Here is a 52,464-nt window from a genome sequence, read left to right on the forward strand (position 1 = left end):
AAAGTATATCTTTAATTTTTAACTCTTCGTGTTCCGTTTGGATATGAATATCATATGGACCTCCGGCACTTCTTTTGGGAAGAAGAATTGACCAATCACCATTTTCATCGGACTGAGTTTGATAGGTTTTGTGATCGAATCTTAACGCTATTTTTGTATTGCATGATGCTTTTCCTAAAATAGGGTTTTCTCGGTTTCGTTGTAATACCATATGATCTCCAAAGTTAGCCTTAACGGAGAGAGGTTGCACGATTCCCTGTATCGCTTGGTTTACCTGTTTGGCGATTATGGTCGCGCCTTCAACATTTGGATGTATGTTATCTTCGAATAAATCGATTCTACTCTTTAATTGTTCATTGATGTTGATCAGTTTAACTTGATTATTTTTGGTAATTTTTGGTATCAACGCAGTGATGGCTTGATGCCAATCCCTTGTACCGGATAAGAAACGAGTATGACCGCTGAAAATAGGGGTAAGGGTACAAATATATATGGAGACATCGGGATTTGATTTTCTCAGATTACTGATAAGTGTACTGTAATCCTGTTCAAATTCATCGCCATAGTTGGGCCAATTTCGAGGATCAGTGTCATTTACGCCCAATGCTATAATCGCAATGTCAGGATGAAATGCCAGTGCTTGCTTATATTCCTGGGTTTTGACATAGGGCTTATGTCCCTTGCTCAATAATGTGGCACCACTAAACCCGAAATTTTGGACGTTAAAATTTGATCCTAATAACTCTTGAAGTTGTTGGGGATATGTTTTATTCTCCTTTTTTAAACCTAATCCTTTGGTGATTGAATCGCCAATGCATGCCACTCTTTTCTGAGCATACAATGCGATGGAGGAATACACCATAATAGATGTGATTAAAATTATTTTTTTAGTCCAGCGAAGCATTTGATTTTGGCTTTAATACAACAAGTTGAATGATGACAACAACAAATACAATGACAGCCAAAAGCGCAAAATCTTTTCCTAGTTTACCTTCATCAGCAGACGCCCCCAATACTTTAGTAATAAATGCACCGGCCATAACACCAAGCATATTCATGATCCCATATGCTGTTGCACGGAATTTACTCGGAACAAATTGGCAAAGAATAGGCATATTATTAGCGTCGAACATGCCGAAGCCAAAACCGAACATTAATCCTGCGCCTACAACATGGTAGATATGTTGCCCATATCCGATTAAGAACATAGCCGGAATTGTTAATAATAAACCAATTGCAGATGTATAAATACGGCCTTTTACATTCTTTTGTATCCAACGGTCAGATAATATACCTCCAAAAATAACCCCTAAGAAAGAGGATATCGCGATTGTGATTGTTGATAGTGGACCTGCTTGCGACATCGATATATTGAGGTTCTCTGAAAATAAAGTCGGTAACCAGTTTTTTGTCGCCCAGCCTGGTAAGCTTGGTATCGCAAAATAAAACAAGATGACCCAAAACGATATATTGCTCAGGAGTATACCTATAGCTTTGAAACTATTGATGGGTTTTTCTGTTTGTTCTGATTTTTTCGTTCTTACCGGAGCTTCTGCTAGAAAGAACATGAGGACAATAGCATATAATACTCCTATTAAACCAAATATTTTGAATGTACTGTGCCAAGAATAAGAACTTGCTAATGTTGCCCCGAATCCGCCTAGTGCCTGGCCTGTATATAAACCAGTCATGTGAATACCAATTGCTAATGAACGCGATTTATCAGAATGAAAATCCGAGATGAGTGATAGTCCTGCTGGAATATAGATGGCTTCGGAAACGCCCATAATACCGCGAAGTATCATTAATTCCGGATAGGTTGTAGCGTATCCCATTAATGAGGTGACTAATGACCAAACAAATAAAGAGCCTACGATAAGCCATTTGCGATTGAGTCTATCAGCCAGTATTCCTGAAACAGGACTCATCAGTCCATAGATCCATAAGAATATGGCCATTAATTGTCCAAAGACAGTTGCTGACTGTAGTTCAGTGATATCGACCTGCATCGTCGGACGCATGGTCGATAGAATCTGCCTGTCCATGTAATTGAGTAATGCAACCACCCATAGTAGGCCAACAACAATCCAAGGATAATATTTTTTATTTTGTATCATGATTTGGTTTATATTTAGATGTTATCTAATGGTACCTGTTAATATTCCTGCAGATCGAATGCCTGCTTTAATTTCCCCCGATGGAATATAAACTTGTTGGTCATGAAAGACAGCAGTTGTGGTAACAGGTGATCCTGTCGGTAAAGTGCTGGCGACATGCCATTTGTTTAGTTGGTCATCATATTGCAAAACATTTTTGGTAAAACCTGGATGATTGGATTGCACGATTGCTTTATCTTGTATTAATTTTTCTTTGCGATCTGGAGCCGTTTCTTGTGCTATATCTAGAATTAACCGTTCAACTTTGTGAAAAGTTGAACCATTATCACCGCCTATTAAGAATAGGTTACCTTTATTATCTGCGAATCCTGTTCCTGCAGAAAGAGCTTTTGGCAAATCGGCGATCTGGATAATCTCTTTTGTTTTTAAGTCAATTTTATAACAGGTTTTATATAATGTACTGATCGCATTAAGCTGTCTGGTACGCCCTCCAAATAGATAAAGAAAGTGATCTTTAACAAGTGCTACAGTATGTGTTAATGGATATGGAAGACGCATATACTCCTGCCATTTTTGATCGTATAGGTATATTTTATCTGAAACAAGCGCCGCATTTTCTCCACCTATTAAGTAGAGCTTGTTATCGTCTGCCACCAGGCTTGCATTGCTTAAAGGAATTGGAAGTTCGGGAAGCTTTTTTACTTGGAAGTTGTTTTGTTCTCCGTTCCAGCTATAGATCTGAAATTGTGAAGAAACTCCCATTTCATTTTCTCCACCTGCGGTATAAATTCCCTCTTCTTGACTGCAATTTGCGGCATATGCAGTAGAAGTGTTTAGCGAGATTGTATTTTTTAATTGTAAATTGTGATCTTTTATAGCATAAATATATGCTGTATGCTGGTATTTTTTTATTCCTCCTTCCCAAGGCATCTTTTCTGGAAAATTTGCGCCACCAGCGATCAGTAAATGATTGCTGTGGATTCCTACAACAGGTCCTGCAACACCAAGTTGCACTTGACCGGTAATCGTTTTGGGTAGAGAGTCCGAAACAGACCAAGTGATCTCTTCTACATTTTTTGTTGTGCTAAATTGCATAAATAAGAGTGTGCTTAAGATAAGAGGAATAGTTTTCATCATGTTATAAGTTGATTTGAAACTTGAAAAATTTAGCGATGCAACATCGGCTTTAAATCTTTCAAAATCTTTTTCTGTCATATTGCGAACAGGTAATCTAAACGCTCCACAATCTAAACCTATGAGTTTCATGTAAGATTTTCCGACAGCAATACCACCATACTTTCCTAATAAAGTGATCATATCAATTGACTGTTGCTGTAAAGCATTTGCTTTTTCAAAATCTCCCTGATCAAATGCATCAATTAATGCTCGATAAAGAGGAGCAGCATAATTATAGGTGCTTCCCACAGCTCCTTTGGCACCAAGGACTAGTCTGATAACATGTTTTCATCTCTGCCCCATAGCATATCATATTTGCGATTGGCAAATTTAGACATGAGAGATAATCCATAAAGTCCTCATGTGTATATTTTATTCCTACAAAATTGGGAATTTTACCATCAATTGCTTTCAATAAATCGATCATTGCAAAATTTCCACCTGTTAATACTGGAATATGATAATAATAGAATGCTGTTTTAGGTGCAGCTGCTGCAATTTCCTCACAGCATTTCGCTAACTGTTCTACATTGGCAGGTTTAAAATAGAAAGGTGAAGTAAATGAAATGCCAAACAAACCGATCTGTTCAGCTTTTGTGGCAAGTAAACAACATTCTCTAATATTTGTTCCACCTACTAGTGTAATTACTTTAAACTCTTTATCACTGGCAGTTGCTTTTGCCCAAGCTTGCATAATAGCTACCCTTTCATCAAAGGTTAATGAAACACCTTCGCCCGTTGACCCACAGATAAATGCACCAGCTACCTGATTTTGTTTCAGTAACTGATAATAAGCAGGGATAGATTCAAGATTTAAATCACCATTTGCCAGCATTGGTGTGAAAGGCGCCGCAATTAAGCCCTGTAATTTGTGATTATTCATGAGTGTAAATATTTTTTTATAATTGGTCTTTAAATTATTTCCTTTTATCATTTGTGTGACATATTCGATAGGCTCAATTAATAACGTATTTTAATTTATTATGAGTTTACCCACGATATTGTTACTCTTGACGTCGTTAGCAACATATTCTATTTTGATTAAAAATACAATAAAGCATTATGTCATACATTTGAATGATTAAAATTATTCTTTTATCTCTACTATAGCAAGTAAATGATAAAAAAAGTGTAACATTTGTACAGACTAAGATAGATGGTGAGAAATTATAATAAAAAGTCCGATGTTAGAGAAATTTGAGAGCATTGATACTTCAAGTTTAGTAGACAAAGTAGAAAATCATATTATTGATTTAATTAGAGCTCGTAATATTCAGATTGGAGAGTCATTGCCAAAGGAATTGGAGCTTTCTGAAAGTTTTGGTGTATCTAGAACTGTTATTAGAGAGGCTCTTTTACGGTTACGTATGATGGGGTTAATTGAGTCACGAAAAAATAAGGGAGCAGTTTTGACGAATCCTAACTTATTGACTCCTTTAAAAAAAGTTTTTCATCCGGCTATGCTGGATGATGATACGTTGAAAGATATTTTTGAAATGCGGCTCGCTTTGGAGGTCGGAATGGCGGAATTAATTTTTGACAGAGTAACGGCAACTGATATTGCTGAGCTGGAAGAAATTCTTGAAATGGAGATGACAAATAGTGACGGACGATCATTCCTTATACAGGAAGAAGTCGCTTTTCATGGAAAGCTGTATAAGATTTCAGGCAATAAGATGCTCATGGAATTCCAGGAGATGTTACTGCCAATTTTTCAATATGTGCACGATGGTGGTTTATTGAATCAACAATTTTTTTCCAATGATTTTATTTCGCATAAGCAATTGATTGTATTGCTGAAAGAAGGAGATGTTTCCTCCTTTAGAGATGGGATGCGAAAACATCTCGATAATCATTATCATCGCTTATTGAAACACTAGTTATTCTTCTTCATTTTCGATAGGGGTCAGGTTCTTTAATAAAAGATTGACTTCTTCTTCAGTGGATGTTAACTGTGCTCTACAAATTTGAATCAATATTGATGCTCTTTTAATTTTTTCGGAAAGCGCATCAATATTTGTATTACCTGTTTCAATTTCCTGGACGATTTTTTCTAATTCTGTAAATGCGTCGGTATATGTATATTTATTTTCCATTTTTGTTAATTTTTTGAGTTACACTGATAATCTCACCATCCCAAACCTGCGTTGTCAATATATCGTTATCTTTAATCTGATCGACTGATACAAGAAGTTCTCCATTCACCTGTGTAATGGAATATCCTTTTTTTAGAAGTCTGACAGGATCTGCCAATTGGATCATTTTTTCAAGATGATCAGGGTGGTAAATTTTTGACGGAAGATGTAGGCAATATTTATTTTTAAATCCTTTTCAAATGAGTTTAAATCGACTTTCGATTGCTGAATTGATCGCTGTGAAGACCATTTAATATCTGATGCAAGCGATTTTAATTTTTCATTTTCACCTTTAAAAATCGTTGTGGTGTTTTGCAGTATCCGCGTTGTCAGTTGATCTAAAGGAATGGCGAAATTATGAAATTTCTGAATTAGAAAATCAGCTAATTCACTTGGTGTGATGGCGTTTTTATAAGCAACCATCTCGCTCACAGTTAGATTGGTAGAATGGCCGATGCCAGTTAAAACGGGAAGTGGAAAGATTGCAATCGCTTTAGCCAATAAATAGTTATTGTAGCTGGAAAGGCCAACTTCCCCTCCGCCACCACGAATAATGGCAACCGCATCGTAAGCATCGGAGCGCTCTGCAATGACTGATAATTGTTTGATGATTGACGGAACGGACTTGTCCCCCTGTAATAAGGCGGGATAAAGGGTTTGTTCTATTTTATATCCCCAAGGGTTTTGATTGATAATTTTATAGAAATCGGATAAACCCTTACTAGTTTCGACAGAAATAATTGCTAGCCGCTTGGGTAAAGTGGGAAAAGGTAGATTTCTATTTAAATCAAAAATCCCATCTTCTTTTAGTTTATTGATACTATTTATTCTTTCTTTTTCTAGTTCTCCTAAAGTGAAAGTGGGATCGATATCGACAATTCGTAAACTTAAACCATACATCGGATCATAAGAAATACTAGCTTGAAATAACATAGTAATTCCTTCTCGCAAAGGTTCCTGCGCAATTTTGAGAAACTGCGTGTTGATTCTTTGGTAGTCTGCTTTCCATAAAATGGATCGGATCTCGGCCACAATCTTTCCTTCTGTCTTTTCGACAAGCTCCGGGTAGCAGTGTCCAGAATGAGAGTAATGATTGAGTTTATTCATTTCTGCTTTGATCCAATACAAACTCTTATAACGCTCAGCAATAGTTTTTTGGATGCTACGCGTTACTTCTAACAATGAAAAAATGGTTCTGTTTTCTACTACCTCCGGCATATATCAAAGATAAGATTATTAAATGTAAATATTTTGATCATGCGTTTTTGTGCATGATTGTATTTCTTTTATTTGTACATTTACATATAAACCCTTTTTAAACAGATGATGATAAGTAGAATAAAACTTCTAATTTCAGGGATTTTTGCAGTAGGATTTCTCCAAATGAATCGTGTAAATGCGCAATATAAATCGACTATTAAAAATGAAACCGTTCTTTTTAATAATATCGACGCTGTACTTCCTTTAGGTAAATTGGACAAGTACACGATTACAGTTTGTACACAGGATTCTAGCTTATTCCGTGATTTTAATGATCAGATATCCCGTTATGCTGCTGTAACTTATGCAGGTTTGGGGAGTTTTGATGAACAAATTAAATATAGCAACCTTGTTATTGTGGCTGTTAAGGCTGAAGCATTAACATTTCCATTTATAGAACAGCTTGTTCAAGCAAAAATGAATAATAAGAAGATTATTCTTGCTGTGTTTGGGAAGGGGGATGTATTGTCTTTGCTGAATAATGTGAAAGTCCCAATTTTGTGGAATGATCATTTTTCTCGCGAAACGCAGAATAATGCAGCTATGACAATTTTCGGGGGGCTATCTGCTTTTAATAAACTACAGAAAACTTATTCCAGCAGTTTTATGAAAGGTATGGGCGAAGCGACTAGTCAGACTCGTATCCAATATGCAGTGCCCGCGAATGATGAGATCAACATCGATCGATTAAGTAAAAAATAGATGAAATAGCAGCGGAAGCAATCGCTGAAAAGGCAACACCTGGTGCTGTGGTCATGGTCATTAAGAATGGTCAGGTCATATTTGAAAAAGGCTACGGATATCATACTTATAGTAAAAAAGAACCAACAACAATTCATAATATCTTTGACTTGGCTTCAGTAAGTAAAATTGCAGGTACTACTCCTGTAATTATGCGTTTGACCGAACAGGGGATTGTTGACTTAGATAAGCCTATCGGGGACTACCTTTGGCAGGCTAAGGCTACAAATAAAAGGGATATCCGATTAAAGAGTGTGATGTTACATGAAGCCGGATTTACGCCTTTTATTCCTTTTTATAGAAATTTGAAATCTGGCGATTTACAATCTTATGATTCACCGACTCATCATGTGAAAGTGGCTGATAGCTGTTATCTGGTCAATAATTATTACCGGGATGTCATGTGGCCTGAGATGTTATATTCAGAGGTGAAACCTGAAGGAAATTATGTATATAGTGATATCAGTATGTACGTGATGAAAGAGGTTGCGGAGCATCAAACTGCTATACCGATGCAAAAGTATGTGCAGGATAATTTCTATCGCCCATTAGGTATGAAGACCGCTGGTTATAACCCAAGGGATCGTTTTGCAAAACAGGATATTATTCCGACGGAGCAGGATACTTCCTTTAGAAAAGTGCTTTTGCAAGGATATGTTCATGATCAAGGAGCGGCAATGGCCGGCGGAGTGGCGGGGCATGCTGGTCTATTTGCTACTGCAAATGATTTGGCGATTTACGGACAGCTGCTATTAAATAGAGGTGAATATGGCGGAGAACGTTATTTTGAGACAAAGACAGTGGATCTGTTCACATCAAAACAATCCTTAACAAGTCGGAGAGGTTTAGGTTTTGACCGTTGGGATCCGAATCTGAAAAATGAGTATCCGTCAAAACTTTCAAATGCAACTGTTTATGGACATACGGGCTATACAGGTACTTGTATTTGGATTGATCCTGCTAATCAGCTGGTCTATATATTTCTGTCAAATCGTGTTCACCCTCAGGTTTCGACTAAATTACTTAACCTCAATATCAGAAGCAGGATTCAAGACGCTATTTATGAAGCTATGGCAGCAGGTAAAAAATAGTTCTTATGAAAAATTACATTTTACCATTGGCAATCGTGTTATCAGGGATTGAAATTGTGAAGGCACAGGATTATGAAACTATTCATCGAAAGATGATCGTTGTTGACGGCCATAATGATGTGATTATTACATCGGTCTTACCCGGTCTTGATATCAGTCAGCGGTTAACGGTAAACCATACTGATATTCCAAGATTGATTGAAGGTGGTATCGATGTACAGGTCTTTGCGGTATGGTCGGATGATAAAAAATGGAAATCGGGAGCTTTTAAACATGCTAATGATCAAATTGATGCTCTTGAAAAAGTGCTGAACAGAAACCCCGATAAGATTGAGCTTGCTAAAAATAGTGATGACATTGAGCGTATTACAAAAACTGGAAAAGTAGCAGCGCTTATCGGTATAGAAGGTGGAAATATGATAGAGGCTAATATTGACTATTTAGTAGCTCTTTATGATCGAGGGGCCCGGTACATGACGCTCACTTGGAATTATGATTTATCTTGGGCTACTGCGGCCGCTCAAGAGTCCAAGACGACATCACAGGATGGTAAGGGTTTATCATCCTTAGGTAAGGATATTGTTAGAAAAATGAATATACTGGGCATGATGGTAGATCTATCTCATGTTGGTGAAAAGACTTTTTATGATGTATTGGATGTCGCGAACAAACCGGTACTGGTGTCGCACAGTAATGCTTACAAATTAACTCCTCATTTCCGAAATTTAAAAGATGCCCAGTTGGAAGCTCTGAAGAAAAATGGGGGAGTGGTAGGTGTTAATTTTTACTCTGGTTTTCTGGATAAAAATTATGAAAAGCGTGTCAAAAAATTGTACAAGAAGCAATTTGGTCTTCAAGGCGATTATACCCTCTCTGCTTCTGATCAATATGGGGTATTGTCTGTGGAAAATAAACATATTGCTGATGTGCCTTTGTCTTTACTTTTGGATCATATTGATTATCTGGTGCAAAATTGGTATTGATCATGTTGCCATCGGATCTGACTATGACGGTATAGAGTCGGCCCCTCGAGGATTAGAAGATGTAAGTAAATTACCGAATTTGACAAAGGCTTTACTGAAAAGGGGCTATAATCAGTGGGACCTTGAAAAGCTTATGGGGTTAAATTTTTTAAGAATATTAAAAGAAAATGAAAACTAGATCACATAATGGTAGTTTGCATATCCATAGACACTCCCTACCTGTAGAATAACAATAATAAAAAAGGGAAGCAGAAAGCTTCTCTTTTTGGTTTTATGGCGAAATAACTGCATGGCAAGAAATGCTCCTAAACTACCCCCAATGGCACAAAAGCTTAGCAGTGTTTTCTCCGAGATTCTATTGGTTTTATTTATCGCTTTTCGTTTATCTAGATAAAAAGCAAAAAAGTAAGAAGATTAACGAATATAAGATAGAAAATAATAGTCTGCCGCATAGTTTGTAAAGGTAATAATAGATTTCTTTTTTCTAAGATTCCTCTTCTAAGCGTGTTAACTCTTCGTAGTTATGATTCAATTTTTTGAGCAATCTTCTGTAAACGATTTTATAGTAAAATTTTATAATGGTAATAAATATTAGAGTAATTAGAGCAATTATTACTGCTAGGAGAATTATCATTACAAAGTTAGCCCCCCAATGTACATCTGCATCGATTTTTCTTATAATTATTTCTAAGAAAGCAATTACAAAAGCATATATAATGAAATATATATTAAATTTTATATAATTTTCGACGTGTTTTCTCGTGGTAATGATATTAATTAATAATTCTTTAGTACTGCTTTTATTGGATATGTTGGAGTACGAAGTAAAAAAACTATATATAAAATATCCTATACCAATATAAAATACCAGTTCTGACACATACCCTAAATATTGAAAAAAGGCCGATTCCTCTCTTTCAGAACTCGGAAACATAAAAGATAAAATAATACCTAAGCTCAATTCGATGAGGCTGATAATAAATATCCATTTCACGATTGAAGTGGAATTTTTATGTAGTAATGATTTTATTTCAGTTTGATTAATTTTGGTGAAATTTGTATTCTTTAACCACTGTTTTTTTAATTGATCTAACTCATCCATTACAAAGCTCCTTTCTTTTTTAAAATCTCTTTCAATTTTGTTTTTGTTCTGTTCATTTTAACGCGAGCATTGACTTCGCTGATGCCAAGTGTCTCAGCGATTTCTGTGTAATCCCTATCTTCCAGATAAAGGTATATGAGTGCTTTTTCAATATCATTCAAATGGTGGATCGCTTCATATAAATATTGGAGCTGATCATCTTTTTCTGGATCGTATTCCTCGTATGATATTTTTTCTAAATTTTGATCCCAGGGAATAATTGGTAAAGTCCTTTTTTTGTTTCTAAATAGGGATATCGCTGTATTTAGCCCAATTCGATATGCCCAGGTGCTAAATTTTGCCTCGCCTCGGAATTTAGGATAAGAATGCCAAAGCTGAATCGTTATTTCTTGAAAAAGATCTTTATGCATATCCTCTTGATCCGTATATATTTTACAGATTTTATGTACGATATTTTGATTTTTTTCTAAAGGATGATAAACTCCTGTTCCAAATTCATATTCGATAAGTCGATAACTTCTGATTCTTGTTACAAAATATTGTAAGATTTTTTAATAACCTAAATGTTGCCGTTTAAAAAGTGGTAAATTCGTACAATGGCAAAGACAAAATCAGCATATTTCTGTCAAAGTTGTGGATTTGAATCCGCAAAATGGCTTGGGCAATGTCCTTCATGTAAGCAATGGAATTCTCTCGTAGAAGAAGTGGTAGAGAAATCAGGATCTAAAGTCCCTGAATGGCGCAGTACATCGCTAACATCGTCACCCAAGCGCGCAAATAAAGCGGCTGTTATTCATGAAATCGTTTATCAGGATGAATCACGTATCCTGACACCCGATCAGGAGTTTAACCGTGTCTTGGGCGGAGGGATTGTTCCAGGTTCTTTGGTTTTAATCGGTGGAGAACCGGGTATTGGGAAGTCTACGCTCATGTTGCAACTGGCATTATCCATTCCGCAGGTAAAGACGCTGTATATTTCAGGAGAAGAGAGTGAGCAACAGATTAAAATGCGGGCGGAACGGTTGTCGCAATCATCTAATGCGAATTGTTATATCTTAACAGAAACGTCTACACAAAATATTTTTAAACAGATAGAAGTTGTGCAACCCAATGTAATCGTGATCGATTCCATTCAGACCCTGCATTCGTCGCAGATAGAATCTGCGCCGGGTTCTGTGTCTCAGGTTCGGGAATGTACAGCAGAGTTGTTGCGGTTTGCCAAAGAAACGAGTACTCCAGTTTTAATTGTTGGTCACATTACTAAAGATGGATCTATTGCTGGACCTAAAGTTTTAGAGCATATGGTCGATACTGTTTTACAGTTTGAGGGCGATCGGCATCACGTTTATCGTATCTTGAGAGCTGTGAAGAATCGGTTTGGTTCGGCCTCAGAGCTGGGTATCTATGAAATGCAGGGTTCAGGTCTGAGAGAGGTTTCCAATCCCTCTGAAATTATGATTTCGCAACGCGATGCTCCGGTTAGTGGGGTGTCTATCGCAGCAATGCTGGAGGGAGCACGTCCTATGATGATTGAGGTGCAGGCCTTGGTTAGTAATTCTGCTTTTGGAAATCCACAACGTACTTCCACTGGATTTGATACTAAAAGATTAAGTATGTTACTTGCTGTCTTGGAGAAACGTTTTGGTTTCAGATTGAGTGCGCAAGATGTCTTCTTAAATATTGCAGGAGGACTAAGAGTGGAAGATCCTGCTATAGATCTAGCAGTCATCGTCGCTATTATTTCTTCACAACAGGATATCGCTGTAAAAACAAACATCACTTTTGCTGGTGAGGTCGGGCTTTCTGGAGAAATTCGTGCTGTAAATCGAATCGAGCAGCGCATCGCTGAAGCTGAGAAATTAGGTTTTGAAGGAATCTTTATTTCTAAGTTTAATACAAAGGGGTTAGATCCTAAAAAGTATAATATCGCTATTCGTCCGGTTGCAACTCTTGAGGATGTATTCCGGGCTCTTTTTGGTTAACATGAGTTATAAATAGAAAAGGGAACGATTATTAATCGCTCCCTTTTCTATTTATTTTAATACTTCTTTCAGTTTCTTATTCAACTCCTCACCATGTATATTTCTGGCTATGATTTTTCCAGAAGGATCAATCAGCACATTTTGTGGGATAGCTTTGACGCCATATAATGTTCCCACATCATTTTGCCAACGCTTTAGGTCCGAAACATGTTTCCAATGTAACTTATCGGTATGAATGGCCTTTATCCAAGAGTTTCTGTCTCTATCAAAAGAAATTCCTAATATTTCGAAGTTTTTATCTTTAAAGGTCGCATAGGTTTTGACTAAGTCAGGACTTTGCACCCGACAATCAGGACACCATGAAGCCCAAAAATCTAGTAGGACAAACTTCCCTCTGAAATCGGTTAATTTAATAGGATTTCCCGTGGTATCATTTTGCGTAAACTCGGGAGCTTGTTTTCCGATTACGACTTTCGAAAGTGCTTCAAGATATGTTTTAAATTCCTGACCTTCTTGTGAATTTTTAACGTTTTTGCCTAAGGTGTTGTATAAGCTTTGTAATTCTTGATATTCTGGCGTATAGCACCAACTCTTCTTAAATCTACCAATGTAGAAATAGAATCTGGATTGGCTTTTACACGAGCGATATAATCCTCTTTAGTTAACTCTTTCTTCTGTGCTGCTGCTATAAGGGGTAAGCAAAATAAGAAGTATATAAAAAATTTTTTCATCATTATTTGAGCATTTTTATTACAAATATAATATAATCTATCGCTTAGGTAGATTATATTTGTTTTTTATACATTCTTTTTACAATTGATTGCGAACTTTACCAAAATATTATCTTAGCATTTCTTTATTCAGACTATTATGAATTCAACCTTTCAATCTAAGCTTCCACGTGTGGGAACAACAATTTTCAGTAAAATGTCTGCGCTCGCGCAACAGTATGGTGCACTAAACCTGGCACAGGGTTTTCCTGATTATGATACTGATCAACATTTAATCAATCTTGTAAAGGATTATATGAACGATGGGTTTAATCAATACGCATTAATGCCGGGAGCCTTATCCTTACGTGAAAAAATAGCCTTGAAAGTTATGAATACCCATCAGATAGAGGTCGACGTTCAGGATGAAATTACTGTAACAGCGGGAGGGACTCAAGCTATTTTCACTGCTATAGCTACAGTTGTTCATAAAGATGATGAGGTCATTATATTTGAACCAGCATATGACTGTTATGCCCCAACTGTTGAATTATTTGGAGGAAAGGTTATACCTGTTGTTCTTTTGGCACCTGATTTTACTATTGACTGGGATTATGTCAAAAGTCTAGTGAATGCCAGAACGAAACTGATTATTATTAACAACCCTAATAATCCAACTGGTCGACAACTGGAACTGGATGATATCGAAGCATTAGCTCAGATTGTAGCTTCGTCGCAAGTATTTGTATTGAGCGACGAAGTGTATGAACACCTCGTATATGATGCAGAAAGCCCTATTCTTTATTAGCGCATACCTTGCTAAGGCAAAGAAGCTTTGTCATTGCATCTTTTGGAAAACTACTCCATGTAACTGCTGGAAGGTGGGATACTGTATAGCACCCCTTGAATTAACGAGAGAATTTCGAAAGATCCATCAATACAATGTCTTTAGTGTCAATGGTGCAGTCCAAATGGCTATTGCCAAGTATCTGGAAGATTCACAAAGTTATTTAGGTTTAGGAGATTTCTTTGAACAGAAGAGAAACTTCCTGATTGCTGGAATATCATCTTCCAAATTTACCGTATTACCGAGCAACGGTACTTATTTTTTGAATGTTGATTACAGTTCAATTTCGGAGGAACAAGACCTCTTATTTGCTGAACGTATGATCGTCGAAAATAAGATCGGATTAATTCCGATTTCAGCGTTTTATACGGCAGATCCAAATCAGTATATTTTGCGGATTTGTTTTGCTAAAAGATCTGAAACGCTCATTCAAGCCATTGATTTACTTAATAATATTAGATAATACTTCAAATAAACGTTTTAGCAATCGTGTGCATTTGCATTTTTGCTATAAACTATTTAAAATCTTATAAAATATGGTGAATAAGCTACAATATTTTATAAATTTGTAATTCACCCTATCAATACTAATTCTAATAATGGCTAGATTAAATTTATTGGAAGAAACACGCTTTGAAAAAGTTCCTGTAAGTGTGTATCCTGATCCAAGCACAGCTTCCAAAGTTGTTGCAAAGCGTATTGCGGACATCATTCGCAAAAAGCAAGAGAATGGCGAAAATGCAATTTTAGGTCTTGCTACTGGTGCAACACCCATTAAAGTTTACGCTGAATTAATCCGTTTACATAAAGAAGAAGGTTTAAGTTTCAAAAATGTCATCACGTTTAACTTGGATGAATATTATCCGATGCAGCCAGATGCCGCACAGAGTTATGTGACATTCATGAATAAGAATCTATTTGATCATGTTGATATTGAGAGAGCAAACGTTAATATTCCTGACGGAACATTAGCAGTAGATGCGATCAATGCCGCTTGTGAAGCTTATGAGCAAAAAATTACTGACTTAGGTGGTTTAGATATTCAAATTTTAGGAATTGGTCGTACAGGTCATATCGGTTTCAATGAGCCGGGATCTGCTCCTAATTCGGGTACACGTGTTGTCACATTAGATGATTTGACACGTCGTGATGCTTCTCGTGATTTTGGTGGTAAAGAAAATGTACCTCGTAAAGCAATTACGATGGGTGTCGGTACTATTTTTAAAGCTCGGGAGATCATTTTGATGGCCTGGAGTGGTAACAAAGCTGAAATCATTAAGAAAGCTGTAGAAGGTGAAATCTCATCAGAGATTCCAGCAACTTATTTGCAACTGTCTGATAATGTAGAATTCATTTTAGACACAGAATCAGCTTCGTTATTAACAAGATTCGATTTGCCTTGGTTGGCTGAAGATATTGAATGGACACCTGTTTTAATTAAAAAAGCAGTTGTTTGGTTGTCTTTGGAAATTAAGAAGCCTATTCTGAAACTGACAGAAGAAGATTATAATAATCATGGTATGGCTAAGTTGGTAACCCAATCAGGTCCTGCTTACAATATCAATATCCGTATTTTTAATGAATTGCAACATACCATTACTGGCTGGCCAGGTGGTAAACCAAATGTTGATGATTCACAAAGACCTGAGCGTGCTAATCCAGCTAAGAAAACTTCAATTGTATTCTCTCCGCACCCTGATGATGATGTAATCTCTATGGGTGGTACATTTATTCGTTTAGCAGATCAAGGACATGATGTACATGTTGCTTATCAAACGTGTGGTAATACAGCTGTTTGGGATGATGATGTTATCCGCTATTTAGAATTTGCAGAAGATTTTGCAAAGAGATGGGAATTGATGCATCAAAATTTCAACGTTGTATAAAGAAAGCCGTGAGATTTTTGAAACTAAAAAACCAAACCAGATCGATACAGAGATTGTTCGTAAGATCAAAGCATTAATCCGTAAAGGAGAGGCTATTGCTGGCGCTCGTTTTGTAGGTTTACCAGATACAAATATCCATTTCCAAGACTTACCTTTTTACGATAGACAGAAATTCTCAAAAGATGTTTCTTTCGAAGATGATATCCAGCAAACAATGGAATTATTATGTCAGGTAAAGCCACATCAGGTATTTGCAGCTGGTGATTTTGCGGATCCACATGGAACACACAAAGTATGTTTTAATATTTTGTTTGAAGCATTGAGACGTTTAAAAGCGACTGATGAGTGGACCAAAGATTGTTGGTTATGGTTGTACCGTGGAGCGTGGCATGAATACCCAATTCATGAAATTGAAATGGCTGTTCCATTATCGCCACAAGAGGTATACCGCAAGCGTTTGGCTATCTTTAAGCACCAATCACAGAAAGATCTTCCAGTTTTCCCTGGGGATGATCCTCGTGAATTCTGGGTACGTGCAGAAGATCGTACCAGCGAAACTGCAGAATTATATGATCAATTGGGATTAGCTAATTACGAGGCAATCGAAGCTTTCGTAAGATGGGAATTCTAATTATATTAAATAACTAATAAAAGGCTCTCCGTTTTAGGAGAGCCTTTTTTGTTCTATTACTGACTATTAGAATTATCGCATTTAAGGAGATAATGGTATTGTATTCTATATGGTTTCCACAATTTTGCATTAAATATAAATCATTGCAAAATCTTTAATTGCGAGATAATTGTCTATGAAAACTGCAAATAAATATCTTAATGCATTGGGTGTATATCCAAAAAATTTCTTAAAAGCTGTAGTAAAATGAGTCGCATGTCTATAACCCAACTGCTGACTAATTGAGCTTACCTTGACATCTTTTTCTTTAAGCATCAGTTTCGCCTTATTCATTTTACAATCAACTATAAAATTGAATACTGTCATTCCATAAAATTGCTTAAAATGTTTTTTAAGGTATTGTTCATTAGTTCCGACAATTCTGGCCAATTGAGAGATCGTGAAATTCTGACTCAAATTGGACTCGATCAATCCTTTAGCGGTCTTTATCTTTTCCATATCAATATCTCTCAATCTTGTACTTCTGTTTTTGTAGATAATTCTAAGTAGGCGACCAATTTGCAGAATATGTTTAGAGATGTCCCTTTATAGAATGTAGATAGGAGAGACTCTGGAAGTTGCGTATGAATAAGACCTAGAGCATTGCTATGAATGGATGGGACACGAAAACATCTCAATGTTGATGAAGATTGAAAGAGTTTTTCTATCTTTTCTTGATTACCAAGTTCAATTTCACTGTGCTTTAGAAACCCAGCCTTAAATGTCAGTATACAAATTTTTGCTTTCTCATTTTTTGCGATCAGAAAAAGATCCAAACCTTGTGAATAATAAAAGCAAGAATGTTTTTCTTTAAGCTCAATCTCTTGTTGGTCCAAAATTATAGTGCTGGTTTTAGCCATAGAAATAATGAGAACCGAACTGTTGTCATCAATTTGAGACGAGAAAATTCATCATTTAAAGCTAAAAGCTTTACTTCATAATCTATGTTATTGTATAAGGAGATGTTTCTATCCTCTTGATTCATATTGTGCTTATTATTATAGTTGCCACTTAATTTCGGATTGTTAAGCTTCTTTTTCGGATCTCGTCACTCCACTATTTATAATTAATCTAATTTTGCACTCAGTTATTTAGACTGGTTCTAAAGACAAAGATATAAATTTTTACATGTATTAACTAAAAAGTGAAGGATGATAAAAAATTACTTTTCAATTTTACTGCTATTGCTGCTGGCCACATATTCTTTGGATTTGTTGGGACAGACTCATGTTACATTAGCTGGACGTGTTTTAGAACAAGAAAGTGACGAGCCTATTAGGGGCGTTTCTGTTTCTGTAAAAGGGAATGAACGTTCAGGAAGTGTGATAACAGGTTCCCAAGGTAGCTTTAGGATTCAGGCACATCAGGGACAAAAATTAATTGTTTCCCACTTAGGATATTTGCCGACCGAAATTTTTATTGATAAAGATTGGTCAGATCGTATTATTTACCTAGCAAAAGATAACAAACAGCTCTCAGAAGTAGTTGTTACTGGAGCACTTGGTATTAAAAGACAATCCAGAGAGCTTGGCACTTCTGCTCAGTCTGTTAGCAATGAGGAGCTTAATCTAGGTAAAGTTGTAAACCCATTACTTGCTTTGTCTAGTAAAGTTGCGGGATTGCGTATCAATGCAACTGATCTAACAACTGGTAAAACTGATCCAGGCATTCAGATTAGATTAAGAGGTACCCGTTCTTTAAACAGATCTAAAAATGATCCTTTGTATGTTGTAGATGGAGTTCCTTTACCAGATATTACACGTGTTAACCCAAATGATATTCAGGATATTACTGTCCTTAAGGGTGCGAATGCTGCCGCCCTTTATGGTTCTGAGGGTGTAAATGGTGCTATCATGATCACGACAAAATCTGGAAAATCTGATCGAGGTCAAATTAATTTTAGCAATAGCACAACTTTTTCTAATGTATTTTTATTACCGCCGGCGCAAGTGGAATTTGGACAAGGACAGAACGGGATTTACAGTCCAGTAGCTAATGAATCTTGGGGTGATAAGTTTAATGGAGAAGAGAGAGACTTTGGTCTTCCAATCAATGGATTACAACCGACTAAACGATATGAAGCTCCTAGTAAAGATAATCGCTTAGGATTTTTTGATACAGGAATTACGACCCAAAATGATCTATCGTTTTCGGGTGGAGATAGTGAAAGCTCATATTTTATGTCCTTACAGGATGTGCGTATCAAAGGAATTATTCCAGGAGATAAATCAAGTCGTACTGGAGCCCGATTTAATGGTTCTCGTCGTTTTAACAAGCTTAATACTTCATTTAACGTAAACTATGTCTTTTTTAAGAACAATACAACGAGCGATGGGCCTTGGCTTTCTGTATATACTCAGCCTGCAAATATTAACTATAAGGACGCTAGAAATTGGCAAAATCCAAGTTCTCCAAATCATCCTTTAAATTGGTATAATCCTGTTGCAAGTACAAGAAATCCAATTTTCATGGCTGATAACAACAGAAATACTTCCGATCAACATACCTTAAATTCAAAATTAGAGTTTAATTATGAATTTGCAGACTGGTTTAATGCGACTTATAGAACAGGTCTTTATTTCCAATCTGAGCCAGGTCGTGTAACAAATCGGAAATTAACATCTAGCGTAGCAACACGGAATATCAATGGATCTGTTAATGATACTCATGCCGGATTTACAAGATTCAATAATGACTTGATTTTAAATTTTCATAAGGATTTTGGTGATTTCACGACTAAGTTATTAGTAGGTCAAAATGTCAGAATGGATGAAAGAAAACAAATAAATGTAAGTGCATCAAACTTATTATTTGAAGATATTTTTAATCAAGGATCTAGAACAGGAGAGTTGACTGGAGGCTCTACAATAACAAAATACCGATCATTGGCTACATATGGAGAATTTACTGCAGGTTATAAAAATTATTTGTTTTTGACTTTGACTGGTAGAAATGATAAAGTTTCTGTGTTAGACCCCAATAATAATAGTTACTTCTCGCCAGGTATAAGTTCTTCCTTTGTATTTACAGATGCAATTGAAGGTTTGAAAAATAACAGCGTATTAAATTATGGACGTGTTTATTCATCTTATAATAAGACCGGTAATGTTACATTGGATCCTTACAGATTAAATTTAACATATAGTCAGACAGCAGGATTTCCTTATGGAAGTTTGGTCGGATTTACGCCTTCTCTATCAGAACCCAATTTATTAATTAAGCCAGAATTTGTAAAATCTTATGAGGTAGGTCTTCAGCTGGGATTCTTTAATAATAGATTGAGTACAGATATTGCTTATGCACATTCAGATTCTGATGGACAGATTTTTAATGCCGGGATATCAAGTGCAACGGGATTTAACTCTACAATTGTCAATGCAGGACGGATGATCAATAAAACGCTCGAAGTTATGATCAATGGAACTGTAATTAAAAATGATAAAGTGAAGTTGGATTTGGGTTTTAACTTCAGTTATACAGACACTAAAGCTAAAGACCTATTTGCAGGAGATGAATTTAACATCTTTAGACAGGCTTATGCGCTTAAAGATCATCAATATCCGACGCTTAGGATGACAGATTTCTTAAAAGAAGGAGGTAAAATAGTACTAGATAAGGATGGTAATGTTATTCCTTCAGATGAAGAAGTTGTATTGGGTACAATGGTTCCTCCATACCTTTTTGGTTTTTCAACAAAACTCTCTTATCAGTCCTTTACATTAGGTTTTCAAATAGACTCAAGATTAGGAAGCTGGATGTACTCAGAAGTATTTCCAAGAATGTATGCAGCAGGAACACATATTGAGACTGTGAAATATGATAGACAGCCGTTTATTATGCCAAATTCGATGGTTCGACTTTCGGATGGAAGTGTTGTGGAGAATACCGATGTATATTCTAAAGGAGACAAAGCTTGGTGGACCGCTTATGGAAATATTCAGACAACTACTGCTGCAAAAGCAGACTTTTTAAAATTAAGAGAACTTTATGTTGGGTATGAATTGCCTGCAAAGTTTTTGGCAGGACAGAAATTGTTTAAAAAAGCAAGCATCGGTTTTGTTGGTAATAATTTGTTCATTATTAGACATTCTTCCAATAAAATTGGTGATCCCGAAGCACTGTACAATCAAACGGATGGTTATGCGAGTTTCAGACAGATCCCAACATCAAGGTCAATGGGCTTCAATATTAATATGACTTTTTAAAAATACGAAAATGAAATACAATATTAGAAAGATAGGGTTAATGAGTTTTGCATTTTTCACATTGACTTCTTGCAAAGATTTTTTAGATGTAAATGTTAACCCGAATTCCCCAATTAAGGAAAATTTAAGTTTGAATGCTAAACTTCCTGCAGCATTGGTGACATCAGCGGCATATGAAGCTACTCAATTAAACCAGATAGGAGGTCTTTGGGGAGGATATTGGGGTACTTCAAATGAAGGAATTAATTCTTTTGGAGCTCTCAAGATATATAATGGCCCAGGAATTAGAGATACTCGTGATGGATTGGCTGTTTGGGAATCGACTTATAATAATTTGTTTTATTATAAAGAAATATTAGAACAGGCGGAAATAGAAGATGCTAAATTTTATTCAGGAATAGCAAAGATTATGATGGGATACCATTTTTTTATACTTGTTGATTTCTATAATAATGTGCCTTATGAGGACGCCCTAAAAGGGTCTAAGATTTTGCACCCAAGTTATGAGTCCGGAAAAGATGTATATAAAAAATCTGTAGATCTGATTACTCAAGGTATAGAAGAAATTAAAGTTGCCTCTTTGCTTCCTGCAAATGATGATGTTGTATTCAAAGGAAATAAAACGAAATGGGCAAAATTTGGAAATACGTTGAAATTAAGAGCATTGTTAAGACAGTCTGAAGTTTCGAGTCAAGCATCTTATATTACAGAGGAAATTGCTAAAATTACAAAAGAAGGTTCTGGCTTTTTAGAAGAAGATGCTAGTGTAAACCCAGGTTTTTTGAATACAGCATCTAAGATTAATCCATTCTACGAAACCTACTATCGTAATAATTCTGGAGTAGCTGTAGCTAATTATGCTAATATACGTCCTACTCAGTATCTTATTGGAAAATATAAAGAATTTAATGACCCGAGATTGGTTCAAAATTATGTGAGTATAAACGGAGACTTTAAAGGGGTTATTTTTGGGGAAAATATGATAAAAGATGAGTATGCAGCAGTTAATACTTCGTCTTTAAAAGGACCAAATGAGAATGGAAACCAACCAGCAGGAATAATTAAATCTTTCAATCAATCTATTGTTTTAATATCATTAGCAGAATCTAATTTCTTGCGAGCAGAAGCAGTTGAAAGAGATTGGATAACAGGTATAGCAAGTCAATTATATCAAAGTGGGATACAAGCATCATTTAATTATTTGTTCAATGTTAATAATTATAATGTACAATCTTATATCAACCAGACTAATGTGAACTATGCGACTGCAACGAATAAGATTGAGCGTATCATCACACAGAAATGGTTAGCTCTAAATAATATTAATAACATTCAGTCATGGAATGATTTTAGAAGACTCGGATACCCTAACTTTCCTAACTCTGTGTCTTCTCCAGTGCCTAATGGGTATCCATTGCGGTTTATGTATCCTGAAACAGAAATCAATACGAATAACCAAAATGTGGTAAGCCAGGGTGATAATGGAGTTTTAACCAATAGAGTATGGTGGGATGCTAATTGAGTTCTTTTGTTACAGAATCTTAATGAAACAAAGACCTCATCATCAATACAAAAAAGCCAATCTTTTTGGATTGGCTTTTTTGTATTTTGAAAAGTTTTATTTTAATCTTTGCTAGGAAACATTTTTCCAATGATCATTTCTAGCACCGCTACTACAATTGCAAAGAGCGCTGCTGTCCAGAAGCCGGAAACATCAAATTTAGATCCGAGTAATGAATCTGTTAATAATATCATGAGCACAGTGATGATAAAAGAAACTAGTCCCAGTGTTAACCAATTTAATGGAAAAGTGAACAATCTTAAAATCGAACCAACGGTAGCATTAACAAATCCAATAACAAGACCTGTTATGATAGCCCAAAGAAAGCTGGCAACATGTACTCCTGGAGATATGTAGGCTGCTAGTGCAATCACTACACCTGTAATAAGTAGGCTAATAATGAATTTCATGATATTTATAATTTTAAGTTAATCTTACAAAATTATCATCAAATGCGGTGCCAAATTCTACTCCTAAACGATCGTTTGCTATTCGTCTCTCCCAAATTAAACTTTTGGTACTTTAATCTGTTTAATATAATTAATTGCATATATGTTATGCTTGCATAATATAAATTTTGTAAATTCACATAAACAATTATAACAGAGACAATATGAAAAAGATGATCATGACACTGATGCTGGTATTTACATCAGTATTAATTTTTGCACAATCGGACCCTATTATTGGAAAATGGCAGAATCCTAGTGGAGAGGGCAGAATAGAAATTTACAAAAAAGGCGAAAAGTATTTTGGTAAACTATATTGGTTGAAAGAACCAAATGATGCACAGGGTAAAATTAAAAAGGACGTTAAGAATCCTGATAAAAATTTACAAAGTAGACAGGTTCAGGGATTAGAAATTTTAACGAATTTTTCTAAAGATGGAAATGTTTATCAGGATGGTAAAATTTATGATCCAAAAACTGGAAAGACTTATAGCTGTAAGATGACCTTACAGGGAACGGATAAATTAGATATCAGAGGGTATGTGGGCGTCAGTTTATTCGGGCGTACTGAATCATGGAAAAGAGTGAACTAGGATCGTGGTTAAAAAATAAAAAGCGCTACTTATTTTTAAGAGCGCTTTTTATTTTAAGGGCTTTAATTATTAAAAACATTGTAAAATTAATTTAATAGCAGTAATTTCAGCAATCTAAATATTAACGATAGAATTGCTATGGCTGTTAAAATGTCTTATTCAGAGAATATAAAACTTGCTCTCCAATCCATTGTGGGCAATAAGTTACGCACATTTCTGACAGCACTGATTATCGCAATAGGCATTACGGCACTTATAGGTGTTTTAACATCTATAGATGCGATTAAATCGTCTTTAACAGACTCCTTTTCTTCCATGGGTTCCAATTCATTTAATATTCGAAATCGCGGTTTGAATGTACGTATTGGAAATAGTGGTGAGCAGTCTAAAGTCTATTCATCCATTACATATCGTGATGCGGTCAGCTTTAAAGAACAATATAAGTTTGACGCCGTCACCTCGCTCAATGTCAATGTTTCAGGGGCGGCAACAGCAAAATATAAATCAGAAAAAACAAATCCTAATATCGGTGTTATCGGGTCGGATGAATCCTATTTAAAAACATCCGGATATAACTTATCTATAGGGCGTAATTTTACGAATCAGGAAGTTTATAAAGGTAGTCCTCTTGTCATTATCGGTGATGAAATATATCAAAAATTATTTAAAGGTACCATTAATCCGATAGGTGAATTTATGACAATCGGTGGGGTGCGTTATCAAGTAATCGGAGTATTAAAAAATAAGGGGTCAAGCGCTGGTATGGGCGCTGATAAAGCCTGTTTGATACCTTTGGTAAAAGCAAGAACAGTAATGGGGGGCATTGAGCCTTCTTATACCATTACGATATCTGTTAATGATCCGGTTCGCTTAGAAGCCGCAGTAGGAGAGGCTACTATTGTGTTTCGTAATATACGCGGGTTGACGGCTAAGCAAACTTCAGATTTTGAAATCACAAAATCTGATGCGGTTGCACAGATCTTGCTTCAAAATATGGTTATCATTACAATGGGAGCCATAGTGATTGCATTAATAACGTTAATAGGAGCTTCCATTGGTTTAATGAATATTATGTTGGTTTCTGTAACAGAGCGAACACGTGAGATTGGAATCCGTAAGGCTATAGGCGCAACCCCTTCGGTTATACGCAGACAGTTCTTAATAGAAGCAGTTGTTATCTGTTTAATTGGTGGTGCGGCAGGAATTTTATTAGGTATTGTCATCGGAAATCTTCTAGCACTACAATTGGGTGCATCATTTATTGTTCCTTGGAATTGGATCATCTTGGGTTTTACAGTATGTGTTCTGGTTGGTATGCTCTCAGGCTATTATCCCGCATCAAAAGCTTCAAAATTAGATCCTGTAGAAGCATTGCGTTATGAATAGTAAAATTGTGCAAACGGTTTCACATACTTTTGAGGCATTAATAACATAAACTTCATTTATAAGTGGAGTAAATGCTCTTATAAAATCTTATTATTGTAGAAAATTTTGAATTATTATGTATAAAACTCTTCAACCTGCATTGCAGAAAGAATTAGCAGCTATCAAAGAAGCTGGTTTGTATAAAGAAGAACGCGTAATTACTACGCCTCAAGGTGCTGATATTAAAGTAAGCACTGGTGAAGAAGTCATCAATTTTTGTGCAAATAACTATTTAGGATTATCATCACATCCTAAAGTAACAGAAGCAGCAAAAAAGCAATTGATTCACATGGATATGGAATGTCATCAGTACGTTTTATTTGTGGAACACAGGATATTCACAAAGAGTTGGAAGCAAAAATTTCTAAATTTTTAGGAACAGAAGATACTATTTTATACGCTGCTGCATTTGATGCCAATGGTGGGGTATTCGAACCTTTATTAGGTGCAGAAGATGCGATCATTTCAGATGAATTGAATCATGCATCTATTATCGATGGTGTCCGTTTATGTAAAGCACAACGTTTCCGTTATAAAAATGCAGATATGGTTGATTTAGAAGCGCAATTACAAGCAGCTTCTGGCGCACGTCACCGTATTATTGTTACAGACGGGGCATTCTCTATGGATGGTTCGGTAGCACCATTAGATCAGATCTGTGATTTAGCAGATAAATATGAAGCATTAGTGATGATCGATGAATCACACTGTACAGGTTTTATTGGTAAAACTGGACGTGGAACACATGAATTATATAATGTAATTGATCGCGTTGATATCATTACTGGAACATTAGGTAAAGCATTAGGTGGTGCATCTGGTGGTTTTACTTCTGGTCGTAAAGAAATTATTGATATGTTACGTCAGCGTTCTCGTCCATACTTGTTCTCCAATACTTTAGCACCAGCTATCGCAGGAGCTTCTGTAGCCGTCTTAGATATGCTAAGTGAGACAACAGACTTACGCGATAAATTAGAGGCAAATACAGCTTATTTTCGCGAAAAATGACAGCAGCAGGTTTTGATATTAAACCGGGATTTCACCCTATTGTACCTGTTATGCTGTATGATGCGAAATTAGCACAAGAATTTGCAACAAGAATGTTGGCAGAGGGAATCTATGTTATTGGTTTCTATTACCCAGTGGTTCCACAAGGAAAAGCACGTATTCGTGTTCAGATTTCAGCAGGTCATGAGATCAGTCATTTGGATAAAGCAATAGCTGCATTCATAAAAGTTGGAAAAGATTTAGCTGTAATCAAATAAAATACACATAGTTATATGAATTTATGGTGCAAAATACTTATCTTTGCACCCTGAATTTAAAACAAATTTACTTGCTGGATGCAAAATATTAGAAATATAGCGATTATCGCTCACGTCGATCACGGTAAAACTACGTTGGTAGACAAAATCTTACACTTCACAAATCTTTTTAGAGATAATGATGGTACAGGTGATTTAATTCTAGATAATAACGATCTAGAGCGTGAACGCGGTATTACAATCGTTGCTAAAAACGTTTCTGTTCAATACAAAGGTGTGAAAATCAACGTTATTGACACTCCTGGTCACGCCGATTTCGGTGGTGAGGTTGAGCGTGTCTTGAAAATGGCTGATGGTGTTGTGTTATTAGTAGATGCTTTTGAAGGTCCTATGCCTCAAACTCGTTTCGTTACACAAAAAGCTTTAGCTTTAGGCTTGAAACCTTTGGTAGTTGTTAATAAAGTAGACAAAGAAAACTGTCGTCCTGAAGAAGTATATGAAAATGTATTTGATTTATTCTTTAGCTTAGATGCTACTGAAGAGCAATTGGCATTTCCAGTATTATACGGTTCTTCTAAAAATGGCTGGATGTCAACAGATTGGAAAGAGCCAAAAGAAGATGTATCTGATTTGTTAGATGCAATCATCTCACATTTCCCACCATCTCCTTTTAATGAAGGTACTTTACAAATGCAAATCACATCTTTAGATTACTCTACTTTCGTAGGTCGTATTGCTATTGGTCGTGTTGCACGTGGAACAATCAAAGAAAATCAGCCTATTTCATTGATGAAACGCGATGGTAAAATCGTTAAATCTCGTGTAAAAGAGTTACATACATTTGAAGGATTAGGTCGTCGCCGTGTTTCTGAAGTTGCTTGTGGTGATATCTGTGCTGTAGTTGGTATTGATGGATTTGATATTGGTGATACAATTGCTGATTTCGAAAATCCAGAGCAATTAGAGGTTATTCATATTGATGAGCCTACAATGAACATGTTGTTCACGATTAATAACTCTCCTTTCTTTGGTAAAGAAGGTAAATTAGTTACTTCTCGTCACATCCATGATCGTTTACAAAAAGAATTAGAGAAAAACTTAGCATTACGTGTACTTCCTACAGAATCTCCTGATGCATGGTTAGTATATGGTCGTGGTATTCTCCATTTATCTGTATTGATTGAAACAATGCGTCGCGAAGGTTACGAATTGCAAGTTGGTCAACCTCAAGTTATCTTGAAAGAAATTGATGGTAAGAAATGTGAGCCAGTCGAAGTATTGGTAGTAGATGTTCCTGCTGAAGTTTCTGGTAAAGTAATCGAATTGGTAACACAACGTAAAGGTGAGTTATTGATTATGGAGACTAAAGGTGAAATGCAACACTTAGAGTTCGAAATCCCTTCTCGCGGTATTATCGGTTTACGTAACAACGTATTGACTGCTACTGCAGGTGAAGCTGTTATGGCTCACCGTTTGAAAGGTTACGAGCCTTGGAAAGGTACAATCCCTGGGCGTCAACATGGTGTATTGATCTCTTTAGATAAAGGTACTACTACAGCTTATTCTATCGATAAATTACAAGATCGTGGTAAATTCTTCGTTGATCCAGGAGTAGATATCTATGAAGGACAAATTTTAGGAGAGCATATCCGTGATAACGATTTAACAATCAACATCGTTAAAGCGAAACAATTAACGAATATGCGTGCTTCTGGTACTGATGATAATACGCGTATTGCACCAGCGATCAAATTCTCTTTAGAAGAATCAATGGAGTATATCCAAGGTGACGAATATATTGAGGTTACTCCTCAGTCTATCCGTTTACGTAAGATCTACTTAACAGAAGGTGAACGTAAAGTGAACAAAAAATTCTAAGCTTATCTTAGAATCAAAATAATAGAAAAGCCTTCGAGAAATCGGAGGCTTTTTTTTGTAATATCCATTTCTCATGCAGTGGTTGAGCATTATCCCTTGCCAATTTTGAAGAAGTCATTCAGGGGTTCTTACAAGACTTTTCAAATCATTTAGATCTGCAATAATCTATTTTTTTGTAATAAAATGAATGCAAAGTAGCTAATGTCAATATAAATTTCGATTTTTAAGGAGCCTAATTAAAAATCCCTACATATAATATTTTTATGAAAAGAACTTATCTCACGTATATTTTATCAAAAAGAGCCCTAGGTTACGCCTTATTTTTTAGCTTTTTTACGCTAGATCATGGATTTGCACAAAATCGATCGCAGCAACAGGGGACGCAGGTATTAGATCCTATTGTACAAAAAATCGTAGCAGAAGCCAATCATAACTCTCAACTAGAATCGCTTGCGTTTGAACTGTTAGATGTAGTTGGTCCCCGTTTAGTGGGGACTCCAGGCATGACCCGCGCAAATGAATGGGCACTTGCCAAATTTGAAAGTTGGGGCATTACAGCTCAGAATCAAAAGTTTGGCGAATGGCGAGGATGGGAACGCGGTATTTCACATATCGATATGATTGCACCCCGTGTCAAATCATTGGCCGGAACACAGCTTGCATGGAGTCCGAGTACAAAAGGGAAAAGTATACAAGCGGAAGTTATTAGCCTACCAGATGTAAAGGATTCCTTGTCATTTCATAAGTGGCTTCCTTCTGTTAAAGGTAAATTTGTGATGATTTCAATGCCGCAGCCAACCGGTCGTCCGGATCATAACTGGGAAGAGTATGGGACCAAGGAGTCCATTGATCGGATGAAAGTGTCTCGGGACTCCCTGGCAGTTTTATGGAACAACCGTATCAAAGCTTCTGGAGTATCAGCAAATTCTATCCCAGCCATGTTGGAAGATGCAGGTGCAGTGGGTATATTGACCAGCAATTGGTCAAAAGAATTTGGAGCGAATAAAATATTTGGAGCACGGTCATATAAGGCCCCATCGCTCGATATCTCCTTAGAAGACTATGGTATGTTATACCGTTTAACCGAAAAGGGAATCAGTACAAAGATCAGTGTCGAGACTGCTTCAAAGGATTTAGGAAACGTACCATCATTTAATACGATCGCTGAAATTAAAGGAAGTGAATTTCCGAATGAATATGTCATTCTTTCAGCTCACCTTGATTCTTGGGAGGGTGGCTCAGGGGCAACCGATAACGGAACCGGAACTATTGCTATGATGGAAGTCGCACGTATTTTGAAAAAGATCTTACCAAATCCTAAGCGAACTATATTAATCGGTTTGTGGGGCAGTGAAGAACAGGGGCTAAACGGCTCGCGTTCATTTGTTTTGGACAATCCAGAGATAATCGAAAATACTCAAGCAGTTTTCAACCTAGATAACGGTACAGGCCGTGTCGAGCGAATTAATGGCTCAGGCTTTGTACATGCTTATGACTTTATATCCCGCTGGATGTCTGCTGTGCCTGCCCATGTTACAAAAGATATCAAAACAGAATTTCCGGGATCACCAGGAGGTGGGGGATCAGACCACTCATCTTTCGTTGCTGCTGGAGTACCTGCTTTTATGTTAAGTTCATTGTCTTGGGGTTACTTTTCAAATACATGGCATACCAATTTGGATACTTATGATAAATTAGTGTTTGATGATCTCAAGTATAATGTAATTCTTACTGCTGTAATGGCTTATAAAGCCTCTGAGGAAGCTAAGTTGGTTAATCGGGAGCAACGGGTACTCCCAGCGGGAACTGACGGTAAACCGGGTATTTGGCCTCCTATTAGACAGCCAAGGAGAACAGGAGTTGGATATTAGGTAACGCAAAATATTGAGACCCTGCTAGGAAAAAACTTTAAAACTTCAAGATTTAAAGTTTTTTTCTCTCCTTATAGGTATATGATAATACGATCTTCTTTTGAAATATAAGCTATCTATTACCTATAGTTCTTTATGGAACTCAAGTTTTTATATTGCTTTGATATACAGATTTATATTTATTCATTAGATTTGAATTTGTTTAGGATATTGTGTATAGATTCTATACCTTTAGAATCAACCACAACCTAAATTTATAAATGAAAAAGAATAATTATTTTGATGCTATCGTAATTGGTTCTGGAATTTCCGGAGGATGGGCAGCAAAGGAATTCTGTGAAAAGGGATTAAAAACATTAGTATTGGAACGGGGGAGAGACGTCAAACATATTAAAGATTACCCTACCGCTTATTTGGATCCTTGGCAATTAGAGCATACCAATCAATTGTCTTTAAAAGAAAGAGAAGAAAATCCGATCGCGTCAAAATGTTATGCTTATAAAGAAGATGCGAAGCATTTTTTCACTTCAGATGATGAACAGCCATACATTCAAGAGAAGCCTTTTGATTGGATAAGAGGTTATCAGGTAGGTGGTAAATCGCTAACTTGGGCCAAGCAAACACAAAGATGGTCCGCATATGATTTTGAAGGACCTGCAAGAGATGGTTTTGCTGTGGATTGGCCTATCCGTTATGCTGATCTCGCACCATGGTATAGTTATGTAGAAAAATTTGTCGGTATTTCAGGTAATCTGGATGGGATTGATGCCATGCCTGATGGAGAATTTTTACCTCCATGGGAAATGAATCAAGTGGAATTAGAGATTCAAAGTAAAATCCACAATAAATATTCTGACCGTTACGTCATTGCAGGAAGGTGTGCACACCTCACCAAACCAAAACAGATACATATCGATCAAGGTAGAACACAATGTCAAGCTCGAAATCTCTGTCAGCGAGGCTGTCCTTTTGGTGGATATTTTAGTTCTAATGCATCAACCTTACCTTGGGCTCAGAAAACAGGTAATCTTACTCTAAAACCCCATTCTGTGGTTGATTCAATAATTTATGATGATCAGTTAGGAAAAGCAGTGGGGGTTCGCGTCATCGATTCCGAAACCAATAAAAGTCTAGAATTTTATGCTAAAGTAATCTTTGTAAATGCTTCTACCATAGCAACAAATCAAATTTTGTTGAATTCAATCTCAAGGAGATTTCCGCATGGACTTGGGAATGATAGTGGTGTTTTGGGTAAATATATTGCTTTCCATAACTATTTAGGATCACTTAGTGCTACTTTTGAAGGTTTTGAGGATAGCTATTATTATGGAAGAAGACCAACACAACCGATCATACCTAATTTTAGAAATGTAGTAAGACAGGAAATGGACTTTTTACGAGGATATGCTTCATTTTTCGGGGCGCATCGAGGTCTATCCTCAGCAGTTGAATTAGAAGATCAAGTTGGAGGAGTTTACAAAGATGAGTTATGCACTTTGGGGGGATGGAAAGTTGGGATGATGATGCAGGGCGAGACTATTCCACAGGAAAAAAACCATATCCGATTAAGTCTTGATAAAAAAGATAAATATGGCATCCCACAAGTCATTACGGCAATAGCATATGCTGAAAATGATTTTAAATCGCGGAATGATTTCTTTCAGCAAGGAGCAGAAATGTTAGAGGCTGGCGGAGCAAAAAATATTTTGACTCATGACAGTGGCCAGAACCCAGGGCTGGATATCCATGAAATGGGAGGAGCGAGGATGGGTTTGGATCCTAAAACCTCCATTTTAAATAAATGGAACCAGATGCATCAATGCCCTAATGTTTTTGTGACCGACGGAGCCTCTATGGTGTCGACAGGTACCCAAAATCCATCATTGACTTATATGGCATTAACTGCAAGAGCCGTCAATTATGCAGTTGAACAAATGAAAAAAGGAAGTATCAAATAATTCTTTTATTAAGAATTTGTAAAATATTGGGCTTTTCTTAGTTCATGTTATTAATAAGGATTTTTAAATCCTTATTTTTGTTTTTATCTGTATGTCAGATTGAAACAAATTAGATTGGAATTTATAAATGGCGAAGACACAGGATAATAGTCCGAAAAATTATATTCAAATAAAAGGGGCAAGAGTCAATAATTTAAAGAATATTGATGTCGATATCCCTAAGAACAAACTGGTTGTTATTACAGGTATGTCAGGCTCGGGCAAATCTTCCTTAGCATTTGACACACTCTATGCCGAGGGGCAACGTCGTTATGTCGAAAGTCTCTCTTCCTATGCCCGTCAGTTTATGGGAAGGATGAATAAACCTGAAGTTGATTATATTAAAGGTATAGCACCGGCGATAGCGATCGAACAACGCGTTATTACGAGCAACCCACGCTCTACTGTCGGTACATCGACTGAGATTTATGATTATCTGAAACTATTATATGCACGTATAGGCAAAACCTATTCTCCCGTATCTGGACAACTTGTTACAAAAGATACGGTCTCCAGTATTGTAGATTTTGCAACGGCTTTAGAGGAGGGAACATCTATTACCATTTATGCTCCACTAATTCCTACGAACGACCGTAAGTTAAAAGAGGAACTTTCACTTTTATTACAGAAAGGTTTTGTCCGTATCAAGTATAAAGGTGAGCTACAGAAAATAGAAAGTATCATCGATGACAAGAAAGTCGATAATAAAGCAATTAAAGAGGGTGAAATAGAAATCGTTACGGACCGTCTTCGTATCGACTCGGATGACGATACCTTAAATCGTCTTTCGGATTCTATTCAAACAGCTTTATTTGAAGGAAAAGGTAATTGCTCCATAGCCGTAGGAGAGGAATTACATCATTTCTCAGATCGTTTTGAGCTTGATGGAATCTTGTTTGAAGAACCAACAGCTAATTTCTTCAGTTTTAATAATCCATATGGAGCATGTCGCCGTTGTGAAGGATATGGGAAAGTGATTGGTATTGATCCAGATCTTGTTATTCCTGATAAAAGCCGATCGGTATATGATGGTGCTATCGCACCTTGGCGAGGTGAGAAAATGGGCGAATGGTTACAGGCACTGATCAAAGTTTCGTTAAAGTTTGACTTTCCTATCCATCGTTCCTATTCTGATCTAACAGCGGCACAAAAGAAATTGCTGTGGACGGGTAATAAGTATTTTTCAGGTTTAAATCAATTTTTTCAAGAGCTTGAAGAACAGACCTACAAAATCCAGTATCGGGTCATGTTATCCCGCTATCGTGGTAAGACAGATTGTCCAGAATGTCATGGTTCCCGTCTTCGTCAGGATGCAACCTACGTAAAGTTGGTGATAGATCCATTACAGATATCGTACTGATGCCTTTGGATAAAGCATTGGAGTTTTTCAAAGGATTAGAACTAAAAGGGAATGATCTTTTAATTGCGAAGCGGTTATTATCTGAAATTGAAAGCCGGTTACAGTTTTTATGTGATGTAGGATTGAGCTATTTAACTTTAAATCGCTTATCTAACTCTCTTTCTGGAGGTGAATCGCAACGTATTAATTTAGCGACTTCTTTAGGAAGTTCTTTGGTTGGGTCAATTTATGTTTTGGACGAACCGAGTATTGGTTTACACCCTCGCGATACACAAAGACTTATAGGAGTTTTAAAATCGCTAAGGGATATTGGCAATACAGTCATTGTGGTCGAGCATGAACAGGAAATGATGGAGGCTGCCGATTATCTGATCGATATTGGTCCGGAAGCAGGCATAAATGGGGGTGAATTAGTATTTGCAGGTCACTACGATGATATCATTAAAGATAAAAAAGTTTAACAGGTCGTTATTTAAGCGGACAAGATCAGATCGTCATTCCGGCTCAACGCCGTACATGGAATAACTCCATTACCGTTAAAGGAGCGCATGAAAATAACCTTCAGGGTATCGATGTGACTTTTCCACTCAATAATTTTACTGTTGTAACCGGTGTTTCCGGTTCTGGGAAAACATCACTTGTAAAACGGATTTTATATCCAGCACTGCAAAAAGCGATCGGGAATTATTCCGGTGAGCAGACAGGAGTTTACGATGGGATTGAAGGAGATATTGATCGCGTTGAACAAATTGAAATGGTTGATCAGAATCCGATCGGTCGTTCTTCACGATCAAATCCCGTTACCTATGTAAAAGCTTGGGATGAAGTTAGAGCTTTATATTCAAATTTACCGGCTGCTAAAGCTGCAGGACTAAAACCCGCCGCCTTTTCATTTAATGTGGAGGGTGGTCGCTGTGACGTATGCCAAGGCGAGGGAGAGGTCAAGATTGAGATGCAATTTATGGCCGATATTGTGCTGCCTTGTGAAGCGTGTGAAGGCAAACGTTTTAAACAGCATGTACTTGATGTCCAGTATAAAAGTAAGTCGGTTTCAGATGTTTTGGAATTGAGTGTTGATGAGGCTATTGTTTTCTTTGCTGATCAACCTAAAATCTTATCTAAACTTCAACCTTTACAAGATGTTGGACTAGGTTATGTGAAATTGGGACAATCATCGAGTACACTATCTGGTGGAGAAGCACAGCGTATCAAACTGGCTTCATTCTTAATTAAAGGAAATAACAGCAAGAAAACACTTTTATATTTGATGAACCAACAACAGGTCTCCATTTTCATGATATTAAGAAGCTCTTGAAATCTTTTGAGGCACTGATTAATTTAGGGAATAGTATTTTGGTTATCGAACATAATATGGACATGATCAAATCGGCAGATTGGGTGATAGATATCGGTCCTGAAGGGGGAGATAAAGGAGGGAAATTAGTTTTTGCAGGACTTCCTGAAGATTTGGTCAAATGTAAAGATTCTTATACAGGGCAATATTTACAGACTCATTTAACGAATTAATTTTACATTTATAGCCTAAACAAAATAAAAGACATGATTAAAAAAATGTTAATAATGATGTGCGTAGGGTTGAGTAGTTTGACAACCTTTGCACAGTCGCCAGAACGTCCGAAATTAGTCGTGGGTCTTATGGTTGACCAGATGCGCTGGGATTACCTGTACCGATTCGCTGAACGTTATGGCGAAGGTGGTTTCAAAGATTGTTGAATGAGGGATTTTCATGCGAAAATACGCTGATCAACTACATTCCAACGTATACTGCTATCGGCCATAGCTCTGTTTACACAGGATCAGTACCTGCTATACATGGTATTTCAGGCAATGATTGGATTATGGAGCAAACTGGTAAACCAATGTATTGTACTCAGGATGACAATGTTGTTGGTGTAGGTACAACAGAGGCTGAAGGAAAGCAGTCTCCACGCAATTTACTTGCTTCTACGATTACAGATCAATTGAAATTGGCGACCAATTTTCAATCAAAGGTTATCGGTATTGCAATTAAAGATCGTGGCGGGATTCTACCTGCTGGTCATTTTGCTGATGCAGCCTACTGGTTTGAATCTAAGTCAGGTAATTGGATTACGAGCAATTTCTACATGGATAAATTACCAAACTGGGTAACAGATTTTAATAAGAAAAAACTTGCTGAAAAATATTTAAAACAAGATTGGAAACCATCTTATCCGTTATCGACCTATACTTCAAGTATTGCTGATGATAATATTTATGAAGGAAAATTTGCTGGAGAGGCAAGTCCAACATTACCAAGAGCAACTTCCAAATTGATGGCTACTGAAGGGTACGAGTTGATTAAGACGACGCCTATGGGAAATACCTTGACTTTAGATTTAGCTAAAGCGGCTATAGAAAATGAAAAACTTGGAAATAACCCAACGAAAAGTACCGACTTTCTTTGTGTAAGCTTATCTGCTACTGACTATGTGGGCCATCGTTATTCCCTTTCTTCTGTAGAAATTGAAGATATCTATTTAAAGCTGGATCATGAACTTGCAGATCTCTTCAACTATTTGGATAAATCAGTTGGTAAAGGTAATTACACATTCTTTTTAACAGCAGATCATGCCGCATCTTATAATTCACGTTATTTCATGGACATGAAAGGGAACGGGGGATATTTTCCAGGCAGACAGATCTTAACAGCATTGAATGATAATTTGAAAGCTAAGTTTGGTCAAGAAAAATTGGTTAAGAGTCTAATGAACTATCAAGTACATTTAGACAATGAGAAGATTGAAACTTTAAAACTAGATGAAGAAGCCATCAAAACGGATATCATCAAGTATTTGAAAAAACAGGATGGTGTTGCATTTGTTTTTGATATGTCCAAAGGTGATGTTCTTCAAGCTCCTCTAGCGATCCGCGAAAAAGCAATTAACGGATATCATATGAAGCGAAGTGGTGTTATTCAGATTGTTGTTGAACCACAATGGTATGAGGGATCTCCTCGTTCTACAGGTACAACGCACGGTACATGGTCAAGCTTTGACTCGCATATACCATTAGTATTTATGGGATGGGGTATCAAACATGGCGTTTCTAATAAAGCTGTAAACGTTACTGACATTGCTCCAACTTTAGCCGCGTTGTTGCATGTTATGGAGCCAAATGGCAGTATCGGTACTCCTATAGTAGAAGTGTTAGGACAGTAATATCGCTTTTAAATGCTATATTACAGGTAAAATTTGTTAGATTTCTGCTATATAAATTTACTGATTGAAGAGAAGAGGGAGGTAAAATTGTTTTATAAGCAATGCAATAAGATTGTAAATAAAACAATTTATCTAAGTTTGTAGATAAAATTGAATAAATAATATGCTTTCTAAAAAGACAAAATATGCCATTAAAGCCTTAATGGTTTTAGGTAGGAACTACGGTAAAGATCCCATGCAGATTGTAAAAATTGCAGAGGAAGAAAACATTCCGAAGAAATTTTTAGAACAGATATTGTTGGAAATGCGTAATGCAGGGATTTTGTATAGCAAGAAAGGTGCAGGAGGTGGTTACAGTCTAAATAAAGCACCAGAAGATGTTTATTTGTCCCAGGTGATGCGATTGATCGACGGACCTATTGCCTTATTACCTTGTGTCAGTCTTAATTTCTATCGCTCATGTGATGAATGTACCACAGAGCATGCCTGTGGTATACGCGATACTTTTGTTGAGGTTCGTAATGCAATGTTACAAATACTAAACGATACGAGTGTTGCGAGTCTAATAAATAAGGAAAAACAATTAAACCTAGACACTACAGAAGATAGCTAGATAAATTAAACTTTTTACTGAAAGGGCCGAATTATTTGATTAATTCGGCCTTTTTTATTTTTAACGAAAATTTAACAAAAAGCATACGACTTTATCGTATTAAAACTATATCTTTAGTTTTTAATATCATTATAAACCGAACCTAATGGCCAAATTCTATTGGAGCATATTATTATTATGCTCATTTATGCTGACCAATGCAACACATGCACAAACAAAAGTATCGGGAGAGATTGTAGATTCGAAGGATGGGGGGAAACTCGGTAAAGCGGCTGTTGTATTATTAAATGCGAAAGATTCCGTTCTTGTCAAGTTCGTGAGAACAAATGAAAATGGATCCTTTTCCTTTCCTAAAATTGATACAGGAACTTATCGGTTCATTGTCTCCTTTCCTCAATATGTCGATGTTGTCAAAGATGTTACTGTAGGTCAAGAGCCCATTGCTTTTGGAACTATTAAACTATCAAAAGCTGCATTGCTTTTAGAAGAGGCACAAGTGACAGGTCGAATCCCTGTTGTCATGAAAGGGGATACCATTGAATATGATGCAGGAAGCTTTAAAGTCGAAAAAGATGCTAAAGTGGAAGATCTTTTAAAAGTGTTGCCCGGTATGACCATGGATGCAAATGGAAAGATTACGGCAAATGGAAAAGAAGTGAAGAAAGTATTATTGGACGGAGAAGAGTTCTTTGGTGATGACCCGACGCTCATCACGAAAAATATTCGGTCGGATATGGTCAGTAAGGTACAGGTGTATGAAAAGAAATCAGACCTGGCAGACCGTACAGGTGTTGATGACGGCGAACGCACACAGACTATTGATATCAAGTTAAAGGCCGATAGTAAGAAAGGAATGTTTGGACAAGCTACCGTTGGTGGAGGTACCGATAACTACTATGGGGGCAAAGTGATGGTCAATAAATTTAAAGGGAGCCAGAAAATAGCTGTTTATGGTATTGCAGCCAATGATGGTATGGTGGGGCTTGGATTTGAAGATGGGCAGAAATATGGTGTAGGTGGGTCGGGGAACATGGAAGTTATGGATGGTGGCGGTATTATGATCACTTCTGGTGGTGACGGCTCCGATGGAGGTTTTGATGGAAGGTTTTATGGAGGTGGAGTGCCTAAAGCTTTGAATTTTGGGGCAAGTTACTCAGATAAATCTGCGAATGATAAACACAAGATTAATGCTAGTTATAGAAGGAATCAACTAAACGTAAACAACACAAGTACTAATTCTGCCCAAAATAACCTTCCCGAACAAGCGCGTATTGATAATTCGGTAACAAGTTCGGACAACGAGACTAAGACAAACGCAGGAAACCTAAGGTATGATTATAAATTGGATTCATTAACAGATATGACTGTGAAAATGGGGTTCAATAAGTCGCAAAGGGATAATTTTTCAGAAACATTTGCTGATCAAAAGACTTTGGAGGGGCAGGGAATTACGGAAACATATTCAAAAAATAATTCGAAAACGGACCAGGAGCAATACAATCTGGACGTTTTACTCACCCGTCGTTTTAAGAAGGTAAGAAGATCGTTGACTTTAGCGGTCAATACGAATTCGGATAAAAATGATGGCAATATAAATTATTTCTCAAGTACCCATTTCTTTAAAAACAATCTTACCGATACTATAGATCAGTATAAGAAAAATATGAATAGGAATACCAATTTAGGGGCCTCGATGACCTTTACAGAACCTATTTCTAAAAGGTTGACCGCTTCTCTGGGATATTCATTCCTAAATAATAAGTCGGAAACATTAAATCAATCTTTTGATAAGGATTCAATTACAGGAGAATATACGATACTAGATCAGGCAATCCTGAATGATTTTGATTTTACGAGTATGAAAAATGGATTGAGTACTTCACTCAATTATAAGGATAATAAGTTGACGGTCAATCTAAGTAATCAACTGGATTTTGAACATGTGAAGCGAGAGTACAATAATTTGGAAACTGTTCTTCAGCGTAATCAAACGTCAATTCGCCCAAGTTTATCGACTAATTATCAGATTACGAAAAGTAAAAGTATAAATTTCAGGTACTCGGGAAGGACATTGCAACCTTCATTGACGCAAATAGAACCTTTAAAACAAAACTCGCAGCAGCTGGTGAACTATCTCGATAATTTCGATCTAAAAGCTGGTTTTAGTAATAATTATAGTTTAAGTTTCAATTCCTATAAACAGTTGAAAGATCAAAGTGTCTATGCATATGTTAGTGCAACACAGGGAATCAATAATATATCCAGCAGGGTGAGGTATTATGAGGAAGGCCGCCAAGATATTCAGTATGTCAATATCGACAAGACAAACTGGCGCATATATGGACGATCTGGATACCGATTTGTTGTGCAGAAAAAATGGGGACTGAATTTGGATTTAGGAACTAATGTGGAATATAGTAGTCAATATAGTTACTTATCATTAGGAATAGAGGAACCTCGGTTAAATCAGAATGAAACTTGGAGTTTAGCCCCTAGTATTGGATTAAGCCGTTATAAGGCTAATAAATTAGATTTTTACATAGACATTAATCCTGGAGTTGAAAAGCTAAATTCTTCCTTACAGCCCCAATTGAGTAGAACAACTTTTACAATGAATTCGTATGGTAACGTAACCTATTATTTACCAAAAAATTTTAAAATAGGCCTTAACGTTAATCAAAGATATCAGAGTTCAACACAAACCTTGCAGTCTATTAATATCGTCAATATGAATGGATATATTTCTAAGAAATTCTTTAAAGATAAATCGCTAGAGGCACAGATCTATGTTAACGATATCTTGAATAAGAACAGTGGTATTAACCGTTATCAGGATGGAACATCTTTTATCCAGTCGAGTAATGAGGTACTACACCGCTATGGAATGTTGAAGGTGATTTATAATTTTACAACCATGAAAGGAGGAAAATAAGATGAAAAAATATATTGTAGTATTGTTTTTATTAGTGGGCTTTATGAGGCATGCGTCTGCCCAGTACGCTTTTTTTCCGAGCAGTGGTACCGTAACTTTTGAGCGGAAATTTCATTTACATAACTATTTGAAACGAAATTTCTTGAATAAACCGATCTGGATGGTTGGGATAAAATTAGTGTAGATGCTGCCATAAAATCCGGGCCAGTAGAAATCATCACGCATCATAGTTTGAAATTCTTTGATGATGAAACGGTTTTTGAAACTATTCAAGAGGATTACCCGCCGAATTATCGGAATTACTCCTGGTACAGTCCGTTTATAAGTGATTCCAAGACCTATATCAATGTTAAAGATAATAGTTTCTTAAAACTGCTTCCTTTTGGAGATGAAGAATTATTAATGAAAGATTCATTGCCCAATGTGAAGTGGAAGTATACGGATGAGTACCGAAATATTGCAGGGTACGATTGTCGTAGGGCGAATGGTATTATTCAGGATTCAATTTATGTGGTGGCATTTTTTGCAGGGCAGATTCCCATTCCAACAGGTCCAGAACTTATTCATGGTTTACCGGGGATGATTTTGGGTGTATCCATTCCGAGCATGAACATTAATATTTTTGCAACAAAGGTTGAATTAACCAATACGCCAGTTTCCAATGTGCTGACAAAGAAAAAGAAAGTGGTAGCGGAGCCCAAGACTGCGATTGTCGCAAAACTAAAATCTTCTGTCTACGATTGGATGGACGAAAAGGAATTCAATAAAAAGCTGAAAGCAATATTATTTTAAATAAGAAAGGGAACGATAAGTTCCCTTTCTTATTTAAATATAGTTCTTTATCGAATGGTACTACCGGTTTGATTGCCGAGGTTGGATTTACAAAGTCCAAACGGCCATCAGCATCCTCAGCCATTAAGATCATCCCTTGAGAGGTGATTCCTTTGATATCGCGAGGCTCCAGATTTACTAAAATAGATACCTGCTTACCGATGATTTCTTCAGGAGAGAAGAATTCTGCAATTCCAGATACAACCGTACGTTGGTCAATACCAGTATCAATTTTGATTTTTAATAATTTCTTTGTTTTAGCGACTTTCTCCGCTTCTAAGATCGTACCCACACGAATGTCAAGTTTCGTAAAATCTTCGAAAGCAATATTTGCTTTAGCCGGTTCAGTTTTTACATTTGCCGCTGCATTTGCAATTTTTGCCTGCGCCAATTTGTTTAATTGAAATTCAACCTGCTCATCCGTGATTTTTTCGAATAATAGTTGTACTTCACTCAATTGGTGACCATCAGCAATTAAATCCGCTTTACCTGCATTTGCCCAGTTCGTACTTGGAAAATCAAGCATTTCGAAAAGTTTTGTAGCAGTTTTCGGAAGGAAAGGCTGTGCTAATACCGCTAAGTTTGCGACTATTTGTGTGGCCACATTCAGAACCGTTTTTACACGTTCCTCATCCGTTTTGATCACTTTCCAAGGTTCTTCATCTGCTAAGTACTTATTTCCCAAACGAGCAACATTCATAAACTGTGCTAATGCCTCGCGGAAACGATATTGCTGTATAGATCCGGTGATCGCATCCGGGAATTTTGCTAATTCAGCAAAAACATTTTGATCAACTTCATTTAACGGAGAACCACTAACTACTTTGCCATCAAAATATTTGTGAGAAAGTACCATGACACGGTTGACAAAGTTACCAAAGATAGCAACCAGTTCATTGTTAACTCTAGCTTGGAAATCCTTCCATGTAAATTCACTATCAGATGTTTCAGGAAGAATAGAAGTCAATACATAACGTAATTCATCTTGTCTACCCGGAAACTCTTCTAAATATTCATGTAACCAAACAGCATGATTACGAGAGGTCGATAATTTGTCGCCTTCAAGATTTAAGAATTCATTTGCTGGTACGTTATCCGGTAAAATATATTCACCATGTGCATGTAAGATCGCAGGGAAGATGATACAGTGGAATACGATATTATCTTTTCCAATAAAATGGATTAAGCAAGAATCATCTTCAGGATTTGCTTGTTTTTTCCAATAATCTTCCCAGTTTTTACCATGATCAATAGCCCATTGCTTGGTAGCAGAAATGTAGCCTATCGGAGCATCTAACCAAACATAAAGTTTTTTACCAGCAGCCTCTTGAAGCGGAACATCAACTCCCCAGTCCAAATCGCGGGTCATCGAACGAGGTTGTAAACCCGATTTTAACCAAGATTGGCACTGACCAAAAACATTTGATTTCAAAACGTCTTTTTTACCTTCGATCAACCATTTCTCTAACCAAGGTTGGTATTTATCTAGGGGCAAGTACCAGTGTTTTGTTTTTCTTAATACCGGTGTTTTTCCGCTCAATGTCGATATTGGATTGATTAAGTCTGTTGGACTTAACGAAGTACCACATTTCTCACACTGGTCACCATACGCACCTTCCGACTTACAGTTAGGGCAGGTACCAACAATATAACGATCAGCTAAGAATTGATGAAAATCTTCATCATAGTATTGTTCTGAGAATTTCTCAACGAATTCACCTTTATCGTATAAATTCGTAAAGAATTCTTGAGACAACGCATGGTGGATAGGCTCGGAAGTACGGTGATAGATATCAAATGCAATACCGAACTCCTCAAAGCTCTCTTTAATTTGTGTATTGTACTTATCAATAATTTGCTGTGGTGTGATACCTTCTTTTTTTGCACGGATGGTAATCGCCGCTCCATGTTCATCAGAACCACAGACATAGACAACGTCTTTATCGTTAAGACGTAAATAGCGCACGAAAATGTCGCCAGGAATATATGCGCCGGCCAAGTGACCAATATGCAAAGGACCATTAGCATAAGGCAATGCAGATGTAATGGTGTAACGTTTTTTGGATAAATTACTCAATGCTATACAGTAAATTAGTAGTTAGCGAAATAAAAAAACACTATAAATGTTTGTTTCTTTGACAAAGATAATTCAATTTGCGGTATTAAAATAAAGATTATGACGAAAATACCTGAATTTCTTAAAGCAGGCGATAAAGTCGCAATTGTCTGTCCTGCAAGTTTTATTCGTGGAAATATAGATGCCGCCGTTAAAATTTTGGAATCATGGGGCCTGGAGGTCCATTTGGGAAAGACTGTCACAGCCGCTTACCATCAATTTGCGGGCGATGATCATGAAAGAGCTGCCGATTTGCAATGGGCTTTGGACGATGAGTCTATCAAAGCTGTTTTTGCGGCGAGAGGTGGATACGGTTGCGTGAGGATTATTGATCAACTTGATTTTTCGCTTTTTCAAAAACAGCCTAAATGGCTTGTTGGGTTTAGTGATATTACTGTTTTACATAGTCATATTCAACAGCAATTTGCCATTCCTACCATACATGGGCAAATGCCAAAATCTTTTGAAGCAGGTACCAAAGCTTCTTTAGATACATTGAAGGCCGCTCTTTTCGGGCAGTCGGTAGATTACAGCTATGAGCAGAAAGAATTTCCAAATAGAGTAGGAGAAGCAACAGGAATACTAATTGGAGGAAATTTAGCTATTCTACTATCCGTACTGGCATCGGAGTCAGATGTCAATTACGATGGTAAAATCTTGTTTATCGAAGATGTTGGAGAGACTTTCTACAGTGTCGACCGGATGTTATGGGCATTGAAGCGGGCTGGGAAATTTAAAAAATTGAAAGGCCTGATTGTCGGCGGTTTTTCCGGAATGAAAGATGCTGATCCTTCATTTGGACAGTCTGTCTCTGAAATTGTGATGGAAAAAGTAAGGGAAGCAGATTTTCCAGTAGCATTCGCTTATCCTGCCGGTCATATTGATGATAATCATGCATTAATTTTTGGGAAGAAGGTGAAATTAAAGACCACAAAAAATAAGGTTTCATTAACATATATCGATTAAGTATTATGGCACTATTTCAAAATTTAGGAAAATATAAAGATTTCGGTTTATTGATCATGCGTATTGGTTTAGGCGTGATGATGATTGTGCATGGCTTCCCGAAAATGATGGGCGGAGTAGAGACATGGACCAAGCTAGGAGGATCTATGGGAGTATTAGGCATTCATTTCTTACCTGTTTTTTGGGGATTTATGGCCGCCGTTGCCGAAGGAGTAGGAGGTTTGTTTTTATTGATAGGCCTTTGGACTAGACCAACTTTACTTTTTTTAGCATTCACGATGATTGTTGCGGCCCTTGTTCATTTCGGAAAAGGAGATGGCATTAAAGGTGCCTCCCATGCCATTGAATTATGCTGTGTTTTTATTGGTCTATTATTTATCGGTCCGGGAAAGTATTCTGTTGATAAGAAATAAGACAGTTGAACTTATTGTAACAAGAGAAGAGGCTTAACACATCATGCGTTAAGCCTCTTCTTTTGTTCTGTGAACGTTCTATTTTAGTATGTCGAAACAATCCCCAAGTCTCCGATCGGAGTGATTACTCTAAACTTGTAGGTCGACTTGCTATTAAACGGAATAGCTCCTTTATATTCTTTTGATTTTAAAGTAGGTTCCGTGTTATCTTCACTGTAGTAAATTTTAAAACCTGGGTAGTCGGTGTTGGCTGTTAACTTTCCATCGATCAATTTTACTCCCACAGCAGGTACACGATAATGATACCCTTTATTTAAAATATCTAATTTCTTCAATTCATCATTACCTAACTTCTGCATAAATCCAGCATAGCTTTTTGGTAAGTCTGATGATCAAATTTTCGCCATTTTCCCAGCTTTGTTCCGGAGCCCATCCACGATCGGCAACTGCTAATAAGCGTGGAAAAATCATTTCTTCAAGACGCGTATCGTTATTTATTTTTTCAGACCAAAGTCCAGCTTTAACACCCAAGAAGTTTGCTTTGCCTTTTTCCGTTAAATGCACCTTATTTTTTGCGAAATCTTTCGGTAACTCGTTTCCTGAATTGTCTTTGAACAGGTTAATAAAATAGTTTTCCGGAGCAAATGAGTATGTTTTGTTAATATCAACCAATCCTACCCAGCTATGTCCCGGCTCAGCAAAGTTATGGTCCCAGGTCATGTCCAGATAGTTGTTATAGGCAGAAGTAAAGACAACTTTGTAACCTGCATTCGCTAGGCGGTACGCTAAATCTTCCTGTCCACCACCGATCAGATTATTCCAGACGTTTAAGTTGATGTTATGGTCTGCTAGTGCTGGATTTACATCCATTCCCTTTCCGAAATTTTTCATCCCCATTTCTTCCCAGCCCGACATGATCAAACCTTTAGAGTGGCATAATTCATTAATACGGTTAATGTAATATGGCCACACATCATGCACGGATGTGATGTTATTTTCTTTCATGAAAGCTTCGATCTTTGGAGATTTTTCCCAGACGCCAGCAGGCGTTTCATCACCACCTAGATCGATGATCTTTAAAGGTACGCCGGCTTGTTCATGCATTTTTTTTACCTCATCGATTACCTTACTTAAGAAATGGTACGAAGAAGGTAACGCAGGATTTAAAACGTTGTCGTTCCAGTTCTGTGCAGAGTTGTACACCGATAGGTCTTCTGGATCATGTAATAAATATTCTTCCGCACCTTTAAGGTCTCCTGCTTTTTTAAGTTTATTGTAACGCGCTTCCATTGATTTTATCGCAGCACGTGCATGTCCCGGAGTTTCAATTTCTGGAATGACATCAATATGTCTTGCCGCAGCATAACGTAAAATCTCGATATAGTCCTGCGTGCTTAGATATTGTTTTTCTTTTGCTACCGCTCCAGATCCATAGGCCGGTTGTATAGCTTTTCCATCTTTAAAGTTGGCAGAACGTACACTACCGACCTCAGTCAATTCAGGTAGTCCTGGAATTTCTAAACGCCAGCCCTCATCATCGATGAAATGGAAGTGAAATTTATTCAGTTTGTACTGCGCCATTGCATCCAAAATACGAAGTACCTCAGCTTTGCTATGGAAATTACGTGCCACATCTAGCATGAGACCACGATACGGGAAACGGGGCTGATCTTTTACCTGAGCATATGGGAAATTCAATGACTTATTCGTCCTGCTCCATGCTGCGGCAGGAATTAAAGATTTTAATGACTGTAAACCGTAGAATGCACCCGTAGCAGTACTTGCTTTAATTTCGATTCCTTTGCTATCAATATTCAATGTATAAGCCTCATCTTCAAAGCCTGCAGTTTTAACGATCTTGATTTGAGCGTCTTTACTCGTGCTTTTTTGAGCTTGTATTCCCGTTTGATCTTTTAGAAACTGTATGAATAAACCCGCTTCATTATTAAAATCATTATCGTTATTGATTGAAACGGTATTTGTCAATCTAAATGACTTTGTTTTATCAAAGCTTGCTTGCGCCGGTAGCGGAAGAATATCCTGCTGTGAACCTTTAGAAAGAAGCTCATTGCTCGCAAACTTCTGCTCTAAATAGGCTTTACGCTGTTCTGCTGTAAAGGTATTGCGTTGCGCTTCATAGTTTTTGATGTCCGCATAAGTGTCTTTACCATCATAGCTTACGTAAAGCCCGATTGGTCCATCTGTATAATTTATCAGGCCACCGAGTGTTGTAAAATTAATTTCAATGGTATCTTTGGGCTGTAGTGTTAGATCGTTCTTTGCAAATTCGATCTGGAATAAATCTCCATTACGATGTGACAACTTAAAACGGGAATCAACAGATTTTGCATCTATTCCACGGATGAAATTAAACCATAGTGACCAATCTTTAAGTGCAATTTGGTGACTGTCTGTGTTTTTGATAATTAATTTAGACGTAGGGTTCTTTTTTAAACTTATTCCTGACGGAACTTCCCAGCGTACTGAAATCTTATTTTCAATGTTTGCAGGAGACTGGGCAAAGAGATTTGCTGTCAACAATGCCATTGTAGTAGACAGCCAAATGGACTTTTTATACGGTTGATTGCTCATGAATCTATAAGTTGTTTAGTTTGTTGTGTGATCTAAAGATACAATTTTTAGAGAACTAAATAATTTTTCATATTTATTTTGAAATATTCAATAACCTTTCTATATTTGCACACCGAAACACAAAAAGGCCCGTTCGTCTAGGGGTTAGGACGTTAGATTTTCATTCTAGAAACAGGGGTTCGATTCCCCTACGGGCTACACATCTAAAAGTCAAAACATACAAAAGCCTGCAAATTAAACATTTGCAGGCTTTTTTGTTTTTCAGTATCTACAAAACCTATAATAATTCCCAATAAAAAAGTGAGTCATTCAGTGAGTCATTTTCTTGGAGTTGACTACTCACTGAAATATATTTAAAAGTTTGATTGTCAATGTGTTCATAATTTAAACATCTTGATCCGTTTTCGTTGCAAGGCTAATTTTGCATCGCTGAAATCTGTTTTTCAGTGGTGATGCAGAGCTCGCCACAAAGGCGGCTCGGTTTGTTTCACTTAAATGATGTTGTCATGAGCACAAATTATTCCTTGCTCTTCTACTTGAAGAAACCAAAAAATTATGTTAACGGCCCCAAACCAATCTACATGCGGATTACCGTAGATGGTATCCCAAAAGAAGTCTCCACAGGACGGGAATGCGATCCGTCGAAATGGAACTCTAAAGCCAGTCGTGTGAAAGGCACAACAGAAGCTATCAAGACCCTTAATAGCTATCTTGATGCCCTAGTCAGCAAAGTAAGTACAATCCATACCGCTATGACGGCTGCCGCAGAGGAAATTACCGCGGAATCCATCAAACTTAGGTATCAGGGGAAGGATATCAAGCGAAAGCAATTTCTTGATGTTTTTAGGGAACACAATATCCAGATGAAAGCATTGCTCGGCAATGGATTCAAGCCCAATACGCTTAAAGGTTATAAGACCTCCTTATTACATGTTTGTGGATACCTTGAGAAAGAATACAGGTCGCAGGATATTGACACAAGAAAGATTGACCATGCCTTTGTTACGGGATATGAATTCTTTCTGCGTGCCACAATGGGCTGTTCAGCCGTGTCGGCGGCAAAATACATGAAACACCTTCGTAAGATCATCAAAATCTGTATTGCACATCGATGGATAATGGATGATCCATTTGCATTCTACAAGATCAAGGCGAAGGCTAAAGAGAAGGAGTTTCTGACAGATGCGGAACTTCGAAGGATAGAGGAAAAGTTGTTCAAGATCCCAAGGCTTGCACATGTCCGCGACATCTTTGTTTTTTGTTGTTACACCGGACTTTCCTATGCGGATGTGAAGAAACTAAAATGGACAGATATTGCCGAGGGAGTGGATGGAAAACTCTGGATCTTCACCAGCAGGGAAAAGACTGAAACCTCATCAAATATTCCACTGCTTCCAAAGGCACTTGAGATAATTGAACGGTATCATGATTATCCACCATGTATGACAAAAGATATGGTACTACCTGTTCTCAGCAATCAGAAAATGAACAGTTATCTAAAGGAAATAGCGGATTTGTGTGAGATAACAAAAGAACTCACATTTCATAAATCACGCCATACGTTCGCCACGTCTGTAACACTTGCCAATAGCGTTCCGATCGAAACCGTTTCCAAGATGCTCGGGCATACGGACATCAAGACCACACAGCACTATGCGAAGTTATTGGATAATAGAGTTGCGGTGGATATGGAAAGACTGGAAAGAAAGATCGAGAATAAACCGGCGCCTGCAAATCAAGCTAAAATAGCTGAGCTATGTACCCCTCAGGCATTTACATTTATAAAGACAGACCATAACGGAAGAAATATTGCTTGATAACAAAAGGAAGCGGTACATCGTGTATCGCTTCCAGATTAAATAAAAAATATGTTATCCGCCCTTACCAAAAGCTAGTTTCCTTCAAGCCGATCATAGTATTTTTTTGGTAATATATAGGCTATATGGGTCTAGCGGTCGGATTTTTATAGAATCAGGACAACAAATCAATTCCTTAAACAGCCAAAGGCGAGAACGGCGCAGGGAAAGACCTGAGGGGTTTCGCAAGCCACTAAGGAGCGGTGGAAAATACGTAACTTGATTTTGAGTTTAATTTTAGCGCTATCCGCTAAACAAACGAAAATCTGGCCTCACTGTTTTTATTTACAATACTTGTCCAGAAGGTCTTTTGCATCTGGGTCTCCTAGTTCCATAGCCTTGCTTAAATCTTTACACCCCTCATCTTTCATCTTGTAGCTTAGATAAATCAGGCCTCTCCAATAATAGCAATCTGATAAATTGTAATCCTTGCGGATTACAAAACTAAAATCATCGAATGCCTTTTTTAGATTGCCTATCTTATAGTAGGCTATTCCGCGTTCGAACCTGATCTCCTCTATCTTAACATCATATTCAAACCCTGTTTCAACGTAGGGGTCTTCAACTTTGTCAACATAAATTAATTCGTTCCCCTTAGTGTTAATTGCCTTATCGAAATCGGCTATCGCTCCCTTGTGATCTTCAAGCCTTTCTTTGTTTTTTCCTCGGTTCAAAAAGGCTAGACTATTGTCAGGGTCCAGCTCGATAACTTTTGAATAATCGTCAATAGCACCCTTGTACTTATTTGTATAGGATTTGTCGACAGCCCTGTCAAGTAAAGCGTTGATATTCTTTGGGTCTGATTGGCTGGAAAAAGAAAGACATTGTAGTGTCTCCACACGCAATGCCAGACTGGCAGCACTCCATTCCTTCTTCCGGTTCCTTACTTACAGATATCCCGATCACATGGAGCATTGGCAATCAATACTCTCTCTGAGAATAAAAAATGTGCTGCTGCAGAGGTGGTTTATCTGACCGCAGAGGGGATGAAGCTCTTGCTTGCCCAGCCCGACACAACAAAAAAGAAAGGAAGGCGTGATCAGATGCTTTTATCCCTGATGTTCGAATGTGCGGGAAGAGTACAGGAAATTATAGATCTGGTGCCAGCCAGGTTCAACTTCGGTAAGCCCACGCTACTTACGCTTAAAGGAAAGGGCAACAAAACACGTATAGTACCCCTAACCGAGAAATTATCTATCATGTTAAAAAAGTATATGCAGGAATACGGACTGTTACGGGATCAAGCTACAGACTATCCATTGTTCGCAAATGGACGGGGAGATAAATTGTCACGGATGGGCATAACGGCAATTATGCGCAAGTACTCTATTAAGGCAAGGACAGTGGATGCATCGCTTATTCCGACAGGAATAAGTCCGCACTCCCTGCGTCATTCCAAAGCAATGCTCCTTCAAAAAAGTGAAGTGAACATTGTTGCCATAAGAGACTTCCTTGGCCACGCATCGGTAACGACTACTGAAATATATGCCCGGATAGACAATAGGCAAAAATGGGACGCGCTCGAAAAAACCAGTTTGTTGCCGGTATCAACAGAACTACCGGAATGGCAAACCAACCACGGATTGCTTGATTGGTTGGAAAGTCTCGGAAGGTAATCGTAAATTATGTAAACTATCCAAATAGTATACCGCTCAAAATGAAAAGGTTACTTTGGATAGTTTACATATCAAAAATACATACATAATCCCGTGGGCGGTTTGCCCTGGCCGGTAGCACGCTGGTCTGATAGTGGTCCGCAAAGTCGGAAAAGTCTCGTTCAATGTGGGTTCATACCGGTTGCTACGGGTAACTGCCGCTTTCAGGTTATCCGGTACGATAGCCGAGGGCACTCCTCCAAAGTAATGAAGGGCGTTTTCACAGGCGTAGATCAGGCTTTCTTTGCTCTAATCCAAGACTGCTTCGACATAGGTAAGCTGACTTGCGCCAAGAATGGCAACGAATACTTCTACGTCCTGGATCTCTCCACTGGAAGGGTCAATTATCTGTAACTTTTTTCCTGCAAAGTCAATGTAAACCTTGTCCCCGGCTTTGTGGTCAAGGTGCATCACGGGGTTTACAATAGCTTTCCATTGGTTGTAATAAAAGCAGAATTGGGTATACTGCAGCCCTTCGGGAAATTCTTTCATGTAGGCTTCCCACAGAAGTTTTCGGGTAACTCCGGGACGTTTGAGCTCCTTGTCAATATGGGGAAGGCAGCGTTGGAGAGCTTGAAGGCGACTGTCGGGTTTTCGCTCGTTGCTCTTACCGAACAGGTCTTCCAGCTCTTTGTCACCCAGCGAATTTACTTCTTCAAAGGTGAATCCGCTCTGCTGAAAGAACTTAATGTACTTCTTTACCGTGTTGCGCGACACGCCTGCCTGAATGGCAATCGCCTGTTTGCTACGCCCATGATCGTGAAGTCTCAGTATCTGTCTTATTTTGTTCATGCTGATCGTCGTGTTGGCCATAATCTTAGGGTTATTCTTCCCCAAAAATATGGTTACAGCTACAGCTCTAAAACTAACGGTGACAACTGGTCAGTTTCGTCCGAAATACCATGGTCATTTTCCGCCGGAACAGGTGGTCACTTTATTCCGAAATCAGGTGGTCAATATAAGCGAAACCTCCAGTTATGGGGGTAAATGAAAAAAACTACAATGGAGAAATTTTTGTATCTAACGCATCCTGCACTACAAACTGCGTAGCACCGATAGTTAAAGTATTGAACGATAATTTTGGTGTAGAAGAAGCCTTGATGACGGCAGTTCACGCAATAACTTCATCACAGAAAACGGTAGATGGCCCATCCTCAAAAGACTGGCGAGGAGGTAGAGCCGCTTCAAACAATATCATTCCATCGGCGACAGGAGCGGCTAAAGCTGTCGGGAAGGTCATTCCCGAACTTGCTGGTAAAATTACCGGATTATCGTTTAGGGTTCCTGTACTAGATGTATCGGTAGCAGATATTACTTTCCGACTTAAAACCCCGGCTTCTTACGAAGAAATATGCAATGCCGTAATTTATGCTGCAGAAAATGGCATGAAGGGAATTGTCGGATATACAAACGAAGATGTAGTTTCTACGGATATGATTGGGGAAACAAGAACGTCTGTATTAGATATAAAGGCAGGTATTTCATTATCTCCGACATTTGTAAAATTAGTTAGTTGGTATGATAATGAATATGGCTTTTCCAATAAAATTCTCGATCTGGTTGCACATATAGACAAGGTTTCTTCTAATTAAAAATTGCCTGAAGGAAATAATTTTATTGCTATAATAACCGAAAAAGAATTTCCTCTTTTTACTCTTGTGCCCTCATATAAAAAAATGAGTTTTACAAAATGAGTTTTACAAATAAAAACGTAATAATTACAGGTGGAAGCACCGGCATAGGACTTGCTACCGCACCCCTTACAGAAGGGATAAAAAAAGCATTGATTGATTTTTCCGCATTATTAAAACAAAAGTCCTTTTTCGATTTGTGGAAAAAGCATTTTTGACTACAATAAATACTAATTCGGCTACTTTTCTCAAGGAGCTTTAACACAATACGGCAAGCTGGATGTCATGGTAAATAACGCAGGTGTGGCCCGTCTTAGCCTCCGCACAATTAGACAGCCTTATTCCTGCTTCCAAA

At 37.4% G+C, this 52,464-nt stretch carries 44 protein-coding genes, 1 tRNA gene and 6 pseudogenes; 31 read left to right on the top strand and 20 right to left on the bottom strand.

Translation table 11 applies throughout. From position 1 onward, the window contains the following. From L950_RS07135 to L950_RS28500, 4 genes are all read right to left on the bottom strand, one after another. The coding region (locus L950_RS07135) for a GDSL-type esterase/lipase family protein (RefSeq protein ID WP_037526580.1) at positions 1-862 on the bottom strand (862 nt) is incomplete at its 3' end. A 25-nt stretch (positions 863-887) separates the two neighbouring features. Beyond that, positions 888-2,117 (bottom strand): MFS transporter, encoded by a 1,230-nt coding sequence (locus L950_RS07140; protein WP_021190829.1) that lies wholly within the window; start codon positions 2,115-2,117, stop codon positions 888-890. A 21-nt stretch (positions 2,118-2,138) separates the two neighbouring features. Continuing rightward, positions 2,139-3,542 (bottom strand): dihydrodipicolinate synthase family protein, encoded by a 1,404-nt coding sequence (locus L950_RS35130; protein ID WP_021190830.1) that lies wholly within the window; start codon positions 3,540-3,542, stop codon positions 2,139-2,141. Next, positions 3,526-4,176: a dihydrodipicolinate synthase family protein gene (locus L950_RS28500; protein ID WP_262507013.1), complete on the bottom strand. Its 651-nt coding sequence runs from the start codon at positions 4,174-4,176 to the stop codon at positions 3,526-3,528. The genes L950_RS35130 and L950_RS28500 overlap by 17 nt, the downstream gene beginning before the upstream one ends. A gap of 301 nt (positions 4,177-4,477) precedes the next feature. On the opposite strand from L950_RS28500, the gene L950_RS07150 reads away from it, so the two are divergent. Continuing rightward, complete coding sequence (locus L950_RS07150) at positions 4,478-5,173, top strand: FadR/GntR family transcriptional regulator (protein ID WP_021190831.1); 696 nt, start codon at positions 4,478-4,480, stop codon at positions 5,171-5,173. Here L950_RS07150 and xseB read toward each other — a convergent pair whose 3' ends face one another. From xseB to xseA, 3 genes are read right to left on the bottom strand one after another with little or no spacing between them, the layout of a single operon-like run. Further along, a complete protein-coding gene (gene xseB, locus L950_RS07155) occupies positions 5,174-5,389 on the bottom strand; it encodes an exodeoxyribonuclease VII small subunit (protein WP_021190832.1) in 216 nt (71 codons plus the stop codon). Beyond that, on the bottom strand, positions 5,379-5,555 hold the full coding sequence (locus L950_RS32305; protein WP_021190833.1) for a hypothetical protein: 177 nt from the start codon (positions 5,553-5,555) through the stop codon (positions 5,379-5,381). Before L950_RS32305 ends, xseB begins: the two co-directional genes overlap by 11 nt. Further along, a complete protein-coding gene (xseA, locus tag L950_RS07160; RefSeq protein ID WP_021190834.1) occupies positions 5,552-6,646 on the bottom strand; it encodes an exodeoxyribonuclease VII large subunit in 1,095 nt (364 codons plus the stop codon). The genes L950_RS32305 and xseA overlap by 4 nt, the downstream gene beginning before the upstream one ends. Positions 6,647-6,751: 105 nt before the next feature. Between xseA and L950_RS32310 the strand changes: the two genes are divergently transcribed. From L950_RS32310 to L950_RS07170, 3 genes and pseudogenes are all read left to right on the top strand, one after another. Further along, positions 6,752-7,390 carry a hypothetical protein gene (locus tag L950_RS32310; protein ID WP_231576948.1) on the top strand — a complete coding sequence of 213 codons (639 nt, stop codon included), beginning with the start codon at positions 6,752-6,754 and terminating at the stop codon, positions 7,388-7,390. A gap of 53 nt (positions 7,391-7,443) precedes the next feature. Next, positions 7,444-8,520: a serine hydrolase domain-containing protein gene (locus L950_RS32315; RefSeq protein ID WP_231576949.1), complete on the top strand. Its 1,077-nt coding sequence runs from the start codon at positions 7,444-7,446 to the stop codon at positions 8,518-8,520. Positions 8,521-8,612: 92 nt separating this feature from the next. After that, a pseudogene (locus L950_RS07170) lies at positions 8,613-9,681 on the top strand (dipeptidase). Here L950_RS07170 and L950_RS37160 read toward each other — a convergent pair. From L950_RS37160 to L950_RS07180, 3 genes and pseudogenes are all read right to left on the bottom strand, one after another. Next, positions 9,678-9,899: pseudogene (locus L950_RS37160) on the bottom strand (DUF1294 domain-containing protein); the annotation flags it as partial. The pseudogenes L950_RS07170 and L950_RS37160 sit on opposite strands and share 4 nt — an antisense overlap. A gap of 88 nt (positions 9,900-9,987) precedes the next feature. Continuing rightward, positions 9,988-10,605 carry a hypothetical protein gene (locus L950_RS07175; RefSeq protein WP_021190837.1) on the bottom strand — a complete coding sequence of 206 codons (618 nt, stop codon included), beginning with the start codon at positions 10,603-10,605 and terminating at the stop codon, positions 9,988-9,990. Further along, positions 10,605-11,153 (bottom strand): RNA polymerase sigma factor, encoded by a 549-nt coding sequence (locus L950_RS07180; protein WP_197086301.1) that lies wholly within the window; start codon positions 11,151-11,153, stop codon positions 10,605-10,607. Before L950_RS07180 ends, L950_RS07175 begins: the two co-directional genes overlap by 1 nt. Positions 11,154-11,201: 48 nt before the next feature. On the opposite strand from L950_RS07180, the gene radA reads away from it, so the two are divergent. Beyond that, positions 11,202-12,587, top strand: a complete 1,386-nt coding sequence (gene radA / locus L950_RS07185) for a DNA repair protein RadA (protein WP_021190839.1) — start codon at positions 11,202-11,204, stop codon at positions 12,585-12,587. Positions 12,588-12,638: 51 nt separating this feature from the next. Here the strand turns inward: radA and L950_RS32320 are convergent, their stop codons facing one another. Then, complete coding sequence (locus L950_RS32320) at positions 12,639-13,196, bottom strand: TlpA disulfide reductase family protein (protein ID WP_316930566.1); 558 nt, start codon at positions 13,194-13,196, stop codon at positions 12,639-12,641. Next, entirely contained in the window at positions 13,124-13,321 is a 198-nt protein-coding gene (locus tag L950_RS32325) for a hypothetical protein (RefSeq protein ID WP_021190841.1), read from the bottom strand. The genes L950_RS32320 and L950_RS32325 overlap by 73 nt, the downstream gene beginning before the upstream one ends. 136 nt (positions 13,322-13,457) lie before the next feature. Here L950_RS32325 and L950_RS35135 point away from each other — a divergent pair, with 136 nt between their 5' ends. The 3 genes and pseudogenes from L950_RS35135 (at position 13,458) to nagB (ending at position 16,661) form a co-directional block, all read left to right on the top strand. Then, entirely contained in the window at positions 13,458-14,105 is a 648-nt protein-coding gene (locus L950_RS35135) for an aminotransferase class I/II-fold pyridoxal phosphate-dependent enzyme (protein WP_262507014.1), read from the top strand. A 73-nt stretch (positions 14,106-14,178) separates the two neighbouring features. Next, a complete protein-coding gene (locus tag L950_RS35140; protein WP_262507015.1) occupies positions 14,179-14,607 on the top strand; it encodes an aminotransferase class I/II-fold pyridoxal phosphate-dependent enzyme in 429 nt (142 codons plus the stop codon). Between the two features lie 136 nt (positions 14,608-14,743). Beyond that, positions 14,744-16,661, top strand: a pseudogene (gene nagB, locus L950_RS07205) (glucosamine-6-phosphate deaminase). Between the two features lie 129 nt (positions 16,662-16,790). Here the strand turns inward: nagB and L950_RS07210 are convergent. Both L950_RS07210 and L950_RS26115 read right to left on the bottom strand, forming a co-directional pair. Next, a complete protein-coding gene (locus tag L950_RS07210) occupies positions 16,791-17,159 on the bottom strand; it encodes a helix-turn-helix domain-containing protein (protein ID WP_156169582.1) in 369 nt (122 codons plus the stop codon). An 11-nt stretch (positions 17,160-17,170) separates the two neighbouring features. Then, positions 17,171-17,536, bottom strand: coding sequence for a hypothetical protein (locus L950_RS26115; RefSeq protein WP_156169584.1), 366 nt, complete (start codon positions 17,534-17,536; stop codon positions 17,171-17,173). Between the two features lie 315 nt (positions 17,537-17,851). On the opposite strand from L950_RS26115, the gene L950_RS07215 reads away from it, so the two are divergent. Continuing rightward, positions 17,852-20,905: a SusC/RagA family TonB-linked outer membrane protein gene (locus L950_RS07215; protein WP_021190844.1), complete on the top strand. Its 3,054-nt coding sequence runs from the start codon at positions 17,852-17,854 to the stop codon at positions 20,903-20,905. Positions 20,906-20,945: 40 nt separating this feature from the next. Further along, complete coding sequence (locus tag L950_RS07220) at positions 20,946-22,427, top strand: SusD/RagB family nutrient-binding outer membrane lipoprotein (RefSeq protein WP_231576952.1); 1,482 nt, start codon at positions 20,946-20,948, stop codon at positions 22,425-22,427. A 101-nt stretch (positions 22,428-22,528) separates the two neighbouring features. Here the strand turns inward: L950_RS07220 and L950_RS07225 are convergent, their stop codons facing one another. Next, positions 22,529-22,876 (bottom strand): phage holin family protein, encoded by a 348-nt coding sequence (locus tag L950_RS07225; protein ID WP_021190846.1) that lies wholly within the window; start codon positions 22,874-22,876, stop codon positions 22,529-22,531. A gap of 203 nt (positions 22,877-23,079) precedes the next feature. On the opposite strand from L950_RS07225, the gene L950_RS07230 reads away from it, so the two are divergent. From L950_RS07230 to L950_RS07280, 13 genes and pseudogenes are all read left to right on the top strand, one after another. Beyond that, on the top strand, positions 23,080-23,508 hold the full coding sequence (locus L950_RS07230) for a DUF2147 domain-containing protein (protein WP_021190847.1): 429 nt from the start codon (positions 23,080-23,082) through the stop codon (positions 23,506-23,508). 138 nt (positions 23,509-23,646) lie between these two features. Beyond that, positions 23,647-24,894, top strand: coding sequence for an ABC transporter permease (locus tag L950_RS07235; RefSeq protein ID WP_021190848.1), 1,248 nt, complete (start codon positions 23,647-23,649; stop codon positions 24,892-24,894). 115 nt (positions 24,895-25,009) lie between these two features. Continuing rightward, a complete protein-coding gene (locus L950_RS37165; protein ID WP_410528105.1) occupies positions 25,010-25,309 on the top strand; it encodes a hypothetical protein in 300 nt (99 codons plus the stop codon). Further along, positions 25,234-26,198: pseudogene (kbl, locus tag L950_RS07240) on the top strand (glycine C-acetyltransferase). Before L950_RS37165 ends, kbl begins: the two are co-directional and overlap by 76 nt. A gap of 78 nt (positions 26,199-26,276) precedes the next feature. Beyond that, on the top strand, positions 26,277-28,076 hold the full coding sequence (gene typA, locus L950_RS07245) for a translational GTPase TypA (protein WP_021190849.1): 1,800 nt from the start codon (positions 26,277-26,279) through the stop codon (positions 28,074-28,076). Positions 28,077-28,339: 263 nt separating this feature from the next. Beyond that, a complete protein-coding gene (locus L950_RS07250) occupies positions 28,340-29,947 on the top strand; it encodes a M20/M25/M40 family metallo-hydrolase (protein WP_021190850.1) in 1,608 nt (535 codons plus the stop codon). Positions 29,948-30,207: 260 nt separating this feature from the next. Further along, positions 30,208-31,905, top strand: a complete 1,698-nt coding sequence (locus tag L950_RS07255) for a GMC oxidoreductase (protein WP_021190851.1) — start codon at positions 30,208-30,210, stop codon at positions 31,903-31,905. A gap of 127 nt (positions 31,906-32,032) precedes the next feature. After that, positions 32,033-34,831, top strand: a pseudogene (gene uvrA / locus L950_RS07260) (excinuclease ABC subunit UvrA). 54 nt (positions 34,832-34,885) lie between these two features. Continuing rightward, positions 34,886-35,038, top strand: coding sequence for a hypothetical protein (locus tag L950_RS32335; RefSeq protein ID WP_231576953.1), 153 nt, complete (start codon positions 34,886-34,888; stop codon positions 35,036-35,038). Beyond that, on the top strand, positions 35,032-36,504 hold the full coding sequence (pafA, locus tag L950_RS07265) for an alkaline phosphatase PafA (protein ID WP_231576954.1): 1,473 nt from the start codon (positions 35,032-35,034) through the stop codon (positions 36,502-36,504). Before L950_RS32335 ends, pafA begins: the two co-directional genes overlap by 7 nt. Positions 36,505-36,667: 163 nt before the next feature. After that, positions 36,668-37,117, top strand: coding sequence for an RrF2 family transcriptional regulator (locus L950_RS07270; protein WP_021190852.1), 450 nt, complete (start codon positions 36,668-36,670; stop codon positions 37,115-37,117). Between the two features lie 145 nt (positions 37,118-37,262). Continuing rightward, positions 37,263-40,049, top strand: coding sequence for an outer membrane beta-barrel protein (locus L950_RS07275; RefSeq protein ID WP_031288770.1), 2,787 nt, complete (start codon positions 37,263-37,265; stop codon positions 40,047-40,049). A 231-nt stretch (positions 40,050-40,280) separates the two neighbouring features. Beyond that, the gene (locus L950_RS07280; protein ID WP_021190855.1) at positions 40,281-40,841 is read left to right on the top strand and encodes a GLPGLI family protein; all 561 of its coding nucleotides are present in this window, start codon (positions 40,281-40,283) and stop codon (positions 40,839-40,841) included. Here L950_RS07280 and metG read toward each other — a convergent pair. Continuing rightward, complete coding sequence (gene metG, locus L950_RS07285; RefSeq protein ID WP_021190856.1) at positions 40,810-42,957, bottom strand: methionine--tRNA ligase; 2,148 nt, start codon at positions 42,955-42,957, stop codon at positions 40,810-40,812. The two genes, L950_RS07280 and metG, sit on opposite strands and share 32 nt — an antisense overlap. A 99-nt stretch (positions 42,958-43,056) precedes the next feature. Here metG and L950_RS07290 point away from each other — a divergent pair, with 99 nt between their 5' ends. After that, a complete protein-coding gene (locus L950_RS07290; RefSeq protein ID WP_021190857.1) occupies positions 43,057-43,962 on the top strand; it encodes an LD-carboxypeptidase in 906 nt (301 codons plus the stop codon). A gap of 5 nt (positions 43,963-43,967) precedes the next feature. Next, positions 43,968-44,375 (top strand): DoxX family protein, encoded by a 408-nt coding sequence (locus L950_RS07295; RefSeq protein WP_021190858.1) that lies wholly within the window; start codon positions 43,968-43,970, stop codon positions 44,373-44,375. Positions 44,376-44,458: 83 nt separating this feature from the next. On the opposite strand, the gene L950_RS26120 is transcribed toward L950_RS07295, so the two are convergent. Both L950_RS26120 and L950_RS07300 read right to left on the bottom strand, forming a co-directional pair. Next, on the bottom strand, positions 44,459-44,734 hold the full coding sequence (locus tag L950_RS26120) for a chitobiase/beta-hexosaminidase C-terminal domain-containing protein (RefSeq protein ID WP_052764346.1): 276 nt from the start codon (positions 44,732-44,734) through the stop codon (positions 44,459-44,461). Next, positions 44,718-46,967: a family 20 glycosylhydrolase gene (locus L950_RS07300; RefSeq protein WP_084825395.1), complete on the bottom strand. Its 2,250-nt coding sequence runs from the start codon at positions 46,965-46,967 to the stop codon at positions 44,718-44,720. The genes L950_RS26120 and L950_RS07300 overlap by 17 nt, the downstream gene beginning before the upstream one ends. Before the next feature lie 126 nt (positions 46,968-47,093). Here L950_RS07300 and L950_RS07305 point away from each other — a divergent pair. Next, a tRNA-Glu gene (locus tag L950_RS07305) sits at positions 47,094-47,165 on the top strand. Between the two features lie 308 nt (positions 47,166-47,473). Continuing rightward, positions 47,474-48,784 (top strand): site-specific integrase, encoded by a 1,311-nt coding sequence (locus L950_RS07310; RefSeq protein ID WP_084825397.1) that lies wholly within the window; start codon positions 47,474-47,476, stop codon positions 48,782-48,784. Between the two features lie 320 nt (positions 48,785-49,104). Here L950_RS07310 and L950_RS07315 read toward each other — a convergent pair whose 3' ends face one another. After that, positions 49,105-49,662, bottom strand: a complete 558-nt coding sequence (locus L950_RS07315) for a tetratricopeptide repeat protein (protein WP_021190860.1) — start codon at positions 49,660-49,662, stop codon at positions 49,105-49,107. Between the two features lie 123 nt (positions 49,663-49,785). Between L950_RS07315 and L950_RS07320 the strand changes: the two genes are divergently transcribed. After that, the gene (locus L950_RS07320) at positions 49,786-50,439 is read left to right on the top strand and encodes a tyrosine-type recombinase/integrase (RefSeq protein WP_156169588.1); all 654 of its coding nucleotides are present in this window, start codon (positions 49,786-49,788) and stop codon (positions 50,437-50,439) included. A 288-nt stretch (positions 50,440-50,727) separates the two neighbouring features. On the opposite strand, the gene L950_RS07325 is transcribed toward L950_RS07320, so the two are convergent. Further along, the gene (locus L950_RS07325; RefSeq protein ID WP_231576955.1) at positions 50,728-51,291 is read right to left on the bottom strand and encodes a helix-turn-helix domain-containing protein; all 564 of its coding nucleotides are present in this window, start codon (positions 51,289-51,291) and stop codon (positions 50,728-50,730) included. Between the two features lie 28 nt (positions 51,292-51,319). Here L950_RS07325 and L950_RS28505 point away from each other — a divergent pair, with 28 nt between their 5' ends. The 3 genes and pseudogenes from L950_RS28505 to L950_RS28510 all read left to right on the top strand — a co-directional run bounded on the left by L950_RS28505 (position 51,320) and on the right by L950_RS28510 (position 52,327). Next, the gene (locus tag L950_RS28505) at positions 51,320-51,469 is read left to right on the top strand and encodes a hypothetical protein (RefSeq protein ID WP_156169590.1); all 150 of its coding nucleotides are present in this window, start codon (positions 51,320-51,322) and stop codon (positions 51,467-51,469) included. Next, positions 51,453-52,070 (top strand): annotated as a pseudogene (locus L950_RS07330) (glyceraldehyde-3-phosphate dehydrogenase); the annotation flags it as partial. The gene L950_RS28505 and the pseudogene L950_RS07330, both read left to right, overlap by 17 nt. Positions 52,071-52,168: 98 nt before the next feature. Next, positions 52,169-52,327: an SDR family oxidoreductase gene (locus tag L950_RS28510; RefSeq protein WP_021190864.1), complete on the top strand. Its 159-nt coding sequence runs from the start codon at positions 52,169-52,171 to the stop codon at positions 52,325-52,327. Positions 52,328-52,464 lie beyond the last annotated feature (137 nt).

This window comes from Sphingobacterium sp. IITKGP-BTPF85 (assembly GCF_001006065.1).
GTDB lineage: Bacteria > Bacteroidota > Bacteroidia > Sphingobacteriales > Sphingobacteriaceae > Sphingobacterium > Sphingobacterium anhuiense.

Bases quoted from the DNA above. Each gene is read 5' to 3' on its own strand.
- L950_RS07140 (WP_021190829.1), bottom strand. From the start codon at position 2,117: ATGATACAAAATAAAAAATATTATCCTTGGATTGTTGTTGGCCTACTA.
- L950_RS28500 (WP_262507013.1), bottom strand. From the start codon at position 4,176: ATGAATAATCACAAATTACAGGGCTTAATTGCGGCGCCTTTCACACCA.
- L950_RS07150 (WP_021190831.1), top strand. From the start codon at position 4,478: ATGTTAGAGAAATTTGAGAGCATTGATACTTCAAGTTTAGTAGACAAA.
- xseB (WP_021190832.1), bottom strand. From the start codon at position 5,389: ATGGAAAATAAATATACATATACCGACGCATTTACAGAATTAGAAAAA.
- L950_RS32305 (WP_021190833.1), bottom strand. From the start codon at position 5,555: ATGATCCAATTGGCAGATCCTGTCAGACTTCTAAAAAAAGGATATTCC.
- xseA (WP_021190834.1), bottom strand. From the start codon at position 6,646: ATGCCGGAGGTAGTAGAAAACAGAACCATTTTTTCATTGTTAGAAGTA.
- L950_RS32310 (WP_231576948.1), top strand. From the start codon at position 6,752: ATGATGATAAGTAGAATAAAACTTCTAATTTCAGGGATTTTTGCAGTA.
- L950_RS32315 (WP_231576949.1), top strand. From the start codon at position 7,444: ATGGTCATTAAGAATGGTCAGGTCATATTTGAAAAAGGCTACGGATAT.
- L950_RS07175 (WP_021190837.1), bottom strand. From the start codon at position 10,605: ATGGATGAGTTAGATCAATTAAAAAAACAGTGGTTAAAGAATACAAAT.
- radA (WP_021190839.1), top strand. From the start codon at position 11,202: ATGGCAAAGACAAAATCAGCATATTTCTGTCAAAGTTGTGGATTTGAA.
- L950_RS32325 (WP_021190841.1), bottom strand. From the start codon at position 13,321: ATGATGAAAAAATTTTTTATATACTTCTTATTTTGCTTACCCCTTATA.
- L950_RS35135 (WP_262507014.1), top strand. From the start codon at position 13,458: ATGAATTCAACCTTTCAATCTAAGCTTCCACGTGTGGGAACAACAATT.
- L950_RS07210 (WP_156169582.1), bottom strand. From the start codon at position 17,159: ATGGAAAAGATAAAGACCGCTAAAGGATTGATCGAGTCCAATTTGAGT.
- L950_RS07215 (WP_021190844.1), top strand. From the start codon at position 17,852: ATGATAAAAAATTACTTTTCAATTTTACTGCTATTGCTGCTGGCCACA.
- L950_RS07220 (WP_231576952.1), top strand. From the start codon at position 20,946: ATGAGTTTTGCATTTTTCACATTGACTTCTTGCAAAGATTTTTTAGAT.
- L950_RS07225 (WP_021190846.1), bottom strand. From the start codon at position 22,876: ATGAAATTCATTATTAGCCTACTTATTACAGGTGTAGTGATTGCACTA.
- L950_RS07230 (WP_021190847.1), top strand. From the start codon at position 23,080: ATGAAAAAGATGATCATGACACTGATGCTGGTATTTACATCAGTATTA.
- L950_RS07235 (WP_021190848.1), top strand. From the start codon at position 23,647: ATGGCTGTTAAAATGTCTTATTCAGAGAATATAAAACTTGCTCTCCAA.
- L950_RS37165 (WP_410528105.1), top strand. From the start codon at position 25,010: ATGTATAAAACTCTTCAACCTGCATTGCAGAAAGAATTAGCAGCTATC.
- typA (WP_021190849.1), top strand. From the start codon at position 26,277: ATGCAAAATATTAGAAATATAGCGATTATCGCTCACGTCGATCACGGT.
- L950_RS07250 (WP_021190850.1), top strand. From the start codon at position 28,340: ATGAAAAGAACTTATCTCACGTATATTTTATCAAAAAGAGCCCTAGGT.
- L950_RS07255 (WP_021190851.1), top strand. From the start codon at position 30,208: ATGAAAAAGAATAATTATTTTGATGCTATCGTAATTGGTTCTGGAATT.
- L950_RS32335 (WP_231576953.1), top strand. From the start codon at position 34,886: ATGATGTGCGTAGGGTTGAGTAGTTTGACAACCTTTGCACAGTCGCCA.
- L950_RS07270 (WP_021190852.1), top strand. From the start codon at position 36,668: ATGCTTTCTAAAAAGACAAAATATGCCATTAAAGCCTTAATGGTTTTA.
- L950_RS07275 (WP_031288770.1), top strand. From the start codon at position 37,263: ATGGCCAAATTCTATTGGAGCATATTATTATTATGCTCATTTATGCTG.
- L950_RS07290 (WP_021190857.1), top strand. From the start codon at position 43,057: ATGACGAAAATACCTGAATTTCTTAAAGCAGGCGATAAAGTCGCAATT.
- L950_RS07295 (WP_021190858.1), top strand. From the start codon at position 43,968: ATGGCACTATTTCAAAATTTAGGAAAATATAAAGATTTCGGTTTATTG.
- L950_RS26120 (WP_052764346.1), bottom strand. From the start codon at position 44,734: ATGCAGAAGTTAGGTAATGATGAATTGAAGAAATTAGATATTTTAAAT.
- L950_RS07300 (WP_084825395.1), bottom strand. From the start codon at position 46,967: ATGAGCAATCAACCGTATAAAAAGTCCATTTGGCTGTCTACTACAATG.
- L950_RS07310 (WP_084825397.1), top strand. From the start codon at position 47,474: ATGAGCACAAATTATTCCTTGCTCTTCTACTTGAAGAAACCAAAAAAT.
- L950_RS07325 (WP_231576955.1), bottom strand. From the start codon at position 51,291: ATGGCCAACACGACGATCAGCATGAACAAAATAAGACAGATACTGAGA.
- L950_RS28505 (WP_156169590.1), top strand. From the start codon at position 51,320: ATGGTTACAGCTACAGCTCTAAAACTAACGGTGACAACTGGTCAGTTT.
- L950_RS28510 (WP_021190864.1), top strand. From the start codon at position 52,169: ATGAGTTTTACAAATAAAAACGTAATAATTACAGGTGGAAGCACCGGC.